49 protein-coding genes, 1 pseudogene and 1 riboswitch (2 of these 51 cut by a window edge) are annotated in these 57671 nt (G+C 72.1%); of the genes and pseudogenes, 28 read left to right on the top strand and 22 right to left on the bottom strand.

Annotated elements, in window-relative coordinates:
- On the bottom strand, positions 1–1376 hold the 5' portion of the coding sequence (locus KUM49_RS07045; RefSeq protein WP_217235833.1) for a cation acetate symporter. It extends 250 nt beyond the left edge of the window; 1376 of the gene's 1626 nt are visible here — the first part of the coding sequence; it begins with the start codon at positions 1374–1376; the stop codon falls past the left edge of the window.
- A complete protein-coding gene (locus tag KUM49_RS07040; RefSeq protein ID WP_217235832.1) occupies positions 1373–1729 on the bottom strand; it encodes a DUF485 domain-containing protein in 357 nt (118 codons plus the stop codon). Before KUM49_RS07040 ends, KUM49_RS07045 begins: the two co-directional genes overlap by 4 nt.
- A gap of 255 nt (positions 1730–1984) precedes the next feature.
- Here KUM49_RS07040 and KUM49_RS07035 point away from each other — a divergent pair, with 255 nt between their 5' ends.
- The 4 genes from KUM49_RS07035 to KUM49_RS07020 all read left to right on the top strand — a co-directional run bounded on the left by KUM49_RS07035 (position 1985) and on the right by KUM49_RS07020 (position 7728).
- Positions 1985–3514, top strand: a complete 1530-nt coding sequence (locus KUM49_RS07035) for a S8 family serine peptidase (protein ID WP_217235831.1) — start codon at positions 1985–1987, stop codon at positions 3512–3514.
- A gap of 88 nt (positions 3515–3602) precedes the next feature.
- Entirely contained in the window at positions 3603–5171 is a 1569-nt protein-coding gene (locus tag KUM49_RS07030) for a S8 family serine peptidase (RefSeq protein ID WP_217235830.1), read from the top strand.
- 77 nt (positions 5172–5248) lie between these two features.
- Positions 5249–6619 (top strand): CoA transferase, encoded by a 1371-nt coding sequence (locus KUM49_RS07025; RefSeq protein WP_217235829.1) that lies wholly within the window; start codon positions 5249–5251, stop codon positions 6617–6619.
- A gap of 101 nt (positions 6620–6720) precedes the next feature.
- Positions 6721–7728 carry a CopD family protein gene (locus KUM49_RS07020; protein ID WP_308406559.1) on the top strand — a complete coding sequence of 336 codons (1008 nt, stop codon included), beginning with the start codon at positions 6721–6723 and terminating at the stop codon, positions 7726–7728.
- A gap of 48 nt (positions 7729–7776) precedes the next feature.
- Here KUM49_RS07020 and KUM49_RS07015 read toward each other — a convergent pair whose 3' ends face one another.
- From KUM49_RS07015 to KUM49_RS48080, 3 genes and pseudogenes are all read right to left on the bottom strand, one after another.
- Positions 7777–8490, bottom strand: a complete 714-nt coding sequence (locus KUM49_RS07015; protein WP_217235827.1) for a lysoplasmalogenase — start codon at positions 8488–8490, stop codon at positions 7777–7779.
- Positions 8487–9359, bottom strand: coding sequence for a sterol desaturase family protein (locus KUM49_RS07010; protein WP_217235826.1), 873 nt, complete (start codon positions 9357–9359; stop codon positions 8487–8489). The genes KUM49_RS07015 and KUM49_RS07010 overlap by 4 nt, the downstream gene beginning before the upstream one ends.
- A gap of 81 nt (positions 9360–9440) precedes the next feature.
- Positions 9441–9569 (bottom strand): annotated as a pseudogene (locus KUM49_RS48080) (VIT family protein); the annotation flags it as partial.
- A 179-nt stretch (positions 9570–9748) separates the two neighbouring features.
- Here KUM49_RS48080 and KUM49_RS07005 point away from each other — a divergent pair.
- From KUM49_RS07005 to KUM49_RS06985, 5 genes are all read left to right on the top strand, one after another.
- Positions 9749–10735, top strand: a complete 987-nt coding sequence (locus KUM49_RS07005) for a DEDDh family exonuclease (RefSeq protein ID WP_217235825.1) — start codon at positions 9749–9751, stop codon at positions 10733–10735.
- 124 nt (positions 10736–10859) lie between these two features.
- On the top strand, positions 10860–11093 hold the full coding sequence (locus KUM49_RS07000; protein ID WP_217235824.1) for a hypothetical protein: 234 nt from the start codon (positions 10860–10862) through the stop codon (positions 11091–11093).
- Positions 11094–11163: 70 nt separating this feature from the next.
- On the top strand, positions 11164–11958 hold the full coding sequence (locus KUM49_RS06995) for an SURF1 family protein (RefSeq protein ID WP_217235823.1): 795 nt from the start codon (positions 11164–11166) through the stop codon (positions 11956–11958).
- A 160-nt stretch (positions 11959–12118) separates the two neighbouring features.
- Positions 12119–13903: a glycoside hydrolase family 15 protein gene (locus KUM49_RS06990; RefSeq protein ID WP_217235822.1), complete on the top strand. Its 1785-nt coding sequence runs from the start codon at positions 12119–12121 to the stop codon at positions 13901–13903.
- Between the two features lie 5 nt (positions 13904–13908).
- Entirely contained in the window at positions 13909–14664 is a 756-nt protein-coding gene (locus KUM49_RS06985; RefSeq protein ID WP_217235821.1) for an SDR family oxidoreductase, read from the top strand.
- Between the two features lie 71 nt (positions 14665–14735).
- Here the strand turns inward: KUM49_RS06985 and amaP are convergent, their stop codons facing one another.
- Genes amaP through KUM49_RS06960 form a run of 5 tightly spaced genes read right to left on the bottom strand, consistent with a single transcriptional unit; the run spans position 14736 to position 17075 of the window.
- Positions 14736–15323, bottom strand: coding sequence for an alkaline shock response membrane anchor protein AmaP (gene amaP, locus KUM49_RS06980; RefSeq protein WP_217235820.1), 588 nt, complete (start codon positions 15321–15323; stop codon positions 14736–14738).
- Entirely contained in the window at positions 15320–15985 is a 666-nt protein-coding gene (locus KUM49_RS06975) for a DUF6286 domain-containing protein (RefSeq protein WP_217235819.1), read from the bottom strand. The genes amaP and KUM49_RS06975 overlap by 4 nt, the downstream gene beginning before the upstream one ends.
- On the bottom strand, positions 15982–16365 hold the full coding sequence (locus tag KUM49_RS06970) for a hypothetical protein (protein ID WP_217235818.1): 384 nt from the start codon (positions 16363–16365) through the stop codon (positions 15982–15984). The genes KUM49_RS06975 and KUM49_RS06970 overlap by 4 nt, the downstream gene beginning before the upstream one ends.
- Entirely contained in the window at positions 16362–16556 is a 195-nt protein-coding gene (locus KUM49_RS06965; RefSeq protein ID WP_217235817.1) for a hypothetical protein, read from the bottom strand. The genes KUM49_RS06970 and KUM49_RS06965 overlap by 4 nt, the downstream gene beginning before the upstream one ends.
- Positions 16557–16589: 33 nt before the next feature.
- Positions 16590–17075, bottom strand: a complete 486-nt coding sequence (locus tag KUM49_RS06960; RefSeq protein ID WP_217235816.1) for an Asp23/Gls24 family envelope stress response protein — start codon at positions 17073–17075, stop codon at positions 16590–16592.
- Between the two features lie 89 nt (positions 17076–17164).
- Here KUM49_RS06960 and KUM49_RS06955 point away from each other — a divergent pair, with 89 nt between their 5' ends.
- Positions 17165–17872, top strand: a complete 708-nt coding sequence (locus KUM49_RS06955) for a nucleopolyhedrovirus P10 family protein (RefSeq protein ID WP_217235815.1) — start codon at positions 17165–17167, stop codon at positions 17870–17872.
- Between the two features lie 4 nt (positions 17873–17876).
- Here KUM49_RS06955 and KUM49_RS06950 read toward each other — a convergent pair whose 3' ends face one another.
- From KUM49_RS06950 to KUM49_RS06940, 3 genes are all read right to left on the bottom strand, one after another.
- Positions 17877–18680: an enoyl-CoA hydratase/isomerase family protein gene (locus KUM49_RS06950; RefSeq protein WP_217235814.1), complete on the bottom strand. Its 804-nt coding sequence runs from the start codon at positions 18678–18680 to the stop codon at positions 17877–17879.
- 117 nt (positions 18681–18797) lie between these two features.
- Positions 18798–19019 (bottom strand): helix-turn-helix domain-containing protein, encoded by a 222-nt coding sequence (locus KUM49_RS06945; protein ID WP_004002281.1) that lies wholly within the window; start codon positions 19017–19019, stop codon positions 18798–18800.
- Positions 19020–19414: 395 nt separating this feature from the next.
- The gene (locus KUM49_RS06940) at positions 19415–21013 is read right to left on the bottom strand and encodes an ABC-F family ATP-binding cassette domain-containing protein (protein WP_217235813.1); all 1599 of its coding nucleotides are present in this window, start codon (positions 21011–21013) and stop codon (positions 19415–19417) included.
- Positions 21014–21280: 267 nt separating this feature from the next.
- Between KUM49_RS06940 and KUM49_RS06935 the strand changes: the two genes are divergently transcribed.
- Positions 21281–21694, top strand: coding sequence for a VOC family protein (locus KUM49_RS06935; RefSeq protein WP_217235812.1), 414 nt, complete (start codon positions 21281–21283; stop codon positions 21692–21694).
- Positions 21695–21722: 28 nt separating this feature from the next.
- Here KUM49_RS06935 and KUM49_RS06930 read toward each other — a convergent pair whose 3' ends face one another.
- From KUM49_RS06930 to KUM49_RS06920, 3 genes are all read right to left on the bottom strand, one after another.
- On the bottom strand, positions 21723–23141 hold the full coding sequence (locus KUM49_RS06930) for a hypothetical protein (RefSeq protein WP_217235811.1): 1419 nt from the start codon (positions 23139–23141) through the stop codon (positions 21723–21725).
- Positions 23142–23330: 189 nt separating this feature from the next.
- Complete coding sequence (locus KUM49_RS06925; protein ID WP_217235810.1) at positions 23331–24461, bottom strand: alpha/beta hydrolase; 1131 nt, start codon at positions 24459–24461, stop codon at positions 23331–23333.
- A gap of 693 nt (positions 24462–25154) precedes the next feature.
- Positions 25155–25886, bottom strand: a complete 732-nt coding sequence (locus KUM49_RS06920) for a class II aldolase/adducin family protein (RefSeq protein WP_217235809.1) — start codon at positions 25884–25886, stop codon at positions 25155–25157.
- 197 nt (positions 25887–26083) lie between these two features.
- Here KUM49_RS06920 and KUM49_RS06915 point away from each other — a divergent pair, with 197 nt between their 5' ends.
- The 10 genes from KUM49_RS06915 to cobI all read left to right on the top strand — a co-directional run bounded on the left by KUM49_RS06915 (position 26084) and on the right by cobI (position 40056).
- Positions 26084–26833 (top strand): lysozyme, encoded by a 750-nt coding sequence (locus KUM49_RS06915; protein WP_217235808.1) that lies wholly within the window; start codon positions 26084–26086, stop codon positions 26831–26833.
- A 153-nt stretch (positions 26834–26986) separates the two neighbouring features.
- The gene (locus KUM49_RS06910) at positions 26987–28234 is read left to right on the top strand and encodes an inorganic phosphate transporter (RefSeq protein ID WP_217235807.1); all 1248 of its coding nucleotides are present in this window, start codon (positions 26987–26989) and stop codon (positions 28232–28234) included.
- 44 nt (positions 28235–28278) lie between these two features.
- Positions 28279–28500: a hypothetical protein gene (locus KUM49_RS06905; RefSeq protein WP_217235806.1), complete on the top strand. Its 222-nt coding sequence runs from the start codon at positions 28279–28281 to the stop codon at positions 28498–28500.
- Positions 28501–28769: 269 nt separating this feature from the next.
- A riboswitch (cobalamin riboswitch) is annotated at positions 28770–28912 on the top strand.
- Positions 28913–29011: 99 nt separating this feature from the next.
- Entirely contained in the window at positions 29012–29953 is a 942-nt protein-coding gene (locus KUM49_RS06900; RefSeq protein ID WP_217235805.1) for a cobalamin biosynthesis protein, read from the top strand.
- Positions 29950–31458, top strand: a complete 1509-nt coding sequence (locus tag KUM49_RS06895; RefSeq protein WP_217235804.1) for a cobyric acid synthase — start codon at positions 29950–29952, stop codon at positions 31456–31458. The genes KUM49_RS06900 and KUM49_RS06895 overlap by 4 nt, the downstream gene beginning before the upstream one ends.
- Positions 31455–35108, top strand: coding sequence for a cobaltochelatase subunit CobN (gene cobN, locus KUM49_RS06890; RefSeq protein WP_217235803.1), 3654 nt, complete (start codon positions 31455–31457; stop codon positions 35106–35108). Before KUM49_RS06895 ends, cobN begins: the two co-directional genes overlap by 4 nt.
- 169 nt (positions 35109–35277) lie before the next feature.
- A complete protein-coding gene (locus tag KUM49_RS06885; protein WP_217235802.1) occupies positions 35278–37290 on the top strand; it encodes a putative cobaltochelatase in 2013 nt (670 codons plus the stop codon).
- On the top strand, positions 37290–37889 hold the full coding sequence (cobO, locus tag KUM49_RS06880) for a cob(I)yrinic acid a,c-diamide adenosyltransferase (RefSeq protein ID WP_217235801.1): 600 nt from the start codon (positions 37290–37292) through the stop codon (positions 37887–37889). The genes KUM49_RS06885 and cobO overlap by 1 nt, the downstream gene beginning before the upstream one ends.
- A complete protein-coding gene (locus tag KUM49_RS06875; RefSeq protein WP_374200136.1) occupies positions 37886–39328 on the top strand; it encodes a cobyrinate a,c-diamide synthase in 1443 nt (480 codons plus the stop codon). Before cobO ends, KUM49_RS06875 begins: the two co-directional genes overlap by 4 nt.
- Positions 39325–40056 (top strand): precorrin-2 C(20)-methyltransferase, encoded by a 732-nt coding sequence (gene cobI, locus KUM49_RS06870; protein WP_217235799.1) that lies wholly within the window; start codon positions 39325–39327, stop codon positions 40054–40056. The genes KUM49_RS06875 and cobI overlap by 4 nt, the downstream gene beginning before the upstream one ends.
- 26 nt (positions 40057–40082) lie before the next feature.
- On the opposite strand, the gene KUM49_RS06865 is transcribed toward cobI, so the two are convergent.
- A complete protein-coding gene (locus KUM49_RS06865) occupies positions 40083–40811 on the bottom strand; it encodes a ZIP family metal transporter (protein ID WP_217235798.1) in 729 nt (242 codons plus the stop codon).
- A gap of 190 nt (positions 40812–41001) precedes the next feature.
- Here KUM49_RS06865 and cobM point away from each other — a divergent pair, with 190 nt between their 5' ends.
- The 6 genes from cobM to cobC are packed head-to-tail and all read left to right on the top strand — an operon-like array spanning position 41002 to position 47343.
- A complete protein-coding gene (cobM, locus tag KUM49_RS06860; RefSeq protein ID WP_217235797.1) occupies positions 41002–41820 on the top strand; it encodes a precorrin-4 C(11)-methyltransferase in 819 nt (272 codons plus the stop codon).
- Complete coding sequence (gene cbiE / locus KUM49_RS06855) at positions 41817–43064, top strand: precorrin-6y C5,15-methyltransferase (decarboxylating) subunit CbiE (RefSeq protein WP_217235796.1); 1248 nt, start codon at positions 41817–41819, stop codon at positions 43062–43064. The genes cobM and cbiE overlap by 4 nt, the downstream gene beginning before the upstream one ends.
- A complete protein-coding gene (gene cobJ, locus KUM49_RS06850; protein ID WP_217235795.1) occupies positions 43061–44764 on the top strand; it encodes a precorrin-3B C(17)-methyltransferase in 1704 nt (567 codons plus the stop codon). Before cbiE ends, cobJ begins: the two co-directional genes overlap by 4 nt.
- A gap of 5 nt (positions 44765–44769) precedes the next feature.
- Positions 44770–45372, top strand: coding sequence for a precorrin-8X methylmutase (locus tag KUM49_RS06845; RefSeq protein WP_217235878.1), 603 nt, complete (start codon positions 44770–44772; stop codon positions 45370–45372).
- Positions 45369–46292, top strand: a complete 924-nt coding sequence (locus KUM49_RS06840; RefSeq protein WP_217235794.1) for a sirohydrochlorin chelatase — start codon at positions 45369–45371, stop codon at positions 46290–46292. Before KUM49_RS06845 ends, KUM49_RS06840 begins: the two co-directional genes overlap by 4 nt.
- Positions 46282–47343: an Rv2231c family pyridoxal phosphate-dependent protein CobC gene (gene cobC / locus KUM49_RS06835; protein ID WP_217235793.1), complete on the top strand. Its 1062-nt coding sequence runs from the start codon at positions 46282–46284 to the stop codon at positions 47341–47343. Before KUM49_RS06840 ends, cobC begins: the two co-directional genes overlap by 11 nt.
- Here the strand turns inward: cobC and KUM49_RS06830 are convergent.
- The 5 genes from KUM49_RS06830 to KUM49_RS06810 form a co-directional block, all read right to left on the bottom strand.
- The gene (locus tag KUM49_RS06830; protein ID WP_217235792.1) at positions 47291–49246 is read right to left on the bottom strand and encodes a DUF2264 domain-containing protein; all 1956 of its coding nucleotides are present in this window, start codon (positions 49244–49246) and stop codon (positions 47291–47293) included. The genes cobC and KUM49_RS06830 overlap by 53 nt on opposite strands.
- Before the next feature lie 304 nt (positions 49247–49550).
- Positions 49551–50603 (bottom strand): LacI family DNA-binding transcriptional regulator, encoded by a 1053-nt coding sequence (locus KUM49_RS06825; protein WP_217235877.1) that lies wholly within the window; start codon positions 50601–50603, stop codon positions 49551–49553.
- A 41-nt stretch (positions 50604–50644) separates the two neighbouring features.
- Positions 50645–52294: an extracellular solute-binding protein gene (locus tag KUM49_RS06820; protein WP_217235791.1), complete on the bottom strand. Its 1650-nt coding sequence runs from the start codon at positions 52292–52294 to the stop codon at positions 50645–50647.
- Between the two features lie 63 nt (positions 52295–52357).
- On the bottom strand, positions 52358–53218 hold the full coding sequence (locus tag KUM49_RS06815) for a carbohydrate ABC transporter permease (protein ID WP_217235876.1): 861 nt from the start codon (positions 53216–53218) through the stop codon (positions 52358–52360).
- Positions 53219–53253: 35 nt separating this feature from the next.
- Positions 53254–54108, bottom strand: a complete 855-nt coding sequence (locus KUM49_RS06810; protein WP_217235875.1) for an ABC transporter permease subunit — start codon at positions 54106–54108, stop codon at positions 53254–53256.
- A 399-nt stretch (positions 54109–54507) separates the two neighbouring features.
- Between KUM49_RS06810 and KUM49_RS06805 the strand changes: the two genes are divergently transcribed.
- Positions 54508–57671: the start of a polymorphic toxin-type HINT domain-containing protein gene (locus KUM49_RS06805; RefSeq protein WP_217235790.1), read on the top strand. It continues 3844 nt past the right edge of the window; the window shows 3164 of its 7008 coding nt (coding positions 1–3164); it begins with the start codon at positions 54508–54510; its stop codon lies beyond the right edge, outside the window.

The raw sequence follows: 57671 nt of genomic DNA, 5'->3' as shown, positions 1-57671 counted from the left end.
CACAGGGCGCCCTGGGTGGTGAACCGCTTCCAGAACAGGCTGTAGAGGATCGTCGGCAGGTTGGCGGAGGCCGCGACCGCGAAGGCGAGGGCGACGAGACCGGCGACGTTCAGGTCGCGGGCGAGGGCGCCCAGGAGGATGGAGGCGGCACCGATGCCGATGGTCGCCAGGCGGGCCGCCCTCATCTCCTGCTTCTCGGTGGCCTTGCCCTTCTTGATGACGTTCGCGTAGATGTCGTGCGCGAAGGACGACGACGACGCGAGGGTGAGGCCGGCGACCACGGCGAGGATCGTCGCGAAGGCGACCGCCGAGATCACGGCGAGCAGGATGGCGCCCCAGGCGGAGTCGACGCCGCCGAGGTGCAGGGCGAGCAGCGGGGCCGCCGTGTTGCCGGACGGGTTGGACGCGATGATCTCTTCCTGCGAGATGAGTGCCGCGGCGCCGAAGCCGAGGGCGATGGTCATCAGGTAGAAGCCGCCGATGATGCCGATGGCCCAGTTCACGGACTTCCGGGCGGCCTTGGCGTTGGGGACCGTGTAGAAGCGGATCAGGATGTGCGGCAGGCCGGCGGTGCCGAGCACCAGGGCGATGCCGAGGGAGATGAAGTCCAGCTTGGTGGTGCCGGTCGCGCCGTACTGGAGACCGGGCTCCAGGAACGCGGTGCCCTTGCCGCTGTTCTCGGCGGCCGTGCCCAGCAGGTCGGAGATGTTGAAGTTGAACTTCAGCAGCACCAGGAAGGTGATCAGGATGGTGCCGCTGATGAGCAGCACGGCCTTGACCATCTGGACCCAGGTGGTGCCCTTCATGCCGCCGATGGAGACGTACACGATCATCAGGACGCCGACGAGGGCGACGATGAGGATCTTGCCGGCGTCGGAGGTGATGCCGAGCAGCAGCGAGACGAGGACGCCCGCGCCCGCCATCTGGGCCAGCAGGTAGAAGATCGAGACGACGATCGTGGAGGTGCCGGCCGCGGTGCGGACCGGGCGCTGGCGCATGCGATACGCCAGGACGTCACCCATGGTGTAGCGGCCGGAGTTGCGCAGCGGCTCCGCGACGAGGAGCAGCGCCACCAGCCAGGCGACCAGGAAGCCGATGGAGTACAGGAAGCCGTCGTACCCGAAGAGGGCGATGGCGCCGGCGATGCCGAGGAAGGACGCGGCCGACATGTAGTCGCCGGAGACGGCGAGGCCGTTCTGGAAGGCGCTGAACTGGCGTCCGCCGGCGTAGAAGTCGGCGGCGTCCTTGGTCTGGCGGCCCGCCCAGACGGTGATGACGAGGGTCGCGACGACGAAGGCCGCGAACAGGGAGATGATCAGCGGCCGGTGCTCGCTGGCCTCCCCCGCGGCGAGGAAGGTCTGCTGTACGGGGCTCATGCGCCGCCCTCCATTCGGGACTTGATGGCCTCGGCCTTGGGGTCGAGCTTCGCGGCGGCGTGCCGCGAGTACCACCAGGCGATGAGGAAGGTGGTGAGGAACTGGGCGATGCCGAAGATGAAGGCGATGTTGATGTTGCCGAAGACCTTGGTGCCCATGAAGTCGCCCGCGTAGTTGGACAGCAGGACGTACAGCAGGTACCAGGCGATGAAGCCGACGGTCAGCGGAAAGGCGAAGGAGCGGTAGGAGCGGCGCAGTTCACCGAACTCCGCGCTCTCCGCCACCTCGGTGAACTCCTCGGGTGAGGGGAGTTTGTGTTGCTCCTTCGAGGGGGGCGGTGCGTCGGTGGCCACGGAGTCTCCTCGCGTTGCGGATGCGGTTGTTACGGGGATCGGGGGCGAGTGTCCTCGCGTTCCCTGCCCAAGGTCACGGCGGCGCGCAAGCCCCGGTTCAACAACGCGGGCTTCTTTTGGAAGTCACCTCTGGTAAGTCATTGCTGGCCAGTGACTTCGGGAGATAGCTTCGGGCCTGCAACACCCGTCATGTACCTGCCCGAGCGCCACCTGTGCCTCGGGCCGGTTTCGTTTTCCGGATGATGTGGAGACCCCATGCCTCATCTGCGTTCCAGACGCCGCCTTGCCCTTGCCGTGCCCGTCGTGCTGTCTCTGACGGCCTCGCTGGGCTTCCTGCCCGTGGCCGCGTCGGCCGCCCCGCAGGCGGAGACCTCCGCTCAGGCGGTGGACGCGCCCAACCTGGCGTACGTCGTCAACACCAAGCTGGACCGCCGCACGATCGAAGCGGTGAAGAAGGCGGTGCCCGCGGCCGGCGGCACCGTCGTGATCACGTACGAGAAGATCGGCGTGATCGTCGTCCACTCGTCGAACCCGGACTTCGGCAAGGAGATACGCCGGGTGCGCGGGGTGCAGTCGGCGGGTGCCACGCGCACCACGCCGCTGACCGCCGCCGGCTCGACCGACGAGGGTTCTGCGCAGTTCCTGTCGAAGGAGCAGGCCGCGAAGGTCGAGAGCGCGTCCGCGGCGACGCCCGACAGCGAGCCCCTTGAGGCCGACCAGTGGGACCTCCGGGCGATCGGCGCCGACAAAGCCGCGAAGATCAACCCGGGCAGCCGCAAGGTGACCGTCGCCGTGATCGACACCGGCGTCGACGACACCCACCCGGACCTCGCCCCGAACTTCTCCGCGTCCCAGTCGGCCAACTGTGTCGGCGGCGTGGCGGACACCAGCGAGGGCGCCTGGCGCCCGTACACCGCGGACGACTACCACGGCACGCACGTGGCCGGTGAGATAGCCGCGGCCCGCAACGGCATCGGTGTCGCCGGTGTTGCTCCGGGCGTGAAGGTTTCCGGCATCAAGGTGAGCGACCCGGACAACGGCCTCTTCTACCCGGAGAGCGTCGTGTGCGCCTTCGTGTTCGCCGCCGACCACGGTGTCGAGATCACCAACAACAGCTACTACGTTGATCCGTGGCTGTACAACTGCATGGACGACCCCGATCAGCGGGCCATCGTCGATGCGGTCAACAGGGCGCAGCTGTACGCCCAGCACAAGGGTCTGCTCAACGTCGCGTCGGCGGGCAACTCCAACCACGACCTGGACTCCGACGCGATCGTGGACGACTCCAGCCCCGACGACTCCACGCCGGTCGAGCGCACCATCGACCCGCACGAGTGCTTCGACGTGCCGACGCAGCTGCCGGGTGTCGTCACGGTCAGCGCGACGGGCGTCCAGAACCTCAAGTCGTACTACTCCACGTACGGCAAGGGCGTCATCGACGTCGCCGCGCCGGGCGGCGACCGGCTCTACCAGATCCCGGACACGCCGTCGAAGAACGGCCGCATCCTGTCCACCATGCCGAACGGCCAGTACGCCTTCCTCCAGGGCACGTCGATGGCTTCCCCGCACGCCGCGGGTGTCGCCGCGCTGCTGAAGTCGACGCACCCGAAGGCGACGTCGGCCCAGCTCCAGGCGCTGCTCAAGGCGCAGGCGGACGCCACCGCCTGCCCGGAGTCGTACGACCAGGACGGCAACGGCACGCAGGATGCGGTGTGCAAGGGCGGCAAGCACGTCAACGGCTTCTACGGGCACGGCATCGTCAACGCCCTGCGCGCGGTGAAGTGACCCGTACCGCCGTGACCCCGGGCACCTCGCCCTCCGGACTCCCGGCACGGTCCGTCCCACACCGCGAACGAACTGGAGACACTCACATATGACAGCGCCACAGCCGCGCTACCGCCGCGCGGTCGCCCTCCCCCTCGGCATGGCCCTGACGACAGCCCTGGCGTTCCTGCCGGGCGCCACGGCGTCCGCAGCCGACGTACCCGGCACCGTGGCCGGCGTCACCGGCGCGGTGAACAACGTCCTCGCCTCCGCGGCCACGGACGACGCCACCGCCCTCAGCTACGTGGTCAACGTCCGCCCCGGGCACGGTCCTTCCCGGCAGATCAAGGAGGCCATCGCCGACGCCGGCGGCACGATCGTAACGTCGTACGACCAGATCGGCGTGATCGTCGTCCACTCGTCGAACGCCGACTTCGCCAAGACCATCCGCAAGGTGAAGGGCGTCGAGTCGGCCGGCAACACCCGCAACGCCCCGCTGCCCGCGCAGTCGACGACCGACCTGGGCGCGCCGAAGGTGCTCAGCGCGGCGGAGGTTGCCGCCGCCGACGCCGAGGCCGCCGCCGGGCAGGACCCTCTGGAGTCCCTGCAGTGGGACCTGCCCGCCATCAAGGCGGACAAGGCGCACGAGAAGTCGCTGGGCAGCAGCAAGGTGACCGTCGCGGTGATCGACACCGGTGTCGACGACACCCACCCCGACATCGCGCCGAACTTCGACCGGGCGGCGTCGGTCAACTGTGTGACGGGCAAGCCGGACACGACCGACGGTGCGTGGCGGCCGAGCGCGTCCGAGAGCGCGCACGGCACGCACGTGGCCGGTGAGATCGCGGCCGCCAAGAACGGCGTCGGTATGACCGGCGTCGCGCCCGGTGTGAAGGTCTCCGGCATCAAGGTGTCGACCACCGCCGGCTACTTCTACACCGAGGCCGTGGTCTGCGGCTTCATGTGGGCGGCCACGCACGGCGTCGACGTGACCAACAACAGCTATTACACCGACCCGTGGTACTTCAACTGCAAGAACGACCCGGACCAGAAGGCGCTCGTCGACGCGGTCGGTCGGGCCTCGCGGTATGCGGAGAAGAAGGGCGCGGTGAACGTCGCGGCGGCCGGGAACGAGAACTACGACCTCGCGGCCGACGAGATCACCGACCCGGTCTCGCCGAACGACGGCACGCCCTCGGACCGGGTGATCGACCCCTCGAAGTGCCTTGACATCCCGACCCAGTTGCCGGGTGTCGTCACGGTCGCGTCGACCGGCGCCAAGGGCATCAAGTCGTCCTTCTCCAACCACGGTCTGGGGGTCGTCGACATCGCCGCTCCGGGTGGCGACTCGACGGCCTATCAGAAGCCGGCCCCGCCCGCGACCAGCGGGCTGATCCTGGGCACCCTGCCCGGCGGCAAGTGGGGCTACATGGCCGGTACGTCGATGGCGAGCCCGCACGTCGCGGCCGTCGCCGCCCTGATCAAGTCGACGCACCCGCACGCCTCGCCGGCCCTGGTGAAGGCGCTGCTGTACGCCGAGGCCGACGCCACGCCGTGCACGGACCCGTACGACATCAACAGCGACGGCAAGGTCGACGCGGTGTGCGAGGGGACGAAGAACTACAACGGCTTCTACGGATGGGGTACCGCGGACGCACTGGACGCGGTGACCAAGTAGGCCGACCGGTCACCTAGCAGGTCAGACAGGTCAACCAGGTCAATATGTTGATTCGGTCAATACTGCATAGTGCAGTCATGACCGACATCGGGCACGCCTGGTCCGCGTTGGGCGGTGATCCCGCCCTTCTCCCGCGCGTATCGACCGTGGTACGGGAAGGCGCTCTGCAAGGGCGCCTTCCCGTGAGGGAGTTGGCGCGGGCCTGCGTAGGCGCGTGCGCGCTGGCCGCCGCCGAGCTGGGAGCTCGGCGCGCCGGGCTCCCGGACGTGCCCGGGGTCCGGGTGGACGACGGCGCCGTGGCAGCGGCCTTCGTCAGTGAGCGGCATCTCCTGGTCGACGGGCGGGCCCCGGTCACCTTCGCACCCCTGTCCCGGTTCTGGCGCACGGCCGACGGGTGGGTGCGCACACACGCGAACTACCCGCACCATCGGGCGCGGCTGCTGGACGCTTTGGGGGTGCCCAAGGACGTGGCAGCCGTCGAGGCGGCGCTCGCCGAGCGGTCCTCCCGGGAGGTCGAGGAGGCCGTGTACGCGGCCGGCGGCCTCGCCGTGGCACTGCGCACGCCGAAGGAGTGGGCAGAGCACGAGCAGGGCGCCCTGGTGGCCGGACGGCCGCTGATCGAGCGCGAGCGGCTGGACTCCACGCACGCGCGCGTGCTCGCCCCGGCCGACGCGACATCGACGCCCCTGCTGCCCGCCGCCGGACTGCGCGTCCTGGATCTGACCCGGGTGGTCGCGGGCCCGGTCGCCACCCGCACGCTCGCCCTGCTGGGCGCGGACGTGCTGCGCGTGGACCCGCCGCGGTTGCCCGAACTCCCCGACCAGCACGCCGACACGGGCTTCGGGAAGCGGTCGACGACGCTCGACCTCGTGGTCGGCCGGCACGCCTTCGAGGAACTGCTCGGGACGGCGGACGTGGTCGTCACCGGGTACCGGCCAGGTGCGCTGGACCGGTTCGGGCTGTCGGCTCGGGCGCTCGCCGAGCGGCGGCCCGGTGTGGTCGTGGCGCAGTTGTCGGCGTGGGGCGGGTACGGGCCTTGGGGCACGCGGCGTGGATTCGACAGCCTGGTCCAGGTGGCCACGGGGATCGCCACCGTCGAGGGCTCGGTGGAGCAGCCCGGCGCGCTGCCGGCACAGGCCCTGGACCACGGGACGGGATACCTGCTGGCGGCGGCCGTACTGCGGGCGCTGACCGAGCAGTCGTACGAGGGCGGCAGCCGGGTCGTACGGCTGGCGCTGGCGCGGACGGCCCGGTGGCTGGTGGACGGGGGCGGGGCGGGCGGCGTCGAGGGCGCCCCGTACGAAGGGCCCGGCCCCTGGCTGGCGGAGGCGGACAGCGGGCTCGGGCGGCTGCGGTACGCCCTGTCGCCGGTCTCCTTCGAGGGCGGCCCGGCCGACTGGGCACGGCCGCCGGGGCCCTGGGGAGCGGACGCGCCGCGCTGGAGCTGAGTCACGGTCGGGCCGCAAACGTATCGATGAGCGGAATGCCGTACGTCCCCGTTGTATTCCTGGACTTGCCCTGCTCCATGACGGCTGGTGAAGATCTCGAGGTGACCTTGCCAAGACCCACGCCCGGCGTGTCCGGCGCGACCGAGCCCGTGCGGCGACCCGGGACCGGCCGGGCCGTCGCCGTCCTGGTCCTGGTGCTGCTGGCCGCGCTGGTGCCGCTGCTCGGGCCGTCCACCGCGCTGCAGGGCACCGGAGAGGCCGCCGCACCCGGCGTCGGCGCTGTCGCGCTGCTGCGCACCGTACTGTTCGCGGCCCTGTGCGTGCCGGTGGGCGAGTTGTTCGTACGGCGGCTGCTCCGTGCCGTGCCCGGCGCTCCGGACGCCGCACCCCGCGGCTGGGCCCCGTACGCGGCCGCCGCCGGTTTCGTCGCCGCACTGGGGCTCGCGTCGATCGTGGCGACGGGGAACGCGGTGCCGGGCAGCATCACCGAGATCGACGTCGGCGGCCTCTACGAGTCGCGGGACGGGAAGCTCGCCCTGGTGGAGGTCAACGGGTTCCTCGCCGCCGGGCTGTGCACGCTCTCTGCGCGACCGGCGACGCAGGTGTGGCCGCTGGCCGCGGTGGTCGTGGCCGAGGCCCTGCGTGCGCATCCCACCACCGAGCAGAGCCCGCTGGTCGGCTCCGGGCTGACGCTGGTGCATCTGACGTGCGCGGCGCTGTGGGCGGGCGGTCTGCTCTACGCGTTGCGGATGCTGCGGCGCTGGGGGCCCTCGGAAGCGGGCGTGGCGTTGCTGGGCCTCTACGCGCGCGTGGCGGCCGTGCTGCTCGCCGCCATCACGGCGACCGGGGTGGCCAGTTCGCTGCGCCGCATGCCTGGGGAGACGATCCTGGAGCAGCTGACGACGACGGCGTACGGACGCGTCCTGCTGGCCAAGGTGCTCCTCGTGGCCGCCGTCGCCGCGCTCGCCCTGTGGGCGCGGATCCGGCTCGGCCGGGCCGCCGACCCGCTGACCGCCTACTCGCCCGCGCGCGCGGAGGTCGTCGCGCTGGGCGTGGTGGTCGCGGTGTCGGGTCTGCTGACGGCGTTGCCGGTGCCGATCCGCTGGTGAGGCTCTTGCGGTCCGGGAGCCTCAGCCGGTGATCAACCGGAGGTGCGCTCAGGGGGTGGTCGAGCGCACTTCCCCGTACGCCGTCACCGGTGCCGGACGCCTGTCGTGGGCATCGAGTGTGCCGGCGGTGAGGAGGAGTTGCGCGGCGAGGTAGGTGAGCATGATCCACAGGTCGGGTCGCGGCGGCTGGGGCCAGTCGGCGACGCCGGTGGCGATCAGGGTGTCGGACAGCAGGAAGAGCGCACCGCCGAGGCCGGCGAGGAGCCCGAGCCGGGTCGCTGCCGCGTACGCCATGGCCGTGAGCAGGAGGCTGTAGCCGGCGACGGGAACGCGAAGGTCTGCGGGCAGGTCCGGCCAGAGCGAGGCCACGGTGGCGAGCAGGGCGGTGGCACAGGCAGGGACGAGCAGTCCGTCACGCGCGCGTGCGTCGCCGTACGTCCTGAAGCGGTACGCCCTGCCGTGCCCTCTGCCGTACGCCTTGAAGAGGGCGAGATAGCAGATGTGGCCGGCCGCGAACGAGGCCATGCCGGCGAGGAAGGCCGGCTCGGCGTCGGACAGCAGCAGGACGTCGCCGCCCCAGCCGAAGACGAGGGCGGCGAGCAGGAGGCGGGGGGCGCCGCGTGATGCCGCGTACGCGGCCAGGAGCGGCATCAGCAGCGGCTTGGCGACGGTGTGCCCGGGGCCGAACCCCAGGCCGAGGCACACGAGATCCGCGGCGGCGACCAGCGCGAAGGCGGCGAGAAGGACTCGGCGTAGGGTCACGCGACCACGGTTTCCCCGGCCGCTTCCGGCGCGGGCGCGGGCGCCGGCTGCCACCCGGGTCCCCGGAACACCCGCCCCGCGCGCTCGCGCCAACCGGCCGCCGCCTTCACGTCCTTGACGATGGCGACGTACTCATGAGTGGCCACCTTGATCGGGTTGAACGTGTCGATGTTCTTGGTCAACCCGTAGACGGGCCGCACGGTCTCGGCGACGAATGATCCGAAGAGCCGGTCCCAGACGATGAGGATGCCGCCGAAGTTGCGGTCCAGATAGCCGCCCTGGGAAGCATGGTGCACCCGGTGGTGCGACGGCGTGTTGAAGACGTACTCGAACCAGCGGGACATCCTGTCGATCCGCTCTGTGTGGATCCAGAACTGGTAGACGAGGTTCGCGGATGAGCAGAACGCGAGGGCGGCCGGGTGCACGCCGAGGGCCACGAGGGGGACGTAGAACGGCCAGACGGTCAGCGAGGTCCAGGGCTGGCGCAGGGCGGTGGTGAGGTTGAACCTGCGGCTGGAGTGGTGGACGACGTGGCAGGCCCACAGGATGCGGATGACGTGGTGTCCGCGGTGTGACCAGTAGTAGAAGAAGTCCTGGGCGAGCAGCATCAAAGGGACGGTCCACCACAGTACGGGCACCCGCATGGGGGTGAGTTCGTACACCGCCGTGTAGATGGCGACGATCGGTATCTTCCACAGGAAGTCGAAGGCCAGGCTCCCGAGTCCCATGCCGACGCTTGTCGCCGCGTCCTTGGCCTCGTAGCCGGCCGCTTCCTCGTCGGGATGGAGGCGGACGCTGATCATCTCGATCAACGTGAGCAGCACGAAGGCGGGGATCGACCACAGCACGACATCGGGCAGGTTCGGCATGAGGGCACCGTAGAACCGCTGGTCGGCCGCGGCTAGACGTTGTTACCCACAAGTATTACCGACGGTACGCGCTTGCTTTATGGCGATCTCCACCAAGAGCCCCGCGGTGGAGACGATGCCGTCGTTCGCGCCCAGGGCCGCCGCACGCGGCCAGTTGAGGGGTGAGCCGAGTGCCGGTCCCTGGGCCTCGTCATGCGTGGATTCGGTCACAGTCGGAGGATCGCACCCCGGGCTGCACGCACCCCGCGCCGACGCGGACCGACGCCGACGACCGGGGAAGGGACCAAACCGTCCATCGGGGAAGGGAATTCGGCCTTGCTCGAACAGACGAACCCGACAACGCACCTGAGGACGGGGGCTGTCAGTCGCGACCCGTATCCTCAGGGACCATGCTCGAAGACCGCATGAGGGCAGCGTCCTCCCCCACCGCCTGGCCGGCCGCGTATCCGAAGGGATACGCGGTCGTTGACGTGGAGACCACCGGCCTGGCCCGGGACGACCGGATAATCTCCGCGGGCGTCTACCGTCTGGACGAGCACGGCGAGGTCGAGGACCACTGGTACACGCTCGTCAACCCGGAGCGGGACCCGGGCCCCGTATGGATCCACGGTCTGACGAGTGACGTACTGGAGGGCGCTCCCCTCTTCCAGGAGATCGCCGAGGAGTTCTCGGCCCGCCTGGACGGCCGGGTGCTCGTCGCGCACAACGCGGTCTTCGACTGGCAGATGATCGCGCGGGAGTACGCGCGCGCGGAGCGCGAGGCGCCGGTGCGGCAGCGGCTGTGCACCATCGCGCTCTCCAAGGAGCTGGCCCTGCCGCTGCCCAACTACAAGCTGGAGGCCCTGGCGGCGCACTTCGGCGTCGTACAGCAGCGGGCGCATCATGCCCTCGATGACGCGCGCGTCCTCGCGGAGGCGTTCCGGCCGAGCCTGAGGGCCGCGGCGGCGGGCGGCGTACGGCTGCCGCTGCACGAGTGCCGGCCGCTGACCGAGTGGACGGACCGGCCCGTGCCCCGGCAGCAGCCGGCGGGCTACGGAAACTATCGGCAGACCAGTTGGCGCCCCGCCCGCAAAAGGCCGGCGTGCCCCTATCCCAACCCAGGTCGTTACGAAGCGGGCAAGAGGCTCAAACAGGGCATGCGGGTCGCCTTCTCCGGGGACACGTCGACCGAGCGCGACCTGCTGGAGGACCGCGCGACCGAGGCCGGGCTGCATGTCGCGACGAGCCTGTCCCGGCTGACCAGCCTCCTCGTCACCAACGACCCGGACTCGGGCACGTCGAAGGTGGTGAAGGCCCGTCAGTTCGGGACGCCGGTGGTGGACGAGGCGGCGTTCGGGCAACTCCTCGGTGACGTCGAGGCGGCGTCGGAGGGATGACCGTACGGAACGGCGCCCGGCGACCGGGCGGCGGCCCGGCAGCTTCCGTACGGACGGGTGATTGCCGCGCGACTCGCCCGGCAGCCGCTCGCCCGCGCCGCGCCGAGCGCTCACCCTGTGGCCCATGGCGACTTGCGAAGTTTGCGGCAATAACTACGGAATGACCTTCGAGGTGCACGCCCAGGGCTCGGTGCACGTCTTCGACTGTTTCGCCTGTGCGATCCACCGCATGGCCCCGATCTGCGAGCACTGCCGGGTGCAGATCATCGGGCAGGGCGTCGAGGTCGAGGGTCACTGGTTCTGCGGCGCCCACTGCGCCCGCGCGGAGGGCAAGGTGGGCATCGTCGACAAGGTCTGAGCCGACCCCGGAAGCCCTGCTTCCGGTACCCGCCTCCGTGTGCCCCACGACCCGGTTGTACGGTCGTGGGGTGTACCGCTTCCTGTTGTCCCGGCAGTGGGTGATCCTCACACTGGTCGCCCTCCTCCTGATCCCCACGATGATCAGGCTGGGTATCTGGCAGATGCACCGCTACGAGGAGCGCACCGCCCGGAACCAGCTGGTCTCCGCCGCGCTCTCCGCCGACCCGGTGCCCGTGGAGCGGCTGACCTCCCCCGGTCACACCGTCACCACCGGCGAGCGGTACCACAACGTGACGGCGAAGGGCCGCTTCGACACCGACGACGAGGTCGTCGTCCGCCGCCGCACCAACTCCGACGACGAGGTCGGCTACCACGTCCTGACCCCGTTCGTCCTCACGGACGGCAAGGTGCTGCTCGTCAACCGCGGCTGGATCCCCGCGAACGGCCCGAGCCAGACCGCGTTCCCGAAGATCCCCGCACCACCGGGCGGCCTGATCACCGTCACCGGGCGGCTCATGCCCGACGAGACCACCGCGGCGAGTGGCATCAAGGACCTCAAGGGCCTGCCGGACCGGCAGATCATGCTGATCAACAGTGCGCAGGAAGCGCGCCGTCTCGGCGTCCAGGTGCTCGGCGGCTATGTCGTGCAGACGGCGCCCGAGCCGAAGGGCGACACCCCGGAGCTGATCGGCAGCCCGGGCAGCGAGGACGCGGCGCTGAACTACGCGTACGCCATCCAGTGGTGGCTGTTCGCGGCCGGCGTGCCGGTCGGCTGGGTGGTCCTGGTCCGACGGGAACGGCGCGACCGGCAGGCGGCGCAGGCCGAGCGGACCACGACGGAGTCGGAACCGGCGACGGTGTAACCGCCTGACCGGTGCGGCGGCCGCACCCGTGGGACAGCCAACCGGGTACAGCCGGCTCACCCCTGTGGCCCGTATGGCCCCTCCCCGGTGCGGCCGCCCGACTTCACCCACCCGGCCCCGCCCCGGATTGCCACCCCTGGCGCCCGGGAACCCGCAATGCGTGCACCCCCGTATCGAGGACTACGCCCTCATCGGCGACGAACAGACCGCCGCCCTGGTCGGCCTGGACGGCTCCGTCGACTGGCTCTGCCTGCCCCGCTTCGACTCCGCGGCCTGCTTCGCCAAACTCCTCGGAAACGAGGAAAACGGCCACTGGCGGATCGCCCCCAAGGGCGCCGACCGGTGCACGAGGCGCGCCTACCGCCCCGACACCCTCGTCCTGGACACCGAGTGGGAGACCGACGAGGGCCGCGTGCGCGTCACCGACCTGATGCCACAGCGCCACCGCGCCCCCGACGTCGTACGCGTCGTGGAGGGGCTCGGCGGCCGGGTCACCCTGCGCAGCACCCTGCGGCTGCGCTTCGACTACGGCTCGGTCGTGCCGTGGATGCGCCGGTCCGACGGGCATCGAGTGGCCGTCGCCGGACCGGACTCGGCGTGGCTGCGCAGCGAGCCACCGGTCCACACCTGGGGCGAGGACCTCGGTACGCACTCGGAGTTCACCGTCGAGGAGGGCGAGAAGGTCGCGTTCGTGCTCACCTGGCACCCCTCGCACGAGCCGCGCCCGCCGCTCGTCGACCCGTACGAGTCGCTGGAGCACAGCGTCGCCGACTGGCAGGCGTGGGCGGCGCGCTGCCGCTACGAGGGGCCGCACCGGGACGCCGTGGTGCGCTCCCTGATCACGCTGAAGGCACTCACCTACGCGCCGACCGGCGGCATCGTGGCCGCGGCCACGACCTCGCTGCCCGAGGAGCTGGGCGGGGTGCGCAACTGGGACTACCGCTTCTGCTGGCTGCGCGACTCCACCCTCACGCTGAGCGCCCTGCTGTCGTGCGGCTACCAGGAGGAGGCCGAGGCCTGGCGGGACTGGCTGCTGCGGGCGGTCGCCGGCGACCCGGCGGACCTCCAGATCATGTACGGCCTCGCGGGCGAACGGCGGCTGCCCGAGTTCGAGCTGCCGTGGCTGTCCGGGTTCGCCGGCTCCCGTCCCGTACGGATCGGCAACGAGGCCGTGAAACAGCTTCAGCTGGACGTGTACGGCGAGGTCATGGACACGCTGTCGCTGGCCCGGCGGGCGGGGCTGCCCGCCAAGCCGCACATGTGGTCCATGCAGAGCGTCCTGCTGGAGTTCCTCCGCTCGTCGTGGCGGCAGCCGGACGAGGGGCTGTGGGAGGTGCGCGGCGGCCGCCGCGACTTCGTGCACTCGAAGGTGATGGTGTGGGTGGCCGCCGACCGTGCCGTGCGCGCCATGGAGGACTTCCCGAAGCTCCGCGGCGACCTGGACGGCTGGCGCGCACTGCGTGACGAGGTGCACCGCGAGGTGTGCGAGAAGGGCTACGACCCGGAACGGAACACCTTCACGCAGTACTTCGGCTCGCGCGAACTCGACGCCGCGCTGCTGCTCATCCCGCGCGTCGGCTTCCTGCCGCCCGACGACCCGCGCGTCGTCGGCACCATCGACGCGGTCCGCGACGAACTGGGGCACGGCGGGCTCGTCCACCGCTACAGCGCGGAGGGGTCGCCCGTCGACGGGCTGCCCGGCGGCGAGGGCACCTTCCTCGCGTGCTCCTTCTGGCTCGCGGACGCACTGCACATGACGGGCCGTACGAAGGAGGCCCGGGAGCTGTTCGAACGGCTGGTGGGTCTCGCCAACGACGTGGGGCTGCTGTCCGAGGAGTACGACCCGGTGGCCGGGATGCAGCTCGGCAACTTCCCGCAGGCGTTCAGCCACATCGGACTGGTGAACACCGCCCTCGCCCTGTTCGGGGACGAGCGGGCAGGATAGGGGCCATGGATCTTGGACTGAAGAACCGGGTGTACGTCGTCACCGGGGCCACCCGGGGCCTCGGCAACGCCGCCGCGCGCGAACTGGTCGCCGACGGCGCGAAGGTGGTCGTCACGGGCCGGAGCGAGAAGAGCGCCGCCGACGCGGCGGCCGCGCTGGGCCCGAACGCGGTCGGTGTGGCGGCGGACAACGCCGACCCTCAGGTGGCCGCCCGGCTGATCGCCGCCGCGCGCGAGCACTTCGGCGGCTTCGACGGCATCCTCGTCAGCGTCGGCGGGCCGGCGCCGGGCTTCGTCGCCGACAACACGGACGAGCAGTGGCAGACGGCGTTCGAGTCGGTGTTCCTCGGCGCGGTACGGCTCGCGCGGGAGGCGGCGGGTGAGCTGGACGCCGGAGGTGTCATCGGGTTCGTGCTGTCCGGGTCGGTGCACGAACCGATCCCGGGCCTGACGATCTCGAACGGGCTGCGGCCGGGGCTGGCCGGCTTCGCGAAGTCCCTCGCCGACGAGCTGGGACCGCGCGGCATCCGGGTCGTCGGGCTGCTTCCGGCCCGCATCGACACGGACCGCGTGCGCGAGCTGGACGGTCTGTCGGCCGACCCCGAGGCGACTCGGGCGGCGAACGAGTCGCGGATCCCGTTGCGGCGGTACGGGAGGCCGGAGGAGTTCGGGCGTACGGCCGCGTTCTTGCTGTCGCCCGCCGCGTCCTATCTGACCGGGGTCATGCTGCCGGTCGACGGGGGCATGCGGCACGGGTTCTGAGCCGTCCAGGGGTCCGGTGGGTGCTGGTCGCGCCCACGCGGGCCCTTTCGGCCTCTCACCTCGCCCTTCTGTCAACTCACCCTTTCCGCATGGTGCTTGACGCCCTTCAGCCGCACCTCCGCCGGCAGGGACGCCAGGCCCGCCGAGTGCCGGGCGTGGGCGAGCGCCTGGTCGGTGAAGTCGTGCAGGGCCGTCGCGGGGTCCACCTGCGGTTCCAGCCGGAGCCGTGCGCGGGCCTCCGGGGCGCTCGACCGGCCCGTCAGCCGGGCCTGGGCGTGGGCAACGCCGTCCAGTTCGCCCGCCTGGCCCGCCAGTACGCCCTCCAGCGCACGCCCGCGCAGCAGCGCGCCCGCGCCGTCGCCGGTGTCGACGAGCACCTCGGAGAGCCGGTGCCTGCGCAGGACCGCGGTCAGCCGCCACAGGGCGAGCAGCACGAGGACGGCGAGCACGGCGAGCACGACCGGCCACCACCAGTCGGCGTCCCGCCACCGGGTGCGCTCGGCGTCGCTCAGCAGGACGTCGTGCCGGTCGTGGTGGATCCACCACGAGGGCGCCGGGGCGCCCAGTCCCACGGCGAGGACGGAACCGCCGACGACGACCAGCACGAGGCCGACCACGCCGAGCAGTACCCGGTTGAGGGTCCTGAGCACCGCACTCACCCCTTCCGTCCGGGCCGCACCACGTGCACCGACAGGGTGGGCGGCCGGGACAGGCCCAGCCCCCTGACGGCCTCGGCGAGGGTGGCTTCCAGGTCGGCGCGGACGCCGTCCTGTTCGCGGAAGTGGGAGACCGCGCGGACGTCGGCGCGTGTGCGGCGCATCCGCACCCGGACCGACTGCACTCCGGCGACCTCCATGGCCCGGTCGCGCAGGACCATGGCCGCCGCCTCCCGGTGCAGTCCGGCGCGTACGTCGGCGTGGGGCCGCCGCATCGGCAGCACCGCCCGCAGGCCGGGCGTCGCCGCCAGCACGATCAGCCACAGGCCGAGGGCCGCGGCGACGCCCGCGCCGACGAGCACCCAGATGTCGTCGAGGGGCCGCTCGGCGAGCTGCCTGGCCAGATCCCGGCGCCAGGCCAGGGCGTCCCGGCCGGCCCGCACGGCGGCGATGTCGTACAGGAAGGCGCCCGCGACGACCAGGAGCAGCAGCGCCACGATTCCGGCCGGCACCCGGCGTGCCGACCAGAAGCGCCCGCTGCTCCCGGCTCCGCCCGAGTCGTCGGCCGGTGCAGGTGGAGCCTCGTACTCCCCGCCTGTGCCGGCCGCCTTCTCCAGGACCGGCAGTCGTTGTGTGGTGCCCTCGGAGCCCTGGGGCTCGCTCATCGCGTCCTCCCCTGCGCCGCGCCGTGTGCCGTCACCGGATGCAGCCGTTCCACCTGGACGACGACCTCCGGCACCTTCATGCCCACCAACGCGCCTACCCGCTCCACGACATGACGACGCACCCGACGGCAACGCGATCCGATGTCGCAGGGATAGCCGAGTTCGAGGTGCAGGCGGATCCGGGCCGTCTCGTGGCCGACGACGACGGTGGCGGACGGCGGCGAGGCGTCCTCGGGCAGCTCGCCCAGCGCCTCCCGCGCCGCCTGCGCGGCGATCTTCGAGACGACCCTGTCGGCGATCCGGGTCGCCCCGCGCTCGCCCGGCGGGACGACGGCCAGGGGTCTGCGGAGCTCACCGGCCCCGCCGCTCACGGACGTCACCGCCGCCCGTCACGCCGGCTGTCGCGGCTACGGAAGAAGTCGCCGAATTCCAGGTCCCCCTCGAGGAACCGGCCGACGACGAAACCGACGGCGCCCAGGGCCGCCACCAGCAGGAAGGCGCCGAACCCGCCGAAGTATCCGGCGAAGCCCAGTGCCATGCCGGCGATCATCCCGACCACGGCCATGCTCATGGTGTCTCCGTTCGGTTCCCGGTCGTCGGCACGTCACTGGAGCCGGGACTCGGGCTCTTCTTCCTCTTCGTCCGGCAGTTTCACGTCGCTCACCGCGATGTTGACCTCGACGACTTCGAGGCCGGTCATCCGCTCCACCGCCGCGATGACGTTCTCCCGCACCGCCTGGGCCACATCGGCGATCGCCACGCCGTACTCGACGACGATCTCCAGGTCGAGCGCGGTCTGCACCTCGCCGACCTCGACCTTGACCCCACGGGTCACCGACTTCGCCCCGCCGGGGACCCGGTCCCGCACCGCTCCGAAAGTGCGGCTGAGCCCGCTGCCCATCGCGTGCACACCGACCACGTCGCGGGCCGCCATCCCGGCGATCTTCTCCACGACTCCGTCGGCGATGGTCGTCCGACCCCGGCCGGCCGGGTCCCCGCCGCCGCGCTTGACGGCCTTGCGGGCCTGCACCGGCGACTCGGTCTCGCCCTCGGAGCTCTGCGTCCGGTTCCGCTCCGTCATGTCGCTCATGGCCGTACGTCCCTTCCGGTTCCGTCGCTCTTCGACCACCGTAAGCCGGGTTGCGCGATCGCGCGCCGGGGATGCGGCAGGCTGGAGTAATGACGGCGGACCGGTTGACACAGGCGGTACGACAGCGGCTACGGCTCGGCAGGCTCCTTCCCCTGGGCGGCCCGCGCGACGGCGCGTGGATCTCCGAGGAGGCGGCGGAGGCGGTTCTCGTGCGCGCGGCGCGGGACCTGCCCGGCGTACGTCCGGGTCCGCTGCGGATCGGGCTCGCCGACCCGGAGGACACGCACGAGCCCGCCGTGCAGCCGCCACCGAGCGCCCTGCCGCCCGGTCCGCTGCGCGTGACGGCGGACTTCGCGGCCACGGTGTCCGAGCCGCTGCCGGCGACGGCGGCCCGGGTACGCGCGCTGCTGGCGGCCGCGGCGGAGGCGCTCGGCCTGGCGGTGGCGGAGGTGGACCTGAGGGTGACGGGCGTGCTGGACGAGGAGGCCGAGGCTTCCCCGGTACGACAGTCCGAGCCGGCGCGCGCTGTCGAGGCCGGCGCCGGTGACGCGGGCCGCGCGGGCGCCGCCGCGCTGGCCGTCCCGGGCGTGCTCCATCTGACGGGCCTGCTGGGCCGGCCGGTGCACGTCGAGGAGGGGCGGGGCGAGAACACTCTGCCGCGCCGCCATGTGCGGGTCGAAGTGGCGGTGCGCGCGGGCCACCCGGCCCTGGACGTGGCCCGGGAGGTCCGCGCGAAGGTGGAGCAGGCGCTGGCGGATCGTCCGACGGTGGCGGTGCTGGTGACCGCGGTCGGCTGAGGGCCTATTCGCCGGCGCCGGCCAGGTCGCGCAGCCGGCGTGCCTGCGCGGCCCGTTCGGCGGCGCGCTGGGCTTCGTAGTCCCGGTCCTGGGCGCCGCGCAGCAGCGCCTTGGTCTCGATGACCGCGTCCCGGGGCGCGGCCAGCAGGGCCGCGGCCAGGTCGCGTACCGCGCCGTCGAGCTGGTCCGAGGGCACGGCGGCGTTGGCCAGTCCGGTGCTCACGGCCTCCTCGGCGTGCACGAACCGGCCGGTCGCGCAGATCTCCAGCGCCCGGGCATAGCCCACCAGGCCCACGAGCGGATGCGTGCCGGTCAGGTCCGGCACCAGCCCCAGGCTGGTCTCGCGCATGGCGAACTGCACGTCGTCGGCGACGACGCGCAGGTCACAGGCGAGCGCGAGTTGGAAGCCCGCGCCGATGGCGTGGCCCTGGACGGCGGCGATGGACACGACGTCATTACGCCGCCACCAGGTGAAGCCCTCCTGGAACCCGGCGATGGCGCCGTCGAGTTCGGCGTCGCCACTGCGCGCGAGATCCATGAAGGACGGCTCGCCCTCGATCCCCTCGGGCGTGAACATCTGCCGGTCGAGCCCGGCGGAGAAGGACTTGCCCTCGCCGCGCAGCACGACCACTCGGACGGAGCCCGGCAGCGACCTCCCGGCCTCCGCCAACGCCCGCCACAGAGCGGGATGTTGGGCGTTGCGCTTGGCCGGGTTGGTCAGTGTCACCGTGGCGAGCGCGTCGTCCACGGTGAGCCGTACGCCGTCCTTGTCAAGCAGGGGAACGAGTTCCTGGTCGGGCGAAGCCATGGGGCGCCTCCGATGAGTGCGGTCAACAGAGCGATGCTAAGTGACTGCACAGTAACCACCCGGCCGATCAGCCGACCGACCGGGTGGTCACCATCGAAGGCGATGATCCACCCGGGTTCAGGACGAGGCGGCCTTCTTGCCCCGCGTCGCCCCGCCACGCCCACGAAGCGTGACGCCCGACTCGCTGAGCATCCGGTGGACGAAGCCATACGAGCGGCCGGTTTCCTCGGCCAGTGCTCGAATGCTCGCACCGGAGTCGTACTTCTTCTTCAGGTCTGCCGCGAGCTTGTCGCGCGCGGCGCCGGTTACCCGGCTGCCCTTCTTCAGAGTCTCGGCCACCCGTGCCTCCTCATGGGAAGTGCGCTCTGGTCTCCTCATGATCACCCCTCCGGGCCGACATGGCCACCCATTCGGCAAGGTCCGTGAGACACGGTTTTGACGACAGGAGCACGTCGCCACAAGCGGAATCCACAATTCCACGCGGGGATGTTCGTACCGCCGAACGGGTTCTTTCGCGAAGTACCAGGTCAGGGACGTACGACGGCCGAGTCCTTGTCGATAAAGGACTCGGCCGTGAAATCGGTGTAGGACACACCTCGGTACGAGGAGATCTCACACAGATGATGGATCACCGATGGGCCGAATGATCCAGACGCAGTGGATCACGTCTTCGATCAAGCGTTCCCGACCCGTCCCGGTCCTCGGGCGGGGGTCCGGAGAGGTGCGGGGAGGACTCAGGCGAGGGCCACGAGGTCCGCGTAGTCCGCGCCCCAGAGGTCCTCGACACCGTCGGGCAGCAGGATGATCCGCTCCGGCTGGAGCGCCTCGACGGCGCCCTCGTCGTGGGTGACGAGGACGACGGCGCCTTTGTAGGTCTGCAGGGCGCCGAGGATCTCCTCGCGGCTGGCCGGGTCGAGGTTGTTCGTCGGCTCGTCGAGGAGGAGGACGTTCGCGGACGAGACGACCAGGGTCGCCAGCGCCAGGCGGGTCTTCTCACCGCCGGAGAGGACACCGGCCGGCTTGTCGACGTCGTCGCCGGAGAACAGGAACGAGCCGAGCGTCTTGCGGACCTGCACCAGGTCCAGGTCGGGGGCGGCGGAGCGCATGTTCTCCAGGACCGTGCGCTCCGGGTCGAGGGTCTCGTGCTCCTGCGCGTAGTAGCCGAGCTTGAGGCCGTGACCCTCGATGACCTCTCCGGTGTCCGGCTTCTCGACGCCGCCGAGCAGCTTCAGGAGGGTCGTCTTCCCGGCGCCGTTGAGGCCGAGGATGACGACGCGCGAGCCCTTGTCGATCGCCAGGTCGACGTCGGTGAAGATCTCCAGGGAGCCGTACGACTTCGACAGGCCCTCCGCCATGAGCGGGGTCTTGCCGCACGGGGAAGGCTCGGGGAAGCGCAGCTTGGCGACCTTGTCGGACTTCCGCTCGGCCTCCAGGCCGGCCAGCAGCTTGTCGGCGCGCCGGGCCATGTTCTGCGCGGCGACGGTCTTGGTGGCCTTGGCGCGCATCTTGTCGGCCTGGGAATGCAGCGTGGCGGCCTTCTTCTCGGCGTTCTGCCGCTCGCGCTTGCGGCGCTTCTCGTCGGCCTCGCGCTGCTGCTGGTAGAGCTTCCAGCCCATGTTGTAGACGTCGATCTGGGCGCGGTTGGCGTCCAGGTAGAACACCTTGTTGACGACCGTCTCGACCAGGTCCACGTCGTGGGAGATCACGATGAAGCCGCCGCGGTAATTCTTCAGGTAGTCACGGAGCCAGACGATCGAGTCGGCGTCGAGGTGGTTCGTGGGCTCGTCCAGGAGCAGGGTGTCCGCGTCCGAGAACAGGATGCGGGCCAGCTCGATCCGGCGGCGCTGACCGCCGGAGAGCGTATGCAGGGGCTGGCCGAGCACGCGGTCGGGCAGGTTGAGCGCGGCGGCGATGGTCGCGGCCTCCGCCTCGGCGGAGTACCCGCCCTTGGTGAGGAACTCGGTCTCCTGGCGCTCGTACTGCCGCATCGCCTTCTCGCGCGTCGCACCGCTGCCGTTGGCGATGCGCTGCTCGTTCTCGCGCATCTTGCGGATCAGGGTGTCCAGGCCGCGGGCCGACAGGATGCGGTCGCCGGCGAGCTGGTCGAGGTCGCCGGTGCGCGGGTCCTGCGGGAGGTAGCCGACCTCGCCGGAGCGGGTGATGGTGCCGCCGGCGGGGACGCCCTGACCTGCGAGGCACTTGGTGAGGGTGGTCTTGCCGGCGCCGTTGCGACCGACCAGACCGATGCGGTCGCCCTTGGCGATGCGGAAGGTGGCGGACTCGATGAGGATGCGGGAACCGGCGCGCAGCTCGATACCGGAGGCGGAGATCACGGACAGACTCCAGGGCGGATGGGGTGACGGGCAGGGCGGCTGAGGACGTTCCCGCCGTCTAATGCGCGAGGAGAATGGCCATGGGGCCAGTCTAACGGGACCGTGCAACCACTTTTTCTGCGTATGGCTGTTCGAGCCGCCTGCCGGGTCGCCGGGCAGGCGGTGCGCGTCGGCGGCGGACGCCGCTCGCGGGGACGTTGTCAGTGGTCGCTGCCAGACTGGGCAGCAGGTGAGGTTTCCGGCAGGGATCACAAAGGAGTGATCAACATGGCAGGAACGAACGGCGGGCGGCCCGGCATCTTCCCGACCCTGCTGTACGCGGACGCGAAAGCGGCGATCCGGCAGCTCACGGAGGCGCTCGGCTTCACGGAGCTGTCGGTGTACGAGGGTGAGGACGGCTCGGTGCTGCACGCCGAGCTGGTGCAGGGCAACGGCGGGGTGATGATCGGCTCGAAGGGCCGCGGCGGCGTCTTCGACACGGCGATGAAGGGCGCGGGCCCGAGCGGGGTGTACGTCGTCGTGGACGACGTCGACGCACACCACCGGCGTGCCGTGGATCACGGCGCGGAGATCCTGATGCCCCCGACCGACCAGGACTACGGCTCGCGGGACTACATGGCCCGGGACACCGAGGGCAACATCTGGAGTTTCGGCACCTACGCCCCCGAGATGGACGCCTGACGGCGGACAGGCGCCGACAGTCCCGCGTTCAGCTTCCTCCGGTGTGCACCTGGAAGGCCGCCCGGCGTACCGCCTTGGCCAGGGCCGGGTCGGGGTGCGCGGCGGCGAGCGCGACCAGGACCTGCACGGTGCGGGGGTGACCGACGGCACGTACCTCGTCGAGCAGCATGGGGACGGTCGGCTGTACCGCGGACTCCAGGTGCCGCACCAGCATCGGGGCCTCGCCGTGGTCGGCGACGGCGGCGGCGGTGTCGACCCACAGCCAGGTGGCCTCTTCCCGGGTGAGGACCTCGTGCGCGTCCTCCGGGTCGATGCCGTCGTGCTCGGCCAGCCAGAGCAGGGCGTAGGGCCGCAGGGTGGGCTCGTCGGCCACGGAGCGGACGTCGGGCTCGGCGGGGGCGCCGACGACGCGCAGCGCCTCGAAGGCGAGGCCGCGCAGCAGGGCGTCCTCGCCGCGGGCGGCGCCGAGGAGCTCGGTGACGGCGCTGCCCACGGGGCGGGCGGCGAGCCAGGCGCGGTACTCGGCGCGGGCCGCGTTCGGGCGCAACTGGGCACAGCCGCGGAGCATGTCCTCGGCCGCCTGCTCGATGTTCCCGGCGGGGCTCTGCGCGGCGACGCAGATCTGCTCCAGCTTGACCCAGACCGCCCAGTTGCCCAGCGGGGTGAGCGTGGCCTGTCCGTCTCCGTAGGTGAGCGCACCGACGGAGGCGAGGGCGCGCAGGGCCCAGTCCAGGAGAGGGGAGAGCGGGGCGTCGGTGGGCTCCGGCGGGGCCGGGGGCGACGGCGCCGCCACGGGTACCGGCTGCGGGCCGTACGGGATCTCGCAGCGCTCGGTGCGCAGTTCGGTGACCCGCTGCTCCAGGAGGTCGAGGAGCTGCTCCACGGGGACGGGCCCGGCGGACAGCTGGAGGAAGGAGAGCACCTGGGGCATCGCCGAGACGACCTCGGCGACGGCGGCCGCCTCGTGGCCGGCCGGTTCCGGGCGGGCGAGCGACCAGGCGTCGAAGAGGGCGACCCAGCCGCGCAGCACGGCGCTGTCGTCACGGTCCCAGGCACGCAGCCGCCAGCCGGGGCGGGCGGTGCCGCCGTGCACCTCGACCAGGCCGGCGAGTCGGGCGGTGTCCCAGTCGGCGCGGACCTGAGCCGCGGTCAGGCCCAGGTCCGCGGCGGCCCGTTCGGCGGTCTCGCCGGAGAGAGTGCCCTTGCCGTCGGGGTTCGCGCCGTCCCGGCCGAGGCGCAGCGCGGCGTCCGCCCAGTGGGCAACGCGGGCGGCGGGGGCCAGGCCGGAGCGCGCCATTCTGGCCAGTTCCGCGGGGGCCGGGGTGCCTTCCGGCGGGCGGGGCGCGGGGCGGCGCGGGCGCCGCTGGTTCACAGCTGTGGGGGCGGCGGCCAGGGGTCGCGGGCGGACGAGTCGGAGCCTGGAGTCGCGCGGGATACGGGACGTCACGGGTGCAGTCTTCCGGTTGACGGTCCGAAAACCCAAACGGAATGGCACGGCGGGCTTCGGGGAGGGCCGACGCCGGGCCCTCGCGGGCGGCCGGTGGCCGAGATCAGGCCAGTGGTACGGCGTTAAACGGAACCGGCGGGACCGTGGGCGGAGGGCGGCGGCGGGGAGGGGGCGTGACGAGGCGTCGGATCACATCAGGGGTGTCAGGAAGCGGCGCAGTGCTTCTTCGTAGGCCTTCGGGTCGGCGTTCCACATGGCCGCGTGGGGCGCCTGGCGGACCGTGTGGAGGGCGACCCGGCCGGAGTGGGTCGCGGCGAGGCGGCGGGAGTGCTCCCAGGGGGCCACCGTGTCGTCCGGGCCGTGGAAGAGGAGAGTCGGCGGCATGTCGAGCCGTCCGGGTGTCGCGGCGTCGTCGAGGCGGTCGCCGTACAGGCCGGTGCGGCCCTGCGCGGCGCGTACCGCGAGCGGCAGCAGGGCGCTCGGGGTGCGGCGGGCCGAGGCGAGGGCGCGCAGGGTCGCCTCCCAGCTGAGGACCGGGGAGTCCAGGACGAGGCCCGAGATCCGCTCCCGCAGCCCCGAGCGCGTGGCGGCGCGCAGCGCCATCGTGGCGCCGGTGGACCAGCCGTGCAGGACGAGCTGCCGGGCGCCGTTGCCGAGGGCGTAACGCATCGCCGCGTCCAGGTCGCGCCACTCGGTCTCGCCGAAGTGGTTCAGGCCGTCCGCTGGGCGGGGGGCGCCGAGGTCACCGCGGTAGGCGAGGGCGAGGACCGGGAAGCGGTGGCGGTGCAGGAACTCCATGAGGTTCATGGACTGTTCGCGGGTGGCGCCGAGTCCGTGCACCGCGATCACCCAGGTGCCGCGCATGCCGGGCACGAACCAGGCGGGCAGGGCGCCGAGTTCACCGGGGACGTCGATGTCGGCGTGGTCCAGGCCGAGGGCGGTACCGGGGTCGCCGACGTACACGTTCGGGGTGAGCCGGACCTTGTCGCCGGGTTTCAGGGTGCCGTGCGTGACGCGTTCCAGGCGGCGTACGACGGTGTCGGCCGAGTGGGATTCCGTGCCGAGAACGGGGCCGACGACCGCGTGCGAGCCGTCGCCGGCGAGGCCGTGGACGCCGGGGCGCAGGGCGGCCAGGTCGCGGGTGAGGGCGACACGGCCGGCCGCCGTCGCGTGCACGGTGAGTTGGGGTTCCGTGGGCAGGGGGCGGCCCGGCGGCGCCTTGAGCGCGGCGTCGCCGGCGATCCGGCCGACGGCGATCCCGGCGGCGCCGGCGGCCAGGGCTGTGGTGACGGCGACGGCCGTCGCGGTGACAGTGCGCACCCGTCCAGTGTCCTGGCGGACCTCGCCGACGGCCAGTGGGGGGCGGGCCGGGGTGGCTCACCCGGGGGTGGGGTGGCTCTTCCGCGGACCGGGGTGGCTCGCCCGGCAGGTGGACGACTCTCCGCGGCGTGGCGTGGCTCACCCCCGCAGATGCGGTGACTCTTCCGCCGACCGGGCGCAGCTCACCCCGGCAGGTGGTCTGGCTCTTCCGCAGCCGACGCGGCTCACCCCGGCAGGTGCAGTGACCCCCCGCAGGCCGGGCGCGGCTCACCCCGGCAGGTGGTCTGACTCTTCCGCAGGCCGACGCGGCTCACCCCGGCAGGTGCAGTGACCCCCCGCAGGCCGGGCGCGGCTCACCCCGGCAGGTGGTCTGGCTCTTCCGCAGCCGACGCGGCTCACCCCGGCAGGTGCAGTGACCCCCCGCAGGCCGGGCGCGGCTCACCCCGACAGGTGGTCTGACTCTTCCGCAGGCCGACGCGGCTCACCCCGGCAGGTGCAGTGACCCCCCGCAGGCCGACGCGGCTCACCCCGGCAGGTGCAGTGACCCCCCGCAGGCCGACGCGGCTCCCTCCGGTCCAGCGACCCCCCGGCAGTCCACGCGGATCACCCCGGCAGGTTGGGGTGGAGCGTCCGGCGGGATGCCGGGGTTCTTCCCGGCGGGCCGGGCCGGGAGGCCGTCGCGCGGGCCGCGGGTCAGTCGCGCTGCCCGTAGCCCCGTAGCCGCTCCCCCGCCTCCGCCACCTGCGCCTCGGACAGCAGGGTCGGTGACAAGCCCGGTACCGAAGAGGCCGTCAGCCACAGGCGGCACATCCATTCCAGCTGGGCCGTGCGGTCGTAGGCCTGGTCCAGGGTGGTGCCGTAGGTGACGGTGCCGTGGTTCTGGAGGAGGCAGGCGGAGCGGTCGGCGAGGGCGTGGAGCATGTTCTCGGCCAACTCGTCGGTGCCGTAGGCGGCGTACGGGGCGACTCGGACGGAGCCGCCGAGCGCGCCGGTCATGTAGTGGATCGCGGGGAGTTCGGGGACGAGGGTCGAGACGGCCGTGGCGTGCACGGCGTGGGTGTGGACGACGGCGAGCGCGTCGGTGGTGCGGTAGACGGCGAGGTGCATGGGCAGTTCGCTGGTGGGGACGAGGGTGCCGAGGACCTGCCGGCCGTCGAGGTCGACGCCGGTGACGTCGTCCGGCGCGAGCCGGTCGTAGGGGACGCCCGAGGGTGTGACCAGGACGGTGTCCTCGACGCGTACCGAGACGTTGCCGGAGGTGCCGACGACCAGTCCGTCGGACACCGTCCGCCGGGCCGTCGCGACGAGCGCCTCCCAGGCGTGCGCCTCCTCGGGGCGCACACTCCTCCCCCGCGGCTCCGGCACTTCCTGTGCGCCTTCCCGGCCGCCCTGCACGCCCCCCGAATCCCACCGCTCCTCAGCCATGCGGCGATCCTGCCAGGCGCGGCGTCCACCTGCCCCCCGGGCGAGGGCACTTCAGGCCGGAACCGGCAGCTCCGAAAGGACACATGTGGGCACACACAGGCTTCTTTGGTCGCTTGGCCGGACATCACCGGAGATTCGATGATCTTCCAGTAATCTCTGGGAGATTTGTCCTGCACGTCGCCATTCCGGGGGGACATATGGCCCGTGATCGCAGTCCGGCCCGCCGCCACGTCCGCGCCTTGGCGGTGTCGGTGGCGGCCCTCACCGTCGGGGGAACGGCCCTCGCCGAGACGCCCGCCTCGGCCGCGAGCCTGCCGAAGGGGCACGACGTCTCTTCGCACCAGAAGAACGTCGACTGGCAGAAGGCCAGGGAGAAGGGCGCCACGTTCGTCTACGTCAAGGCGACCGAGTCCACCACCTACCGCAACCCGTACTTCAGCCGGCAGTACAACGGAGCGCGCGACGCGGGCATCATCCGCGGGGCATATCACTTCGCCCTGCCCCACACGTCGTCCGGCACGGCGCAGGCGGCGCACTTCGTGGGCAACGGCGGCGGATGGAGGGCGGACGGCTGGACGCTGCCGCCCGCGCTCGACATCGAATACAACCCCTACGACAAGAAGCACAAGTGCTACGGCCTGACCAAGCCGAGGATGGTCAGCTGGATCAAGTCGTTCAGCGACGAGGTCAAGCGGCTCACCGGCCGCCGTCCGGTGATCTACACGACCGCCCACTGGTGGAACACGTGCACCGGCGGCAGCCGCGCCTTCGCCTCGAACCACGCCCTGTGGGTCGCCCGCTACAACGCGGCGGACCCGGGAGCACTGCCCGCCGGCTGGTCGTTCTGGACCATCTGGCAGTACGACAACAGCGGCGGCCTGCCGGGTGACCAGAATCTCTTCAACGGGTCCCGGAGCCGGCTGAGGAGCTTCGCCAGAGGCGACTGACCCCACAGCGGCGGGGCCGCGCGGATCAACTGGAGCCCGGTGGAGCGGGAATCGCCGCATCCGGTCACCGTGCGGCCCTGCTCAGTTCATCTTCCGTTCACCCAGGTTACCTAAGTTCATCTGGCCAATGACTTCGAACGATTGCCTGGGTAAATGGAAAACTTCTCGCTGATCCTCGCGATTGTGGTAGTAACCGCACTCGCGTTCGATTTCACGAACGGTTTCCACGACACCGCCAACGCGATGGCCACCACCATCTCGACCGGTGCACTCAAGCCCAAGGTTGCGGTGGCCATGTCCGCCGTGCTCAACCTTGTAGGCGCATTCCTCTCCGTGGAGGTCGCCAACACGATCTCCAAGGGTCTCGTCGACGAGACCGGCATCCGTCCCGAGGTCATCTTCGCCGCCCTGGTCGGCGCGATCCTCTGGAACCTGCTGACCTGGCTGGTCGGGCTCCCCTCCAGCTCCTCGCACGCCCTCATGGGCGGCCTCATCGGCGCCACCATCGCCTCGGCCGGTTTCGGCGGCGTGCACGGTGACGTCCTGGTCACCAAGGTCCTGATCCCGGCGATCGCCGCTCCGATCGTGGCGGGCCTGGCGGCGATGCTGGCCACGCGACTGTCCTACTCCCTCGGCAAGAAGGCCGACGGCAAGGCCGCCGCGAAGGGCTACCGCTCCGGCCAGATCGCCTCCGCCGGCCTGGTCTCCCTGGCCCACGGCACGAACGACGCCCAGAAGACGATGGGCATCATCACCCTGGCCCTGGTCGCCGGCGGCGCCGTGGCCCCCGACTCCGACCCGCCCATGTGGGTCATCCTCAGCGCGGGTATCGCCATCGCGCTCGGCACCTACCTCGGCGGCTGGCGCATCATCCGCACCATGGGCAAGGGCCTGACCGACCTCCAGCCGCAGCAGGGCTTCGCCGCCCAGACCAGCGCGGCCACGGTCATCCTGGCCTCCTCCCACCTCGGTTTCTCCCTCTCCACCACGCACTCCGTCTCCGGCTCGGTGATGGGCGCCGGCCTCGGCCGCAAGGGCGGCGTGGTCCGCTGGTCGACCGCGACCCGCATGTTCGTGGCGTGGGGCCTGACCCTGCCCGCCGCGGCCCTGGTGGGCGCGCTCGCTGAGTACGTGACCGGCTTCGGCGCCTGGGGCACGGCCCTCGTCGCCGTCTTCCTCATCACCTCCAGCGCCGCGATCTGGAAGATCTCGCGCCGCGAGGTCGTCGACCACACGAACGTCAACGACACCGAGGAGCCGGCCGGCGTGGTCACCACGGCCATGGCCGCCGTGACGCCGCCGCCCGTCGGCGGCACGGTGACCGAGGACCTCACGGCCACCATCCCGGCCCCGGTCACCGCGGCCGACCCCGCGGCCCCGTCGGCCGCGACCACCGTCTGAGCCCCCGCCACCCAGGCACCCTCCAGCATGAAGGAAGAACCAGCATGAAGATCGACTGGGCGGCCCTCGGATCCGTCTTCGGCATCAGCCTCCTGATCACCGTGGCCCTCGTGGCCCTGTTCACCCTCGGCATCGTGGGCCTGTCCCGCCGAGAGCGGGCTGCCGCGCAGGGTGACACGGCCGCCGTGGCGGTCACGGGCGCGTACGCGTGCTTCGCGGCTTGTGCGGCGGCTGTGGGGTACGGGATCTACCTGATCGTGGCCTGAGGGCTCGCGCGCACTTTCCGGCCCGTCCTGCTTCGGTCGCCTCATGGGCGGTCCGGGCAGGGCGGGCTTTTTTCCGCCTCCGGCGGGAGGCCGAGCGTGGCCGGCGGCATCTGCTCACGCACGCCACCGTGCGTCCGTCCCGCCGGTTCGTCGAACGCCGCCCACCCGAGGGGAATTCCGGCCGAGCGGGGTGCCGTCGGGCGCCCCGCCGCACTGCCCGATGTGGGCCTCAGCACACTCCGCTCCCGCAGGTCAACAGCAAGTTGACGGCCCTTCCAACCCCGTGGTGGACTGCCCGAGCCATGTACGGCGGTAGGAGAGGAAGCCGGTGTGAGTCCGGCGCGGTCCCGCCACTGTCACCGGGGTAGGAACCCCCGGGAGCCAGGAACTCTCACCGCCGATCTCGTCGAACCAGGGCGTGGACACCCTGAGTGAGGACATATCGCCATGCGCGGCTGCCGTTCGAGGTTCAACCCCAGCGACCTGTCTGTGACAGCGGTCGGCTGAGTTCATGCGTGCCGATCGCGTTTTCGCGTACGGCGCCGCCGCCGGCCTTCTCGGTGACCTCCTGCTCGGCGATCCACGCCGTGGGCATCCGGTCGCCGTGTTCGGGCGGGCCGCGGGTGCCGTGGAACGGGTGTTGTGGCGGGACCACCGCGGGTGGGGCGCGCTGCACACCGTCGTGTGTGCCGGGGGCGCTGTCGCCGTGGGGGCCGTGGCCGCACGGGGAGTACGTCCGTCCGCCGCCGCCTCCGTCGCGCTCACCGGGGCCGCCACGTGGGCCGTCGTCGGGGGTACGTCGCTCGCCCGGGAGGCCCGGGGCGTCGGGCGGGCACTGGAGGCGGGAGACGTCGATGCCGCGCGGGCCCGGCTGCCACACCTGTGCGGACGGGACCCGCAGGCCCTCGACGCCGACGGGATCGCCCGGGCGGTCGTGGAGTCCGTTGCCGAGAACACGTCCGACGCCGTGGTCGGGGCGCTGGTGTGGGGAGCCGTGGGCGGTGTGCCCGGGCTGCTCGGTTTCCGCGCCGTGAACACCCTCGACGCCATGGTCGGGCACAAGTCGCCCCGGTATCGGCGGTACGGGTGGGCTTCCGCGCGGCTCGACGATCTCGCCGGGTGGCCGGGAGCGCGGCTCACCGCCGTGCTGGCCGCGGTGGCGGGGCCGGATCCGCGGGGGGCCGTACGGGCCTGGCGGGCCGATGCCGCGAAGCATCCGAGTCCCAACGCCGGCCCCGTGGAAGCCTCGTTCGCCGGGGCGCTCGGGGTACGGCTCGGCGGAACCCTGTCCTATGCGGGGCGGGTGGAGCACCGGCCCGTACTCAACGGGGACGGGCGTGCCGTCACCACACACGACATCGAGCGGGCCGTACGGCTGTCCCGGCGCGTCGGTCTGCTGGCACTCGGCGTCAGTGTCGCCGGGCGGTTTCTCACCAGGGGGCGTAACCGATGAGCGGTGGTCTTCTCGTCGCCGGCACCACCTCCGACGCCGGCAAGAGTGTCGTCACCGCCGGGATCTGCCGGTGGCTGGTGCGGCAAGGGGTCAAGGTCGCGCCGTTCAAGGCGCAGAACATGTCCCTCAATTCGTTCGTGACGAGAGAAGGGGCCGAGATCGGGCGGGCCCAGGCCATGCAGGCGCAGGCCTGCCGGGTCGAGCCGACCGCGCTCATGAACCCCGTGCTGCTCAAGCCGGGCGGTGAGCAGAGCAGTCAGGTCGTGCTGCTCGGCAAACCGGTCGGCGAGCTCAGCGCGCGGGGGTATCACGGGGGGCGGCAGCAGAAGCTTCTCGGGACCGTTCTCGACTGTCTCGCCGAGTTGCGGGGCAGGTATGACGCGGTGATCTGTGAGGGGGCCGGCAGCCCCGCCGAGATCAATCTTCGGCGGACGGACATCGTGAACATGGGGATCGCCCGGAATGCCGGGCTGCCCGTGCTCGTGGTCGGCGACATCGACCGCGGGGGCGTCTTCGCCTCCTTCTTCGGGACCGTCGCGCTGCTCTCGCCCGAGGACCAGGCGCTCGTCGCGGGGTTCCTCGTGAACAAGTTCCGCGGGGACGTGTCGCTGCTCGAACCAGGCCTCGACATGCTGCACTCGCTCACCGGGCGGCACACCTACGGTGTCCTGCCCTTCCGGCACGGGCTCGGCATCGACGAGGAGGACGGGCTGCGGGTCTCCCTGCGGGGGACGGTCAGGGAGTCGGTCGTGGCCCCGCCGGTCGGCGAGGACGTGCTGCGGGTCGCCGTCTGTGCGGTTCCGCTGATGTCCAACTTCACGGACGTCGACGCGCTGGCCGCCGAGCCGGGTGTCGTCGTGCGGTTCGTGGACCGGCCGGAGGAGTTGGCCGACGCCGACCTCGTCGTTCTTCCCGGGACCCGGGGGACCGTCCGGGCCCTGGAGTGGCTGCGGGAGCGGGGGCTGGCCGACGCTCTCGTCCGCAGGGCCGCTGAACACAGGCCCATCCTCGGCATCTGCGGCGGCTTCCAGGTCCTCGGCGAGCACATCGAGGACGAGGTCGAGAGCCGGCAGGGGCATGTCGAAGGGCTCGGGCTCCTTCCCGTCCGGGTGCGGTTCGCCCGCGAGAAGACCCTCACCCGGCCCGTCGGCGAGGCCCTCGGCGAGCAGGTCGAGGGGTACGAGATCCATCACGGTGTCGCCGAGATCGAGGGCGGCGACCCGTTCCTCGACGGCTGTCGGGTCGGGAGCACCTGGGGCACCCACTGGCACGGCTCGCTGGAGTCGGACGGTTTCCGGCGGGCCTTCCTGCGCGAGGTGGCGGCCGCCGCGGGCCGCCGTTTCGTGCCGGCGGCCGACACCTCGTTCGCCGCGCTGCGCGAGGAGCAGCTCGACCGGCTCGGCGACCTGATCGAACAGCACGCGGACACGGACGCGCTGTGGCGGCTCATCGAGTCCGGCGCGCCGCAAGGACTGCCTTTCATTCCACCGGGAGCGCCCGCATGAGCACAGTGTTGTTGTTGTCGACCGCCGACACGGATCTGCTGGCGGCCCGGGCCGCTTCCGATGCCTCGTACCGGATCGGCAATCCGAACCGGGTCGATGTCGCGGAGGAACTGCCGGGGCTCCTCGAGGGCTCGGACATCGCCGTCGTACGGCTGCTCGGCGGCAAGCGTGCCTGGGAGGACGGGCTCGCCGCCCTCAAGGCCTCGGGGATTCCGACCGTCCTGCTCGGCGGAGAGACCGTGCCCGACGCGGAGCTCATGGCCGAGTCGTCCGTGCCTGCCGGTGTGGTGGCCGAGGCGCTGCGGTATCTCGTCGAGGGCGGGCCCGCCAACCTCACCGAGCTCGCGCGGTTCCTCTCGGACACCGTGCTGCTGACCGGTGAAGGGTTCGTCGAGCCGCAGAAGATGCCGGAGTACGGCGTCCATGGGGAGCGCGCGTTCATCGAGGGCCGCCCCAGCATCGGCGTGCTCTTCTACCGCGCCCACCACCTCAGCGGCAACACCGCCTTCGTGGACACGCTGTGCGACGCGATCGAGGCGAAGGGCGCCAACGCCCTTCCCGTGTACTGCGGTTCGCTGCGCGGCGCCGACGCCGGGCTGTACGAGATCCTCGGGAAGGCCGACGCCCTCGTCGCCACCGTCCTCGCCGCCGGCGGCACGCACGCCTCGCAGGCCTCGGCCGGAGGCGACGAGGAGGCCTGGGACATCGGGGCGCTCGCGGACCTCGACATCCCCGTGTTGCAGGGTTTGTGCCTGACCTCCTCGAAGAGCGCCTGGGAAGAGTCCGACGCCGCCCTCTCCCCCATGGACGCGGCGATGCAGGTCGCGATCCCGGAGTTCGACGGGCGACTGATCACGGTCCCCTTCTCCTTCAAGGAACAGGGCCCGGACGACGTTCCCGTGTACGTCGCCGACCCCGAGCGGGCCGCGCGGGTCGCCGGGATCGCCGTACGGCACGCGGTGCTGAAGCACAAGCCGAACCAGGACAAGAAGCTCGCGCTCGTCTTCACCGCCTATCCGACCAAGCACTCCCGGGTCGGCAACGCCGTGGGGCTGGACACGCCCGCTTCGGCGATCCGCGTCCTGGACTCGCTCCGGGACGCCGGCTACATCGTCGAAGGGCATCCCGACAACGGCGACGAGCTGATCCACCGGCTCATCAACGCGGGTGGCCACGACGTCGAATGGCTCACCGAGGAGCAGCTGGCCGCCGCGCCCGCGCGGGTGCCGCTCGCCGACTACCGGGCGTGGTTCGACACGCTCGACGCGGGACTGCGCGGCGGCATGCTGGAGGCGTGGGGTGAGCCGCCGGGCAGCCTGTACGTCGACGGGGACGACATCGTGCTCGCCTCCCTCCAGTTCGGGAACGTCGTCGTGATGATCCAGCCGCCGCGCGGCTTCGGCGAGAACCCGATCGCGATCTACCACGACCCGGACATGCCGCCCTCGCACCACTACATGGCGGCCTACCGCTGGCTCGAGAACTCCTTCGGCGCCGACGCGATCGTGCACATGGGCAAGCACGGCACCATGGAGTGGCTGCCGGGCAAGGGACTGGGGCTCTCCAAGAGCTGCGCGCCCGACGCCGTCCTCGGTGAGCTGCCCCTCGTCTACCCGTTCATCGTCAACGACCCCGGCGAGGGCACCCAGGCCAAGCGCCGCGGGCACGCCACCGTCGTCGACCACCTCGTACCGCCCATGGCGCGCGCGGACACCTACGGCGACCTCGCCAAGCTGGAGCAGCTGCTCGACGAGTACGCGCTCGTCTCCGACCTGGACCCGACGAAGGCGCCGGCCGTGCGCGCGCAGATCTGGACGCTGGTGAAGGCGGCCGAACTCCACCACGACCTGCACGTCGACGACCAGCCGGACGACGACGCGTTCGACGAGTTCGTCATGCACATCGACGGCTATCTGTGCGAGATCAAGGACGTGCAGATCCGGGACGGGCTGCACATCCTGGGCGGCGGTCCGGTCGGCGAGCCGCGCGTGAACCTGGTGCTCGCCGTGCTGCGTGCCTCGCAGGTGTGGGGCGGGCAGGCGAACGCGCTGCCGGGGCTGCGGGCCTGCCTCGCGACACATTTCGGGCTCACCGAGAAGGAGTTGCTGGCCGAGCCCGGGGCGCCGGTCAAGGTCCCGGTGGAGCTGACGGACCTCGTCGAGGGCCCGTCCCGCTCGGCCGCCGACGCCATCGATCTGCTGGAGCAGCTGTGCCGGCGGTTCGCCGAGGGCATGGAGGCCCGCGGGTGGGCCGTGGCCGAGAGCGCACCTCTCGTACGGGAGGTCATCGGCACCGAACTGCCCGACGCCGTCGCCGTGTTGGAGTTCGCCTGCACCGAGGTCGTGCCTCGTCTGGAGAAGACCACCGACGAGATCGGGCACATCCTCAAGGCGCTCGACGGGGGGTACGTCCCGGCGGGCCCGTCCGGTTCGCCGACGCGCGGCCTGGTCAACGTCCTCCCGACCGGCCGCAACTTCTACTCGGTCGACCCCAAGGCCATTCCGTCCCGGCTGAGCTGGGAGGTCGGGCAGTCCCTCGCCGACTCGCTGGTGCAGCGGTACCTCCAGGACACCGGCGAGTACCCGAAGTCCGTCGGCCTGACGGTGTGGGGCACGTCCGCCATGCGCACCCAGGGCGACGACATCGCCGAGATCCTGGCGCTGCTGGGCTGCCGCCCCGTCTGGGACGACGCCTCGCGCCGCGTGACCGGCTTCGAGGTCGTGCCGCCGGCCGAGCTCGGGCGTCCCCGCATCGACGTCACGGTCCGTATCTCCGGGTTCTTCCGGGATGCGTTCCCGCACGTCGTCGGGCTGATCGACGACGCGGTGCGCGCGGTGGCCGAGCTGGACGAGCCGGCCGAGGTGAACTTCGTGAAGGCACACGCCGACGAGGACACCGCCGAACACGGTGACCGGCGGCGCGCGACCGCCCGTATCTTCGGCTCCAAGCCGGGCGCGTACGGTGCCGGTCTGCTGCCGCTGATCGACGCCCGCAACTGGCGTTCCGACGCCGACCTCGCCGAGGTGTACGCGGTGTGGGGCGGCTACGCGTACGGGCGCGGGCTCGGGGGGCGGGCGGCGCGCGGAGACATGGAGACGGCGTTCAAGCGGATCGCCGTGGCCGCGAAGAACGTCGACACCCGCGAGCACGACCTCGTCGACGCCGACGACTACTTTCAGTACCACGGCGGCATGGTCGCCATGGTGCGGCACCTGACGGGCGCGAGTCCCGAGGCGTACGTGGGTGATTCGGCGACCCCCGACCAGGTGAAGACCCGCACGCTCGGCGAGGAGACGCACCGCGTCTTCCGCGCCCGCGTGGTCAACCCGCGCTGGATGGCGGCGATGCGCCGGCACGGCTACAAGGGTGCCTTCGAGATGGCGGCGACCGTCGACTACCTCTTCGGGTACGACGCCACGGCCGGGGTCGTGGACGACTGGATGTACGAGAAGCTCAGCGCGGAGTACGTCTTCGACCAGGAGAACCGGGACTTCATGAAGAAGTCCAACCCCTGGGCGCTGCGCGGCATCACGGAACGGCTCCTGGAGGCAGCTGACCGAGGGCTCTGGGCGGAGCCGGACCAGGAGACCCTGGACCGGCTCCGGGCGACCTACCTCGAACTCGAGGGCGACCTGGAGGGAGACGCGTGATCTCCCTGGGAACCCCCGCAGCGGCGGGGAGCACACCAGCACACCGCCTACTGCTGGCGACACGGCCGGACCACCCCCGCGTCGGCGGGGAGCAGGCTTCGACCATGACGGGGTCGCGGCTTGGCTGCGAGTCGTTCTGCCATGAATCCCCCGAAGGAGTGATCACCGCGTGAGCACGCCCTATCCCTTTACCGCCCTCGTCGGACAGGACAGCCTCCGCTTGGCGCTGCTCATCAACGCGGTGAGCCCGGCGGTCGGCGGTGTGCTGGTGCGCGGCGAGAAGGGCACCGCCAAGTCGACGGCGGTACGGGCCCTTTCGGTGCTGCTGCCGGAAGTCCCCGTCGTCCCCGGCTGCCGGTTCTCCTGTGACCCCGCAGGGCCGGACCCGGCGTGCCCGGACGGCCCGCACGAGCCCGGCGACGGCACCGCGCGCCCGGCCCGCATGGTCGAACTCCCCGTCGGCGCCTCGGAGGACCGGCTGGTGGGCGCCCTCGACATCGAGCGGGCCCTCTCGGAGGGAGTGAAGGCCTTCGAGCCCGGCCTGCTGGCCGACGCGCACCGCGGGATCCTCTACGTCGACGAGGTCAACCTGCTGCACGACCACCTCGTCGACCTGCTGCTCGACGCGGCGGCGATGGGCGCGTCGTACGTGGAACGCGAGGGCGTCTCCGTACGGCACGCGTCGAAGTTCCTGCTGGTCGGGACCATGAACCCGGAGGAGGGCGAGCTGCGGCCGCAGTTGCTCGACCGGTTCGGGCTGACCGTCGAGGTCGCGGCCTCGCGGGAGCCGGACCAGCGGGTGGAGGTCGTACGGCGGCGCCTCGCGTACGACGACGACCCGGCCGGCTTCGTCGCGCGGTGGGCCGACGAGGAGACCGCCGTACGGGCGCGGATCGTGGCGGCGCGCAAGCTGCTGCCGTCGGTGCTGCTGGGCGACGGGGCGCTCCGGCAGATCGCGGCGACCTGCGCGGCCTTCGAGGTGGACGGCATGCGGGCCGACATCGTGATGGCGCGTACGGCGGTCGCGCTGGCCGCGTGGGCCGGACGCACCGAGGTGCTCGCGGAGGACGTCCGGCAGGCCGCCCTGCTCGCGCTGCCGCACCGCAGGCGTCGTAACCCCTTCGACGCCCCGGGACTCGACGAGGACAAGCTCGACGAGACCCTGGAGGAGTTCGGCGACGGGTCCGACGACGAGGATCCCGACCCCGATGGGCCCGGCGGGGGTGACGGGGGCGGCGGACAGCCGCCTTCCGAGGGGCCCGACGAGGACGGCGACACCGGTGCGCGGCCCGAGGCCGGTGAGGAGGGCGGCGAACCGCAGCCTTCCGGCGGCGGCGCGGGTGAGCAGCAGCCGGCGCGGGCCTCCGAGCCGTTCCGTACCAAGGTGCTGAGCGTGCCCGGTCTCGGTGAGGGCGCCGCGGGGCGGCGTTCGCGGGCGCGGACCGAGCACGGGCGGACGACCGGGGCCCGGCGGCCCCGAGGGGCGCTGACCAAGCTGCACCTGGCGGCGACCGTGCAGGCGGCGGCGCCGCATCAGCGGGCGCGGGGGCGGTCGGGGCGCGGTCTCGTCGTACGCCGTGACGATCTGCGGCAGGCGACGCGGGAAGGGCGCGAGGGCAACCTCGTGCTGTTCGTCGTCGACGCCTCCGGGTCCATGGCCGCCCGGCAGCGGATGAGTGCGGTGAAGGGTGCCGTGCTGTCACTGCTGCTCGACGCCTATCAGCGGCGGGACAAGGTGGGGCTGGTGACCTTCCGGGGGTCGGCCGCCGAGGTCGCGCTGCCGCCGACCTCTTCCGTGGACGCGGCGGCGGTCCGGCTGGAGTCGCTGCCCACCGGTGGGCGCACGCCCCTCGCGGCGGGCCTGCTGCGGGCGCACGAGGTGCTGCGGGTGGAGCGGCTGCGGGATCCCGCGCGGCGCGCGCTGGTCGTGGTCGTGACCGACGGGCGTGCCACGGGCGGCCCGGAGCCGGTCGCCCTCGCCGGGCGTGCGGCCCGGCTGTTCGCGGCCGACTCGGTCGCCTCCGTGGTCGTGGACTGCGAGTCGGGGCCCGTGCGGCTGGGGCTGGCCGGGCAGCTGGCGGGTGAGCTGGGCGGCACGGCGGTGACGCTGGACGAGTTGCGGGCGGACTCGATCGCCGGGCTGGTCAGGGACGTTCAGGGCAATTCGAGGAGGGCCGCGTAGTGCCGCAGGGACAGCCGAGCGTCGTACCGGAGGACGGCCTGACGACTCGTCAGCGTCGTAACCGGCCTCTTGTCGTCGTGCACACGGGGATCGGGAAGGGCAAGTCCACGGCAGCCTTCGGGCTCGCTCTGCGGGCCTGGAACCAGGGGTGGCCGATCGGGGTGTTCCAGTTCGTCAAGTCGGCGAAGTGGAAGGTCGGCGAGGAGAACGCGCTGCGGGTGCTGGGCGCCAGCGGTGAAGGCGGGTCCGTCGACTGGCACAAGATGGGCGAGGGCTGGTCGTGGGTGCAGCGCGACTCCCAGATGGACAACGAGGAGAAGGCCCGCGAGGGCTGGGAGCAGGTCAAGCGGGATCTCGCCGCCGAGACGTACCGGCTGTACGTGCTGGACGAGTTCGCCTACCCCATGCACTGGGGCTGGATCGATGTCGATGAGGTCGTCGCCGTGTTGCGGGACCGCCCCGGGACCCAGCATGTGGTGATCACCGGGCGCAACGCTCCCGAGAAGCTCGTCGAGTTCGCCGACCTGGTCACCGACATGTCCAAGATCAAGCATCCGATGGACGCCGGGCAGAAGGGGCAGAGGGGCATCGAGTGGTGACGTCTTCCGTCCCTCGGCTGGTCATCGCCGCGCCCTCCTCGGGCAGCGGCAAGACCACCGTTGCCACGGGGCTGATGGCCGCGCTCGCCGCGCGGGGGCTTGCCGTGTCCCCGCACAAGGTGGGCCCGGACTACATCGACCCCGGGTACCACGCGCTCGCCACCGGGCGGGTGGGGCGGAATCTCGACGCGTATCTGTGCGGGCCCGAGCTGATCGGGCCGCTGTTCCTGCGTGGGGCGAGCGGGTGTGACATCGCCGTCGTCGAGGGTGTCATGGGGCTGTACGACGGGGCCGCCGGGGAAGGTGAACTCGCCTCCACCGCCCATGTGGCGAAGTCGCTGCGGGCGCCGGTGGTGCTGGTCGTCGACGCCTCGTCGCAGTCGCGGTCGGTGGCGGCGCTGGTGCACGGGTTCGCGTCGTGGGATCCGGAGGTGCGGGTCGGGGGCGTGATCCTCAACAAGGTCGGGTCGGATCGGCACGAGGCGTTGTTGCGGGAGGCGTTGGACTCGGCCGGGGTGCCGGTGCTGGGGGTGCTGCGGCGGGTGGCTCAGGTGTCGACGCCGTCGCGGCATCTGGGGCTGGTGCCCGTTGCCGAGCGGCGCGCTCAGGCCGTGGAGGCTGTTGCGGCGATGGCGGAGCAGGTGCGGGCCGGGTGTGACCTGGAGGGGTTGGTTGCGCTGGCGCGGGGGGCCGGGGCGTTGTCCTGTGCGGGGTGGGATGCGGCTGAGGCTCTGGCTTCTTCGCCCCCGCCGCCCCTTCCCGTCCCGTCCCTGGGGGCTGCGCCCCCAGACCCCCGCTTTCGGCCCGAAGGGTCTCGTCCGCAGACGCCGGACGGGCTGACGCGTGTCGCCCTGGCCGGGGGGCCCGCCTTCACCTTCTCCTATGCCGAGCACGCCGAGCTGCTCACCGCGGCAGGTGCCGAGGTGGTCACCTTTGACCCTCTGCGAGACGAACAACTACCCGACGGTACGCGCGGGTTGGTCATCGGCGGTGGGTTTCCCGAGGTGTACGCCTCCGAGCTGTCCGCCAACGAACCTCTGCGCAAAGCCGTTGCCGCCCTCGCGGGGAGTGGTGCTCCGTTCGCCGCCGAGTGTGCCGGGCTGCTGTACCTGTGCCGTGAGCTGGACGGGCAGCCCATGTGCGGGGTGCTCGATGCCGACGCGCGGATGGGCGAGCGGCTCACCCTGGGCTACCGGGACGCGGTGGCCGTGAGTGACAGTGTGCTCGCCGTCGCGGGGACGCGGATGCGGGGGCACGAGTTTCACCGGACGGTCGTCGAGCCGGGGGCGGGGACCGCTCCCGCCTGGGGGGTGCGGAGTCCGGAGCGGCGGGTCGAAGGTTTTGTGGAGCGCGGTGTGCACGCGAGTTATCTGCACACGCACTGGGCGTCCGAGCCCGGTGTGGCCCGTCGGTTCGTGGAGAGGTGCCGGACGTCATGAGCAGCAGGCTGATCGGAGTCGGGGTCGGGCCCGGGGATCCGGAACTGGTGACCGTCAAGGGCGTCAACGCTCTGCGGGCCGCCGAGGTCGTCGTCGTACCCGTGATGGACACGGGTGAGCGGGGGCGGGCCGAAGCGACCGTGCTGCACTACGTGCCCGGGGACAAGGTCGTGCGGGTCGTGTTCGCGCTGAACGAGCGGACCGACCGGGCGCGGCGGGAGGCCGCCTGGGACGCCGCCGGGGAGCGGGTCGCCCGGCTGCTCGAAGCGCACGGCTCCGTCGCCTTCGCGACCATCGGCGACCCCAACGTGTACTCCACCTTCACCTATCTCGCGCAGACCATCGGCGAGCTGGTGCCCGGCGTCGTCGTGGAGACCGTGCCCGGGATCACCGCGATGCAGGACCTGGCGGCGAGGTCGGGGGCGGTGCTGACGGAGGGGACCGAGCCGCTGACGCTGGTGCCGGTCACCGCCGGGTCCGCCGTGCTCAAGGACGCGTTGAACGGGCCCGGAACCGTCGTCGCCTACAAGTTCGGGCGGCAGGCACAGGAGGTGGCCGAGGCGCTGCGGGAGACCGGGCGGATCGGTGACGCGGTGTGGGGTTCGGCGCTCGGGCTGCCGGAGGAGTCCATCCGGCCGGCCGCCGAGCTGGACGGGGAGCCGCTGCCCTACCTCTCGACTCTCATCGCGCCGGCGCCGCGCGAGGGCGGGCGGGGCGGCAAGCTGTGACGCCCCTCCGGAAATCACCACGCCCATCACTCGGCGATACCCACCACCAGCCAGATGAACGCCGCGCCCGCGATCGTGCACAGCACGGTCGAGCGGGCGGGGTGCTCGTGGTGTGCCTCGGGCAGGATCTCGGCCGCCGCGAGATAGAGGAGCGCGCCGCCGAAGAAGCCGAGATAGCCGCCGAGCAGGGGCTCCGGGATGGTGAACAGGAGCGTCGAGGCCGCGCCCAGGACGGGGGCGGCGGCGTCCGCGAACAGCATGGCGAGGGCTCTGCGGCGGGCGTTCCCGTACAGGCTCGTGATCGTGTACGTGTTGAAGCCGTCCGCGAAGTCGTGGGCGACGACGGCCAGCGCGACAGCCGTGCCCATGCCGCCGCCCACCTGGAAGGCCGCGCCGATCGCCACGCCGTCCATGGCGCTGTGGCCGACCATCGCGGCCGCGGCCGTCAGGCCCACCTCCGGGGTGCGGCCGTCGTGTTCCCCGGCGCCGTGGGCGGCCTGCCGTACGGCCAGCAGACGTTCCACCAGATGGGCGATCAGGAACCCGGCCACGAACAGGAGCAGGGCCGCGGGTACGCCGAACACCTCGGTGCCGGCCGCGTCCAGCGCCTCCGGCAGCAGGTCCAGGCCGACCACGCCCAGCATCAGGCCGCCGGCCAGGCCCAGTACGAGATGACGGCGGTCGGTCACGCGCAGTGCCGTCCAGCCGCCGGCCAGCGTCATCAGGAACGCGCCGAGCGCGACGAAGACCGCCATGTGCCCTTCGTATCCGATCAAGCACCCGTCACGCACGTCCAGACCCCCGTCACGCACGTCCAGGCCCCCGTCACGCACGTCCAGACCCCCGTCACGCACGTCCAAGCCCCCGTCCCGCACGTTCAAGCCCCGGTCACGCGCATCCGGCGCCCGCAGTACGCGTAAGACCTTGAAGAGAGGACCGTTTCCCATGGCCGATGCCCCCACCGGCAAGGTGACCTTCGTCGGTGCCGGCCCCGGCGCCGCCGATCTGCTGACGTTCCGTGCCGCGCGCGCCATCGCCGAGGCCGACATCGTGATCTGGGCGGCCAGCCTGGTTCAGGAGGAGGTCCTCCAGCACGCGCGCGAGGGCGCGGAGATCCTCGACTCGGCGACGATGTCCCTGGAGGACGTCATGGCCGTGTACGAGCGGGCGCTGGCGGAGGGCCTGCGCGTGGCCCGTATCCACTCCGGCGACCCGGCCCTGTGGGGCGGTACGCAGGAGCAGCTGGACCGGTGTGCCCGGATCGGCATCGGCACCGAGGTGATCCCGGGGGTCTCCGCGTTCTCCGCCGTCGCCGCGCTCGCCCAGCGCGAGCTGACCATCCCGGAGGTCGCGCAGTCCGTCGTCCTCACCCGGCTCGGTGGCGGCAAGACGCCGATGCCGCCCGGGGAGGAGGTGCGGGAGTTCGCCAAGCACGGCACGACCATGGCGATCTTCCTGTCGGCTGCCCGCAGCGGGCAGCTCGTGCGGGAGCTGCTGGAGGGCGGCTACCCGACCGGTACGCCGGTCGTGGTGGCGTACCAGGCGACCTGGCCGGAGGAGCTGATCGTGCGGTGCACGATCGAGACGCTGGAGGAGACGGTCAAGGAGCACAAGCTCTGGAAGCACACCCTCTTCCTGGTCGGCCCGGCGCTCGACGCCGAGGGCACGCGCTCGCACCTCTACCACCCCGGTCACTTCCACGGGTACCGCAAGGCCGACCCGGAGGCCCGCAGGGCCCTGCGCTCACGGGGTGCGAGCACGTGATCACGGTGGTCGGTACGGGGACGGGGGCGCCGGTTCCGGCCGAGGTACTGGCCGGGGCGCGGCTCGTCGTCGGCGGCCGCCGCCATCTGGCCGCCGCGCCGGTCCCGGCGGACGCCGAGCAGGTCGTGCTCGGTGCGCTGCCGCCCGCGCTGGACGTCATCGAGCGGCACCTGGAGAAGCAAAACCCCGTCGTCGTGCTGGCCTCCGGGGATCCCGGGTTCTTCGGGATCGTGCGGGTGCTGGCCGAACGGTTCGGGGCGCGGGCGCTCGATGTCCGGCCGGGGGTCTCGTCGGTGGCCGCCGCCTTCGCGCGGGCCGGGCTGCCGTGGGACGACGCGGTGGTGGTCAGTGCGCACGGGCGTGATCTGCGTACGGCCGTCAACGTGTGCCGGGCGCGGCCGAAGGTCGCCGTGCTGACCGGGCCGGGGGCCGGGCCCGCCGAACTGGGCGCCGCGCTCAGGGCCGACGCGCGGGTCCTGGTCGTCGCCTCCGCGCTGGGCTCCGCGCGGGAGCGCCTGGAGCGGGTGACGCCGGCCGAGGCCGCCGCCCGCGACTGGGGCGACGCGGTGAACGTGGTGCTGTGCCTGGACGAGTCGCGGGCCCTCGGTCCCGTGCGCACGGTCGCCGGACCGCCCGCCGGGCCCGCCGCATGGGCGTTGCAGGAGGACGAGTTCACCCACCGGGACTCCATGATCACCAAGTTCGAGGTGCGGGCGCTGGCGTTGGCCCGGCTCGGTCCGCGCCTCGGTGACCTGGTGTGGGACATCGGCGCGGGCTCCGGCTCCGTGGCCGTGGAGTGCGCGCGGTTCGGCGCCGCCGTCACGGCGGTCGAGAAGACCCTGGACGGTGTCGAGCGGATCCGCGCGAACGCCGCCGCGCACGGGGTCGACGTACGCGTCGTGCACGGGGCGGCGCCGACCGTGCTGTCCGACCTCGACGATCCCGACGCCGTGTTCGTGGGCGGCGGGGGGCGCGAACTGCCCGCCGTCGTCACGGCGTGCGCGCGGCGGGCGCGGCGGACGGTCGTCGTCGCCATGGCGGCGCTGGACCGGGTACCGGCCGTCCGCGCGGCGCTCACCGGCGCCGGGTTCGACTGCGACGGGGTGCTCCTGCAGTCGTCCCGGCTCGCGCCGCTCCCGGGGGACGTGACCCGGCTCGCCGCGACCAACCCCGTTTTCCTGCTGTGGGGCGTCCGGCCTCACGCGCCTGAAAGAGAACCTGAAAGAGAAGGAGTCGCTCAGTGATCGGCCTCATTTCCGCCACCGCGGCGGGGGCGGCTGCGCGGGACCGGCTGGCCGCGGCGTGGCCGGACCGCACGCGCGTGTACGAGGGTCCCGTCGGGGACGCCGTACGTGCCGCGTTCGCGCAGTGCGACCAGCTCGTGTGTTTCCTGGCGACGGGAGCGGTCGTACGGCTGGTCGCGCCACTGCTCGGCGACAAGGCGTCCGACCCGGGTGTGGTGTGCGTCGACGAGGGCGGCCGGTTCGCCGTGTCGCTGGTCGGCGGGCACGGCGGCGGCGCCAATGAACTGGCCCGCGAGGTCGGCGGGCTGCTGGCGGCACAGCCCGTGGTGACGACGGCGACGGACGCGGTGGGGGTGCCCGGCCTCGACACGCTCGGCTTCCCGGTGGAGGGCGATGTCGCCGCCGTCTCGCGCGCCCTGCTCGACGGTGAGCCGGTGGCCCTGGAGGCGGACTTCGCCTGGCCTCTTCCGCCGCTCCCGGTCGCCTCGGCGGGCTCGTACGCGATCAGGCTGACGGACCGCCTCGCCGAGCCCGCCGAGCGCGAGGTCGTCCTGCGGCCCCCGTCCCTCGTCGTGGGCGTCGGGGCGTCCAGGGGCGCCCCGGCCGACGAGGTGCTCGGGCTGGTCGAGGCGGCGCTGCGGGATGCGGGACTGTCCGCTCGGAGCATCGCCGAACTCGCCACCGTCGACGCCAAGGCCGGGGAACCGGGGATCGTGGAGGCCGCCGAGCGGCTGGGCGTGCCACTGGTGACCCACTCGGCGGAGAAGTTGGCCTCCGTGGACGTGCCCAACCCGTCCGGGGCGCCCCTCGCGGCCGTCGGCACTCCGTCCGTGGCCGAGGCCGCCGCACTCGTCGGCGGGGGCGAACTGCTCGTCCCCAAGCGGAAGTCGGACCGCGCGGACGGGCAGCCCGCCATGGCGACCTGTGCCGTCGTACGGCGGCCCGCGCGCGGCCGGCTCGCGGTCGTCGGGCTCGGTCCCGGCGCCCGGGACCTGCTCACGCCCCGCGCCGAGGCGGAGCTGCGGCGCGCTTCCGTGCTCGTCGGTCTCGACCAGTACGTCGACCAGATCCGCGACCTGCTGCGGCCGGGCACCCGGATCCTGGAGTCGGGGCTCGGGGCCGAGGAGGAGCGGGCCCGGACGGCCGTGGCCGAGGCGCGGAAGGGACAGGCCGTCGCACTGATCGGCAGCGGGGACGCCGGCGTGTACGCCATGGCCTCCCCCGCGCTCGCCGAGGCGTCCGACGACATCGAGGTGACCGGTGTGCCCGGTGTCACCGCGGCGCTCGCCGCGGCCGCCATCCTCGGTGCGCCGCTGGGCCACGACCACGTGTCCATCAGCCTCTCCGACCTCCACACCCCCTGGGAGGTCATCGAGCGGCGGGTGCGGGCGGCGGCCGAGGCGGACATCGTCGTGACCTTCTACAACCCGCGCAGTCGGGGCCGGGACTGGCAGCTGCCGAAGGCCCTCGCCATCCTCGCCGAGCACCGGGAGCCGCGAACACCGGTCGGTGTCGTACGCAACGCGTCGCGGCCGGACGGGTCGAGCCGGCTGACGACACTGGCCGCCCTGGACCCGGCGACGGTCGACATGATGACCGTCGTGACCGTGGGCAACACGGCGACCCGGGACATCGCGGGGCGCATGGTGACGCCGCGCGGTTACCGCTGGCAGGAGAGCCCGCAGGAGGAGCCCAAGTGAACCGTGTGGATCGTGTGATCCATCCGATCGAGCAGGAGTCCTTCCGGCGGCTGCGCGCCCGCCTGGACACCTCCCACTTCCCGCCGCTGACCCGGGCCGTGGTGGAGCGGGTCATCCACTCCGCGGCCGACCTGGAGTACGCGTCCGACCTCGTCATGGACGAGGGCGAGTTGGAGAAGGCGCACGCCGCCCTGCACGCCGGGGCGCCCGTCGTCGTGGACGTGGAGATGGTCGCGGCCGGGATCACCCGGCGGGAGACCGTCTGCCGGCTCAGGGACGCCGTGGCCGGTCCGGAGCTGACCCGCTCCGCGCACGCCATCCGGCTCGCCCACGAGCAGGTCGGGCCCGGCGCCATCTGGGTGATCGGCAACGCGCCGACCGCCCTGGAGGAACTGCTGACCCTGGACGCCTCCCCCGCGCTCGTCATCGGTCTGCCCGTCGGTTTCGTCGGCGCGGCCGAGTCCAAGGCCGCGTTGCGCGAAAGCGGGCTGCCCGCCGTGAGCAACGTGTCCGAGAAGGGCGGCTCGGCGGTGGCCGCGGCCGCCCTCAACGCCCTTCTGTACCACCGCACTTCCCACTCAGATGCACATGCCGAGGAGAAATCGTGACCACCCAGCCGCCCGCCCTGCTCATCGCCGGTCATGGCACCCGGGACGAAGCGGGAGCCGAGGCGTTCCGCGACTTCGTCCGGGAGCTGGGCGACCGCCACCCCGAACTGCCCGTCGCGGGCGGCTTCATCGAGCTGTCCCCGCCGCCGCTCGGGGACGCGGTCACCGAGCTGGTGGAGCGGGGTGTACGACGGTTCGCCGCCGTACCCCTGATGCTGGTGTCCGCCGGCCACGCCAAGGGCGACATCCCGGCCGCCCTGGCCCGCGAGAAGGAACGGCACCCCGGGATCACGTACACGTACGGTCGTCCGCTCGGCCCGCACCCCGCGCTGCTGTCCGTCCTGGAGCGGCGGCTGGACCAGGCGCTCGGCGCTTCGGCACGCAGGCCCGAGGACCGGGCCGACGTGACCGTGCTGCTGGTCGGGCGGGGCTCGACGGACCCGGACGCGAACGCCGAGGTGCTCAAGGCGGCCCGGCTGCTGTGGGAGGGGCGCGGATACGCGGGCGTGGAGACGGCGTTCGTGTCCCTGGCGGCGCCGGACGTGCCCAGCGGGCTCGACCGGTGCGTGAAGCTGGGGGCGCGGCGGATCGTCGTCCTGCCCTACTTCCTCTTCACCGGCATCCTGCCCGACCGGGTGCGGCAGCAGACGGAGGGCTGGGCGGCCGCGCACCCGGAGGTCGAGGTGCGGTCCGCGGACGTGATCGGCCCGGAGCCGGAGCTGCTCGACCTCGTGATGGAGCGGTACGAGGAGGCCCTCAAGGGCGACCTGCGGATGAACTGCGACTCCTGCGTGTACCGGATCGCGCTGCCGGGCTTCGAGGACAAGGTGGGGCTGCCGCAGCAGCCGCACTTCCACCCCGACGACGACGGCCACCACCACGGACACCACCAGCACGGCGCGCACACCCATGCCCACTGAGGGACACGACCTGCGGCACCATGGTGACGCCGAGGTGCGGGACGACGGCGCGCGGCTGACCGACCTGGCGGTGAACGTCCGCGCGGACACGCCTCCGGCGTGGCTGCGGGAGCACATCGCCGGCTCGCTCGGTGATCTGGCCGCCTATCCGGACGGGCGGGCCGCGCGGGCCGCGGTCGCGGCACGGCACGGGCTCCCGGTGGAGCGGGTGCTGCTGACGGCGGGCGCCGCGGAGGCCTTCGTGCTGCTCGCGCGGGCCCTGAAGGTCCGCCGGCCGGTCGTGGTGCACCCGCAGTTCACCGAGCCGGAGGCCGCGCTGCGGGACGCCGGCCACACCGTCGACCGGGTGCTGCTGCGGGAGCAGGACGGCTTCCGGCTCGACCCGGCGGCCGTACCCGAGGACGCGGACCTGGTCGTGATCGGCAACCCGACGAACCCGACGTCGGTGCTGCACCCGGCCGCCACGATCGCCCGGCTGGCCCGTCCCGGCCGGATGCTGGTCGTCGACGAGGCGTTCATGGACGCGGTGCCGGGCGAGCGGGAGGCCCTGGCCGGCCGCACCGACGTACCGGGTCTCGTGGTCCTGCGCAGCCTGACCAAGACCTGGGGGCTGGCCGGGCTGCGGATCGGGTACGTGCTGGCCGCCCCCGGGACGATCGCGGACCTGGAGCGGGCCCAGCCCCTGTGGCCCGTCTCCACACCCGCCCTCACGGCGGCCGAGGCGTGCGTCTCGCCGCGGGCCCTGGCGGAGGCGGCCCACGCGGCCCACCGCATCGCCGCGGACCGGGCCCATCTCGTCGCGGGACTGGAGGAGTTCGCCACGGACGGGCTACGGGTGGCCGGACCGGCCGAGGGCCCCTTCGTGCTCGTACGACTCCCGCGGGCCGTCGCCGTCCGCCGCCACCTGCGCGACCTGGGCTTCGCGGTCCGGCGCGGGGACACGTTTCCCGGACTCGGCGAGGAGTGGCTGCGGCTGGCGGTGCGGGACCGGGTGACGGTCAACTCGTTCCTTCAGGCCCTGGACCGGGCGATGACTCTGGCGCATCGCTGAGCCGGGGCACCACCCGCTCCCGGGTGCCGTCCGGGAAGCGGACCTCCACCGTCCCGTCCGCGGCGACCGACGCGCCCGCTCCCGGGCGCAGCGCGTCCGGGTCGGCGCTGAGCACCACGAGCGTTACCAGCAGGCGCGCCCCCTCGCCCAGTTCGAGCACGGGCGTGGCCGAGTGGTGGCCGACGGCGTTGGTGCCGAGCGCCGTCGCGACCGTGCCCTCGGTGCCGTCCCAGCCGTACAGGCCGGTGATCGCGCTGGTCAGACCGTCCGCGCGGCGGGCCGACGCGTGGCCCGGGCCGGTCCGGGCGACCGGCGGCGCGGTGTCGTCGGCGACGGCCCAGCCGCCTTCACGGACCGCGGTCCCGGGCGGGACGTCGAGACGGTGGACGCGCACCTCCCACGGGCCGTGGACCACGCTCGCCGTCTCGACGCGGTGCTCCCGCGCCAGATGCCAGGAGGCGGCCCGGCCACCCGAGGCGCCGAGCGGGTGGATGCGGCCGCGCGGGGACGGTGTGCCGTCGGGGGCGAGCAGGGCGATGTGGTTGTCCGGGCCGGTGCCCGGGGCCTTCGGCGTTTCGGGGGCCGTCGCGCTGGAGTACGCGAACCGGGCGTAATGCGGGCTGTCATCGGCCGTCGCCGGCGGTGGCGGGAGCCGGTCGCTGCCGTGGTTGACGAGCCGTACGATCCCGTCGGCCGCGGTGGTGTGCAGGAGCCAGCCGGGGGCCGGGAGGGCCAGGCGGACGTCGGCCGTGTCCACCGGGGCGGGCTCCTCGGGTGCCGTCCACACCGGGTGGCTCTCCGGCAGCAGCAGGCCGAGGAAGGCCTTGCTCGCCCAGTACGGGGAAGCCGGGCCCGAGTAGCGCTGGGTGACGGGGAGGAAGGGCCGGTACCAGCCGAGGGTGAGCAGACCCCGCTCGTCCGGCGCCCCCCGTTCGGCGAAGTGCCGCAGGGCGCCCGAGGCGAGCCGGCGGGTGCGGCCGGGCGGCAGCGGGGTGGCGTCGGCGAGGACGCCCGCCCACAGCGGGGCGGCGGTCGCGAAGCGGTAGGTGAGGGACCGGCCCTGGTGCACCGGGGCGCCGTCGGAGCCGAAGAAGTGCTGGTGGACGGCGAGGAACTCGCGCAGGCGGGTGCGGTGCCGGGCCACCGTGTCCGGGTTCGCGCGCGGGCCGGCGATGCGCGCCCACAGCACCGGGTACAGGTGCAGCGCCCAGGCGTTGTAGTAGTCGAACTTGCGGCCGTCGCCGTCGGTGTACCAGCCGCCGCCCCGGTACCAGTCGTCGAGGCGGGCGAGCCCGGCGTCGATCTCGGCGCGGCTGTGCGGGGCGCCGACGGAGGCCAGGAACTCCTCCGTGATGACCTGGAACAGGCGCCAGTTGGAGTCGTTGACGTCGGCGCCGACGAAACCGCCCAGCCAGTCGGCGACCTGTCCGCGCACACCGTCGTCGAGGTGGTCCCACAGCCAGCGGCGGGACTCGTGCAGGGCGATCGCGATCGACGCGGCCTCGACCATGGGCTGCGCGCGGTCCGTGACGGGCGGCCATCGTTCGGCGCCGCGCGGGTCCGTGCCGGCGGCGAGTCCGGCGGCGTACCGCTCGACGAGGGCGGGACCGACCCGGCCGTCCGAGCCCGCGATCCGGAACGCGGCCAGCAGGAACGACCGCGCGAAGCCCTCCAGCCCGTCCGACCACGGGCCGGAGTGGCTGGGCGGCCCGGGCAGCCGGTACTGGGCGAAGCCCGGCGAGGCGTACGGCAGCAGCCCGTCGAGGAGCCGGTCGGCGATCGCCTCCCAGTGGGCGCGGGTCCACCCGGTGACGGGCGAGAGCACCGGGTCGGCCGGAGGCAGTCCGGGGAGGTTCGGCAGGTGCGTCGGATCGTCGGGGAGCGACACGTGCGGCGCGGTCATACGGGGGTGGGTCCTCCGTCAGTCGGTGGTGGCCGGGGCGGGGTGGCGCGGGTCGGGGCTGTGACCTACGGCGATGGGTGTGGGAGCAGGTCTTTCGGTCGGTGGGTGGCCGGGGGCGGCAGCGCTGCGGCGCACGACGGTCTGGGCGCCGGTGTGGGCGCCGGTGTGGGCGCCGGTGTGGGCGCCGGTGTAGGCGCCGGTGTAGGCGCCGGTGTAGGCGCCGGTGTAGGCGCCGGTGTAGGCGCCGGTGTAGGCGCCGGTGTGGGCGCCGGTGTGGGCGCCGGTGTGGGCGCCGGTTCCCCTCTCAGTCGGCGGTGGCCGGGGGCGGGGCCACGCTGCGGCGTACGACGATGTGGGTGCCGAGGAGGTGGTGGCTGCCGGCGGCGTGGTCGGGGTCGCGCAGGGCGATGCGGACGGCGGCGCGGCCGAGTTCCTCGGCGGGGGTGCGGACGGTGGTGAGCGGCGGGTTGAAGTCCTCGGCGAGGGGGATGTCGTTGTAGCCGACGACGGAGATGTCCTCGGGGACCCTCAGTCCCGCGTCGGCGATGGCGCGCAGAGCCCCGGCGGCGACCATGTCGTCCCCGGCGAAGACCGCCGTGAACTCCCGTTCCTCCTTGAGGAGTTCGGTCATCGCGTGCAGCCCGGCCGCGCGGCCCAGACCGCAGTCGACGACGTGCGCGGCGCTCGCCGGCAGCCCGTGCTCGGCGAGCGCGGCGCGGTAGCCGGTGACGCGGGCGTCGAGGGCGGTGTTGCCGGGCAGCCCGCCGAGGAAGACGATCCGGCGGTGGCCGGCCGACAACAGGTGCCCGGTGATCGCCCGCGCCCCCGCCTCGTTGTCGAACTCGACGACCAGCGCGGGGATCTCGGGGTCCGGGGCGGGCCGGCCGCACAGCACGAGCCGGGCGCCGGTGGCATCGAGGGCCTGCGCGTAATGCGCCACGCGCGAGCGATACGCGTCGTCCTCGACGACCCCGCCGACCAGGATCACCAGCCGGGCCCCCTCCTCCCGCATGAGCTGCACGAACTCCATCTCGCGCTGCGGGTCCCCGCCGGTCGCGCCGACCACGCACAGCCAGCCGCGGTCGGCGGCCTCCGCCTCGACGCCCTCGGCGACCTGGGCGTAGAACGGGCTGGTCACCTGGCGGACGACGACCGCGGCCATCTTGCGGCCGCCGCCGACCAGGGCGCGCGCGTGCGCGTTGGCGACGTAGTCGAGGTCGCGGGCGGCGCGCAGGACGCGGGCCCGGGTCGCCGGGGGCACCGGGTGGTTGCCGCTGAGTGCGCGGGAGGCGGTGGCCATCGACACGCCCGCCCGCTCCGCGACCTCTCTGATCGTGACCCGCCGCTTGGACCCCATGCCGTTCCCCATCCCCCGCGCTCCTCTTCCACCGGCAGCCGTCACGTGTTGGCCGCGTAGTCCTTCGCGAACTCCTCGGCCATTCTGTCGCCGCCCCGCGCCCGCCACTTCTTCACCGCCCCGTCCCACTCCGACAACGGGATGCGCCCGGCGACGATGCCGGTGACGGTGTCGTCGAGGAGCGCCCTGAGCGTGGTGCCCTGGGCGTTCTTCGTCCGGGACTGCAGGCCGTAGGAGGCGTTGCGGACGGCGTGCGGGACGGTTTTGAGCTGCCAGGCGTGCAGCGCCCGGACTGCGTCGGGCATGCCCGGCACGAACAGCACCTGGGGGCCTTCGGCAAGGTACTTCAGCGGCAGGTTGGTGTTGTTCTCCACCTCGCCGAGCTTGGTGGGCTGCGGTGAGCCGTCCTTGCCGCGGGTGAAGTGGGTGCCCTCGACGCCGTAGTGGACGAGTTCCCACTCCTGGCTGCCGAAGGGCGCGGCGAGGTAGTCGAGGATGCGCAGCAGCAGCTCGACACGTTCCTTCTTGGCCTTCTTGAGCACGGTGTAGCCGAAGGAGCGGCGGGCCGCGGCGATGCCGCCGGCTTCGCCGCCGACGCTGTACGGGAGCGCGGCGGCCGGGGTCAGCTTGCCCTGCGACTCCCGGTACTTGGGCAGGTAGGCGCCGAAGCCGTCCTGCATGGAGCCGACCGTGCCGTTGTAGTAGAGGGTGGTGAGGTCGATCTGGGAGATGGACGTGGCGTCCGGGTGGTAGGAGCCGTCCTTGCGCAGCCGGGACTGGAAGGCGATCGAGGCCTTGTAGCGTTCGTCGGCGCAGCCCGGCAGGAAGGTGCCGTCCTTGGTGACGGCCCACTCCTGGGGCGCGTTGTGGGCGGCGGAGTGGGCGGCGTTGCCGAAGAGGGAGCCCTGGGCGGCGCCGAGCGCGTACGTCCGCCCGCTGGTCGCCCGCTTCGCGACGGCGGCGAAGTCGTCGGCGCTCCAGCCCTCCGTCATGCCGGCGTCGGCGAACATGCCCTGGTTGAGCCAGAGGGTGGAGCCGGGCAGCGGGCGTTCCAGCGGGATGCCGAAGATCCGGCCGCCGATGCGGCCCATGTCGCGCCAGGCGTGGGTGGGGATGTTCGCGAGGTTGGGGTAGTCGGTGATCGCCTCGCCGGACAGGTACGGCGTGAGGTCCTCCGCCCGCCGCTGCACGAACTCGGCCTCGCGGGGCAGCACGAACCCGGAGAAGAGGTTGATGATGTCCGGGAGGGTGTCGGCGTCGCCGGCCATCACGGTGGCCATCTTCTTCTGGTAGTCGGCCTGGGAGACGATCGTGTACTCGATCTTCACGCCGAGGGCCTTCTCGACGGCGGCCCAGAACCGGTTCGCGGAGGCGGGCTTGGGCGGGGTGCCGAACGACACCGACATGACCTTGATGGTGGAGCCGTCGCCCGGGGTGCGGGAGACGGACTTGACCAGGTCGGAGGGGTAGGCGGTGTATCCGGCCTGGACTCCGGCGTCGGTGGGGGCGAGATCCGGCTTGGGGCCGGTGGTGGGACGGTGGGCGGGCCAGGGGGCGAGTTTCTTGCCCGCGTTGGAGACGTCGCTGTCACCCGAGCCGGTGGAGCAGGCGGTCAGCAGGGTGGGGGCGGAGACGGCGGCGCCGACCGCGGCGGCGGAACGCAGCAGGGTGCGTCGGGAGATGCTGGGCATGGGCAGGTGACCTTTCCGAACGCGGCTCTTGATGATGTGTCAGTTCTCTGGGGCCGTTCCGTGTCAGCTCTTGATGGCGCCCGTGAGCACGCCCTTCGTGAAGTACTTCTGCAGGAACGGGTAGACCAGCAGGATCGGCACGGTGGCGATCACCAGCACCGCCATCTGTACGGTCTGCGGGGCGGTGATCGTGCCCTCGCCGGTCGTCGCGTCGGTGAGCCCGGAGCCTGCCACCACGTAGGTGCGCAGCACCTGCTGAAGCGGCCAGTGGTCGCTCTCCAGGTAGAGGGAGGCGTAGAACCAGGAGTTCCAGTACGACACCGCGTAGAACAGGCCGACCACGGCGAGCGCTGCCTTGGACAGCGGCAGGACGACCGAGAACAGCACCCGCCAGTCCCCCGCCCCGTCGAGCCGGGCGGCCTCGTACAGCTCCTCGGGGATGCCCTGGAAGAAGCCGCGCAGGACGACGAGATTGAACACGTTGACCAGGACGGGCAGGACCAGTGAGGCGTAACTGTCCAGCAGGCCCAGCTCCTTGACCAGCAGGAAGCTGGGGATCATGCCGGGCGGGAAGAGGAAGGTGAACAGGATGAGGAGCAGGACCGGTTTGCCGCCGAAGACACCGGGGCGGGACAGGGCGTAGGCGAGGGTCACCGTGCAGGCGAGGCTGAGCAGGGTGCCGACGATCGTGACGCCGGCGCTGACGCCGAGGGCGTGGGTGACGATGCCGCCGTCGAGGATGTCGCGGTAGGCGTCGAGCGAGGGTTCGGTCGGCCACAGCACCCAGCCGCCGTTGTCGACGACCTCGTCGGTGGAGGCCAGCGAGGTCGACACGATGACGAGGAACGGCACGCAGACCAGCAGCACGACCGCGACGAGCGCGAGGGCTTTGGCGGCCTGGGTGAGCGGCTTCGGCCTCTCCATCCAGCCGGGCCGGACGGAGGTCCGGGTACGGGCACTCACTTGTAGACCCCCTGTTCGCCGAGGCGGTGGGCGACCTTGTTGGCGGCGTAGACGAGGAGGGCGCCGATCACGCCCTTGAACAGGCCCGCGGCGGCGGCGAATCCGTAGTCGCCGCCGACGATGCCCTGGTAGTAGACGAAGGTGTCGATGATCTCGGCGGCCTCCGGGCCGACCGCGTCGCGCTGCAGCAGCATCTGCTCGAAGCCGACGGAGAGGATGTCGCCGAGCCGCATGATGAGCAGCAGCACGATCACCGGGCGGATCGCGGGCAGCGTGACGTGCCAGAAGCGCCGCCAGGGCCCGGCGCCGTCGATCGCGGCGGCCTCGTACTGCTGCTCGTCCACCGTGGCCAGCGCGGCGAGGAAGATGATCGTGCCCCAGCCGGCGTCCTTCCAGATGACCTGGGCGACGGTGAGCGGCTTGAAGGCGTCGGGGTTGCCGATGATGTCGACGGTGCTCAACCCCATGCCGTCCAGCGAGGAGTTGAGCAGGCCGGTGTCCCCGAGCAGCTGCTGGAAGAGGGCGACGACGATCACCCACGAGATGAAGTGCGGCAGGTAGGCCACCGACTGCACGAACCGGCGCACCGAGCTCCAGGTGAGGCTGTGCAGGAGCAGGGCGAGGGCGAGCGGCACCGGGAAGTAGAAGGCCAGTTGCAGGACGGCGATCCAGACGGTGTTGAGCACCGCGTCCCAGAAGGCGCCGTCCTCGAACATCCGCTGGAAGTTGCCGAGTCCGACCCAGGGACTGCCCCAGAGCCCGTCGAAGGGGACGTACTCCTTGAAGGCGATGACGTTGCCGGCCAGGGCGCCGTAGTGGAACAGCAGGAAGTAGGCGAGGCCGGGCAGCAGGAGCAGGATGAGACCCCGACTCTGCAAACGTTTTCGTCGCGGATGTTCACCACTGGTTCGACGGCGAGTTGTGTCAACCTCCTCCGTACCTGCGCGTTCCCGTAGGACAGCGACCACGGGTCCCCCTCGAGTCTCGATGTCGGAGTGAGGGGAAGTTAAAACGTTTTCATTCGGCAGTCAACACATCTGACACAGAAGGGCTGTTGACGGCCCGTCTGCGCCGGTCTCGTCCAACCGGGCGGCCGGCACGGCCCTTCGGGGTTTTCGAGCAATCGTTCACAGTCCGGAACTCGTCCCTTCATTTGACATGCCATTGACACGTCGTTGAAGGGCCTTGGTACACAGGTGGGCCCGCGATTCCTGTGCGACCCCTGTGCCCACGGGGGACAAGGAGCCTTCATGGCACGCTTAGGCCACACCCGCCTCCGCCGTCTCCGTCTGCGTGCCGCCCTCGTCGGCACCGTGGCCACGGCGTTGCTCATCGGCACCGCTCCCTCGTCCCCGGCCCGCACGGGCGAGGAGAGACCCGCGGCCGCCTCCGAACCCGACACCTCCGATCCCCGTGACGGCTGGCGTCCCGCCAGTGAACTGGCCGGCGAAGAGGACGACCGCGGCTTCTGGGACAGCGTCTTCGGCAGCGACGACGAGAAGGACGACCGGGACGACGGCGACTTCGAGCCGCCCCGTATCACCCTCGACCGCAGCCGCGGCGCCGCCTCACTGACCCACCCACGGGTCGCGGGCGAGGCCGACGGCGTCCGTGTCGCCGCGCCCCGCAGTGTGCACGCGACCGGCGCCGACCTGGCCTGGACGGCGTACGACGGCAAGGGCCTGCTGGAGTACGAGGTCCACCGCTCGACGTCGAAGGACTTCACGCCGACCGCCGAGACCCTGCTCGCCCCGGTCGGCCGCGACACCCTGACCTTCACCGACCGCACCGCGCCGCCCGCCCTGGAGGGCGACGGCCGCACCCACCACTACCGGATCGTCGTCCGGACCGAGCAGGGCAAGCTACTGAGCGGCCCCGCCCGTGCCGTCGAGCTGCCCGCCGTCGGCCAGGTCGCCCAGGACGGCAAGCTGCTCGCCGCCCCCGAGGCCGAGACCTACTTCCTGCCGTTCACGCCGGCGCGGATGGTCCCCGGCGAGACCGCCACCGTCGAGGCGACGCTCACCAACACCACGGCCACGGTGTGGAAGAAGGGCGAGCGCGTCCTGTCGTACCGCTGGACGCTGGACGGCAAGGACGTCACCAACCTCCTCAACAAGGACGCCACCGGGCTGCCGAAGGACGTGGCGCCGGGCGAGACCGTCACCTTCGACGCGCAGCTGAAGGCGCCGGTCCTCGTCGACCCGCTCGACAAGCGGCTGACCTTCGGCCTCGAGTGGGACCTGCGGGAGAAGGCCACCGGCGACTGGCTGTCCGAGACGGACGGTGTGCCGCCGTCGAAACACGAGGTCACCGCCGAGTACCCGACCTCCGACCAGCTCGGTCTGGAGGACTTCCACTCGTACGCGGGCAAGAACACCGGCGCGGGCTCCGCGCTGATGAGCAACCTTTACGCCGGCAACGCGGTGTGGTCGTACAACGCCTTCTCGAACCCTTCACTCGGGTTCGCGACCTTCCTGCGCCTGGCCTACAACTCGCAGGACGCGTCGCACACTCCGGCCGGTCCGGGCTGGTCGCTGCAGGCGTCCTCACCCGTGCGGCTCGGCACCCCGCTGGACTTCCACCCGTCCGCGCTGCTGCCCAAGCAGATCACCCTGACCGACGGCGACGGCACCAGCCACGTCTTCGGCAAGAACAAGAAGGGCGAGTGGGACTCCCCCGCCGGCGTCCACTTCCGGGTCAGGCAGCTGGAGAAGGACTGTCTGATCAAGCCCCACCAGCGGGAGGCCTGGGAGTTCCTGCGCCCGGACCGCACCCGGTTCCTCTTCGACTGCCAGGGCTATCCGAGCGCCCAGGTGGACAAGAACGGCAACCGGATGGAGTTCACGTACGAGGAGCGGCTGCTCGGGCACCCGTCGAAGCTGCTGAAGTACGTCACCGACGCCGAGGGCCGGCGCACGCTCACCGTCGACTACTGGGAGAAGGGCGAGGCGTACACGTACGTCGACGAGGACGGGAAGGTCCGTGAGGGCAAGCACCTGCTGAACCCGTTCCTCATCGGCAAGGTCCGCTCGGTCACCGACCTCTCCGGTCGGCGGATCGACTTCACGTTCACCGAGAAGGGCCTGCTCGCGCTCCTCACGGACGGCGCGAACTCCACGGACAAGGACCTGCGCAAGGTCTTCGGGTTCGGCTACGGCAAGGAGTTCGACCACCCGGGCGTGAAGCTGGTGAAGGTCACCGACCCGCGCGGCAACGCCACCGGGCTGGACTACGTCGGCCCGCACGACGACAAGGACCAGCTGCACTACCTGGGGTACACCAAGGCGGTCACGGACCGGCTCGGCGGCCTGACCCGGTACCGCTACGAGGACGCCGACGACCACGACGGCAAGGCGATCCGGACCGTCGTCACCGACGCCGAGGGCAACCCGGCCACCCAGCTGATGGACGGTTACGGCCGTCCGGTGAAGCTCACCGACGCCAAGAAGCGCACCACGAAGCTGGGCTGGGACGCGGACAACAACGTCACGCGCCTGGAGGAGAACAACAAGGCCGCCCGCACCTGGAAGTACGACCCGAAGACCGGCTACCCGCTGGAGGCGAGGGACGCCGAGAGCGTCAAGAACGACCGGCCCGCCGCCACCCTCGCCTACGCCACCGGCGAGAACGGCCACATCGCCGACCTGGTGCGCCGCGTCTCCCCGGAGGGCCGCGCCTGGCAGTTCGGCTACGACGCGCGCGGCAACATGACCTCGGTCACCGACCCGAAGGGCGTGGCGAGCGAGCCGGCCGGCGACTACACCTCCACCCACGCCTACGACGGCCGGGGCCGGCTCACCTCCGCGACCGACGCCAACGAGCACACCACGAGGTTCGAGGACTACGACCCGTCCGGCTACCCGCGGGTGATCGTCGACGCGCTCGGCAACCGCACGGTGACGACGTACGACGTGCGCGGCAACGTCACCGAGGTCGAGGAGGCCGACGGGGCGACGACCACGCAGACCTACGACCTGTTCGCGCGTCCGCTGGAGAACCGCAGGCCGAAGGACCAGCAGGCCGGCGAGTTCATCGTCACGCCCGCGCCGAAGTACGACGCGAACGACAACACCCTCGTCTTCACCGCCCCGAACGGGGTGGCGAGCACCAGTGTGTTCGACGCGGCCGACCAGCTGCTGAAATCCGTCCAGCCGGGCGACGAGGAGGGCTCGCCGGAGCGGGTGTCGACCTTCACCTACGACAAGGTCGGCAACCAGCTCACCTCGACCGAGCCGAAGGGCAACCTCACCGAGACGCCCGGGGACTTCACCTCGACGACGAAGTACGACGAGATCTACCAGCCGATCGAGGCCGTCAACGCGGCGGGCAAGCGCGCGAGCGCCGTCTACAACGACGTCGGTGACCTGGTGAAGGTCGTCGACGCCCGCAAGAACGAGACCGAGGACCCCGACGA

The organism is Streptomyces sp. AC555_RSS877 (genome assembly GCF_019049245.1).
In the GTDB taxonomy this organism is placed as follows: domain Bacteria; phylum Actinomycetota; class Actinomycetes; order Streptomycetales; family Streptomycetaceae; genus Streptomyces.
Note: the sequence above shows the minus strand (reverse complement) of the source record. Positions and strands in the feature narration are given on the sequence as shown.

What these genes read in the sequence shown, in the direction of transcription:
- KUM49_RS06815 (WP_217235876.1), bottom strand. Translation starts at nt 53,218, where the DNA reads ATGGAGAGGCCGAAGCCGCTCACCCAGGCCGCCAAAGCCCTCGCGCTC.
- KUM49_RS06895 (WP_217235804.1), top strand. Translation starts at nt 29,950, where the DNA reads ATGAGCGGTGGTCTTCTCGTCGCCGGCACCACCTCCGACGCCGGCAAG.
- KUM49_RS07010 (WP_217235826.1), bottom strand. Translation starts at nt 9,359, where the DNA reads ATGCCGAACCTGCCCGATGTCGTGCTGTGGTCGATCCCCGCCTTCGTG.
- KUM49_RS07030 (WP_217235830.1), top strand. Translation starts at nt 3,603, where the DNA reads ATGACAGCGCCACAGCCGCGCTACCGCCGCGCGGTCGCCCTCCCCCTC.
- KUM49_RS06935 (WP_217235812.1), top strand. Translation starts at nt 21,281, where the DNA reads ATGGCAGGAACGAACGGCGGGCGGCCCGGCATCTTCCCGACCCTGCTG.
- KUM49_RS06985 (WP_217235821.1), top strand. Translation starts at nt 13,909, where the DNA reads ATGGATCTTGGACTGAAGAACCGGGTGTACGTCGTCACCGGGGCCACC.
- cobM (WP_217235797.1), top strand. Translation starts at nt 41,002, where the DNA reads ATGGCCGATGCCCCCACCGGCAAGGTGACCTTCGTCGGTGCCGGCCCC.
- KUM49_RS06825 (WP_217235877.1), bottom strand. Translation starts at nt 50,603, where the DNA reads ATGGGGTCCAAGCGGCGGGTCACGATCAGAGAGGTCGCGGAGCGGGCG.
- cobN (WP_217235803.1), top strand. Translation starts at nt 31,455, where the DNA reads ATGAGCACAGTGTTGTTGTTGTCGACCGCCGACACGGATCTGCTGGCG.
- KUM49_RS07000 (WP_217235824.1), top strand. Translation starts at nt 10,860, where the DNA reads ATGGCGACTTGCGAAGTTTGCGGCAATAACTACGGAATGACCTTCGAG.
- KUM49_RS06900 (WP_217235805.1), top strand. Translation starts at nt 29,012, where the DNA reads ATGCGTGCCGATCGCGTTTTCGCGTACGGCGCCGCCGCCGGCCTTCTC.
- KUM49_RS07025 (WP_217235829.1), top strand. Translation starts at nt 5,249, where the DNA reads ATGACCGACATCGGGCACGCCTGGTCCGCGTTGGGCGGTGATCCCGCC.
- KUM49_RS06965 (WP_217235817.1), bottom strand. Translation starts at nt 16,556, where the DNA reads ATGAGCATGGCCGTGGTCGGGATGATCGCCGGCATGGCACTGGGCTTC.
- KUM49_RS07035 (WP_217235831.1), top strand. Translation starts at nt 1,985, where the DNA reads ATGCCTCATCTGCGTTCCAGACGCCGCCTTGCCCTTGCCGTGCCCGTC.
- KUM49_RS06915 (WP_217235808.1), top strand. Translation starts at nt 26,084, where the DNA reads ATGGCCCGTGATCGCAGTCCGGCCCGCCGCCACGTCCGCGCCTTGGCG.
- KUM49_RS07005 (WP_217235825.1), top strand. Translation starts at nt 9,749, where the DNA reads ATGCTCGAAGACCGCATGAGGGCAGCGTCCTCCCCCACCGCCTGGCCG.
- KUM49_RS06830 (WP_217235792.1), bottom strand. Translation starts at nt 49,246, where the DNA reads ATGACCGCGCCGCACGTGTCGCTCCCCGACGATCCGACGCACCTGCCG.
- cobI (WP_217235799.1), top strand. Translation starts at nt 39,325, where the DNA reads ATGAGCAGCAGGCTGATCGGAGTCGGGGTCGGGCCCGGGGATCCGGAA.
- KUM49_RS06820 (WP_217235791.1), bottom strand. Translation starts at nt 52,294, where the DNA reads ATGCCCAGCATCTCCCGACGCACCCTGCTGCGTTCCGCCGCCGCGGTC.
- KUM49_RS06905 (WP_217235806.1), top strand. Translation starts at nt 28,279, where the DNA reads ATGAAGATCGACTGGGCGGCCCTCGGATCCGTCTTCGGCATCAGCCTC.
- KUM49_RS06920 (WP_217235809.1), bottom strand. Translation starts at nt 25,886, where the DNA reads ATGGCTGAGGAGCGGTGGGATTCGGGGGGCGTGCAGGGCGGCCGGGAA.
- KUM49_RS06910 (WP_217235807.1), top strand. Translation starts at nt 26,987, where the DNA reads ATGGAAAACTTCTCGCTGATCCTCGCGATTGTGGTAGTAACCGCACTC.
- KUM49_RS06975 (WP_217235819.1), bottom strand. Translation starts at nt 15,985, where the DNA reads ATGAGCGAGCCCCAGGGCTCCGAGGGCACCACACAACGACTGCCGGTC.
- KUM49_RS06955 (WP_217235815.1), top strand. Translation starts at nt 17,165, where the DNA reads ATGACGGCGGACCGGTTGACACAGGCGGTACGACAGCGGCTACGGCTC.
- cobC (WP_217235793.1), top strand. Translation starts at nt 46,282, where the DNA reads ATGCCCACTGAGGGACACGACCTGCGGCACCATGGTGACGCCGAGGTG.
- KUM49_RS06960 (WP_217235816.1), bottom strand. Translation starts at nt 17,075, where the DNA reads ATGAGCGACATGACGGAGCGGAACCGGACGCAGAGCTCCGAGGGCGAG.
- KUM49_RS06865 (WP_217235798.1), bottom strand. Translation starts at nt 40,811, where the DNA reads ATGGCGGTCTTCGTCGCGCTCGGCGCGTTCCTGATGACGCTGGCCGGC.
- KUM49_RS06950 (WP_217235814.1), bottom strand. Translation starts at nt 18,680, where the DNA reads ATGGCTTCGCCCGACCAGGAACTCGTTCCCCTGCTTGACAAGGACGGC.